The following is a 51,154-nucleotide window of genomic DNA, read 5'->3' as shown; positions in this document are numbered from 1 at the left end:
TCGCCGACTAGTTCGCAGACCCGCCGCGGCCGCGGAAGCCGCAAACGGACGCGGTTACACTTCGTCACAAACCGGCGCCCCGGGTTCATGGGCCAACCAAACCGCGGCGCGAGAACGGAGATGTCCTAACACACGGAGTTTCCCATGCGTCCCCAACTTCTCCTCGCCTGTGCGGCGCTCTGCCTCGTGGCGACCGCCGCCGAAGCCGCCGGCAGCCGCAGCGGCTCGCGTTCGGTCCAGGGCCGGTTTGGCCACGGCTACGTCGCCAGCGGCGCCGTCAACTGGGGGAACGGGGCGGTGACCCGCCAGGGCCAGCGCACGTTCAACAACGGCATGAGCCAGTCCGGCTGGAGCACCCTCTACCGCACCGACGACGGCTATACCCGCAGCCGCAGCGCCTCCGGCTCGGGCGGCCGCGCGATCAACGCCACCAAGGATGTCTCGTTCGACGACGGCAGCGTGACCGTGAACCGGTCGGGCAGCACCGCCTCGGGCGACAGCTGGTCGCGTTCGCGCACCTGGCCGCGGCCCGACTAATGCGCCGCGCCCCCATCCTCATCGCCGCCCTTCTGGCAGGAGCGGCCCTCACCGGCTCGGCGTCGGCCCGAGAGCGGCTCGACCCTATGGAAATGCTGGAGAAATCCGACGCGAACCGCGACGGCGCCATCAGCCGGGCGGAATTCATCGACGCGCGGCGGGCCCGCTTCGCCAAGATGGACCGCAACCGCGACGGCTACTTCTCTGACGACGACCTGCCCCGCATGGTTCGCAAGCGGGCGGGGGAGAAGGTGGACCGGGTCGTCCAGGCCCTGGACTCCAACCGCGACGGCCGGCTCAGCCGCCTCGAGTTCGTGGACGGGCCGACCCGGCTGTTCGACCTGGGCGACGCCGACCGCAACGGCCTGATCGACCGCTATGAAATGGACCGCCTGCGCCAAAGGGCGGCGGCGCGAAGGGGCTAGGTCAGAGCATCTGCGGCAGGACGCGGTCGGGCGGCCGGTGGCCGTCCATCCACGTCTTGATGTTGATGATCACCTTCTCGCCCATGTCGACGCGGGCCTCGACGGTGGCCGAGCCCATGTGGGGTAGCAGCACCGCATTTGGCAGCTTCAGGAGCTTGGGATTGATCCGCGGCTCCTGTTCGAACACGTCGAGGCCCGCGCCGGCGATCTTGCCCTCAGCCAGGAGGTCGGCCAGGGCCTGTTCGTCGATGATGCTGCCGCGCGCGGTGTTGATCACGATCGCGTGCGGCTGCAGCAGCTTCAGCCGCCGCGCCGACAGAAGGTGGAAGCTGGCCGGATTGGCCGGCGCGTGCACCGTCACGATGTCTACCCGGGCCAGCATCTGGTCGAGGCTGTCCCAGTAGGTCGCCTCGAGCTCGTCGGCCACCACGTGGCTGACGGGCTTGCGGTTGTGGTAGTGGATCTGCAGGCCGAAGGCCCTGGCGCGGCGGGCCACGGCCGATCCGATCCGCCCCATCCCGATGATCCCCAGCCGCTTGCCGGTGATGCGCCGGCCCAGCATCCAGGTGGGCGCCCAGCCTGTGAATTCGCCCGCCTGCACGGCGTTGGCCCCCTCGATCACCCGCCGCAGCGTGGCCATCATCAGGGTCAGCGTGAGGTCAGCGGTGTCCTCGGTCAGCACGCCGGGCGTGTTGGTCACCACGATCCCGCGGGCGTTGGCCGCGGCCACGTCGATGTGGTCCACGCCGGCCCCGAAATTGGCGATCAGCTTCAGCCGCTCCCCGGCCTTTTCGATCAGCCCGGCGTCGATCTTGTCGGTGATGGTCGAGGCGAGCACGTCGCAGCGGCCCACCGCCTCGATGAGCGCCTTGCGGGTGAACGGCTCGTCCGAAACGTTGAGTTCGGTGTCGAACAGCTCGCGCATCCGGGTCTCGACCGAGTCCGGCAGTTTGCGCGTGACGATGACTTTCGGCTTGCGGGCGGGCATGTGCCTACGGGAAAAAGGGTGCGTTTCCTGCGCCGCTCCTGGCGCGTCGAATTGCGGAACCCTTAGCAAAGGGGCCCGGCACGGCCAAGGCGAGGCCGGTCCTTTAGGGGTGCGGATTGGGGTCGAGGTCCAGGCTGAAGGCGGCGCCGGTCATCTTGGCGCTCATGCTGGCGGCCTTGCCGGCGGCCCAGCAGGCGGCGTGGGCGGCCGACCGCCCCACGCCCTCGGGCTATCCGGTGCCGCGCTACGTCACGCTCAAGTTCGGCAAGGTCAACGCCCGCTCCGGCCCCGGGGACGATCATCGGCTGCTGTGGGTCTACCGCACGCGGGGCCTGCCGGTGCAGGTTGTGGCCGAGACGGCGGAGTGGCGCCGGGTGTGCGATCCCGAGGGGGGCCTGGCCTGGGTGCACAAGCGGGTCACCGACGGCCGGCGCGGCGTGATCAACACCCTGAACCGGCCCGCGCCCCTGCTGCGCAAGCCAAAGGCGGGGGCGGAACCGGCGGCCTACCTCAACGTTCGCGCCATGGCCAGCCTCACCCGTTGCGAGAAGGGCTGGTGCAAGGTGAAGACCGACGGCGCCACCGGCTGGGTGCGCCAGGGGACCCTTTGGGGAACGTCCGAAGCCCTGCAATGTCGTTGAGGCGAGCTTGCCCCCTGTGCTAGGCCCGGCCCTCCTGAAGAACCAAGGCTTCCTCGAATGACCGACGCAGCAACCCGGCCCTCCAGCTACACGCGCGACGAGTTGCTGGCGTGCGGCCGCGGCGAGATGTTCGGCGCGGGCAACGCCCAGCTGCCGGCGCCGCCCATGCTGATGTTCGACCGGATCACCGAGATCAACGGGACCGGCGGCGCGCACGGCAAGGGCTATGTCGAGGCCGAGCTGGATATCCGCGACGACCTCTGGTTCTTCGCCTGCCATTTCATCGGCGATCCCGTGATGCCGGGCTGCCTCGGCCTGGACGCCATGTGGCAGCTCGTGGGCTTCTTCCTCGGATGGTCGGGGGCGCCGGGCCGCGGCCGCGCCCTGGGCGTGGGCGAGGTCAAGTTCACCGGCCAGGTCACCCCGAAGATCCAGAAGGTCACCTACAAGGTCGACCTGAAGCGTGTGATCATGCGCAAACTCGTGATGGGCGTGGGCGACGGGGTTCTCCTCGCCGACGGCAAGCCCATCTATGAAGCCAGCGACCTGCGGGTCGGCCTGTTCAAGCCGGAAGACCTGGCCTGAGCCGGGCGGCAATCGGAGGAGACACTCTAATGCGGCGCGTGGCCGTCACCGGGATGGGGATCGTCTCGTCCATCGGGAACAACACCAATGAGGTGCTGGCGTCCCTACGCGAAGCCAGGTCCGGCATCAGCGCGGCGCCCGAATACGCGGAGCTGGGCTTCCGCTGCCAGGTGCATGCCGCCCCGGACATCGACTGGGAATCCATGGTCGACCGGCGTGCTGCGCGGTTCCTGGCCCAGGGCACGGCCTATGGCCACATCGCCATGGAACAGGCGATCGCGGACTCCGGCCTCGAAGACGGCGAGGTCTCCGATGAACGCACCGGCCTGATCGTCGGCGCCGGCGGACCGTCTACCCGCACCATCGTCGAGGCCGCCGCCACGGCGCGCGAGCGCGGCCCCAAGCGGGTCGGCCCCTTTGCTGTGCCCAAGGCCATGAGCTCGGGCGCCTCGGCGACCCTGGCCACCTGGTTCAAGATCCGCGGCCTGAATTTCTCCATCAGCTCGGCCTGCGCCACCTCGGCCCACTGCATCGGGGTCGGCTACGAGCAGATCCTGATGGGCAAGCAGGACGTGGTATTCGCCGGCGGGGTCGAGGAGCTGGACTGGACGCTCAGCGTCATGTTCGACGCCATGGGCGCCATGAGCTCGAACTTCAACGACCGGCCGGCCGTCGCCAGCCGCGCCTACGACCGCGACCGGGACGGCTTCGTCATCGCCGGCGGCGCGGGTGTGGTGGTGCTGGAGGAGATGGAGCGGGCCAAGGCGCGCGGGGCCAAGATCTACGGCGAGATCGTGGGCTATGCGGCCAATTCCGACGGCTACGACATGGTGGCCCCCTCGGGCGAGGGCGCCGCGCGCTGCATGAAGCTGGCCATGTCCACCATCGGCGACCGGACCATCGACTATCTGAACCCGCACGGCACCTCGACGCCCGTGGGCGACCAGAAGGAGATGGAGGCCGTGCGCGCCGTCTTCGGCGACAAGGCGCCGCTGATCTCGTCGACCAAGAGCCTGACCGGGCACTCGCTGGGCGCCGCTGGCGCGCAGGAGGCGATCTACAGCCTGCTGATGCTCAACAACGGCTTCGTGGCCGAGAGCGCCCACATCGAGAACCTGGATCCGGCCTTCGCCGACCTGCCCATCGTGCGCAAGCGCGAGGACCGGCAGATGGAGACCGTGATGAGCAACAGCTTCGGGTTCGGCGGCACCAACGGCTGCCTGGTGATGTCGCGGGTCTAGGCCCGTGGCCGAGCCGGCGTACCCGCGTCCGCCCGACAAGCCCCAGGACTACGAGTGCTGCAAGCGCGGCTGCTGCCCGTGCATCTTCGACTACTATTACGACGCCCTGGAGCGCTGGGAGACCCGCATCCGCGCCCTGGGCGGCGATCCGGCGCAGGTGCTGGCGGCGCAGGCCCAGCGTTAGACGCGCCGCGTCATCCGGTTTCCCGTGCCGCGAAACCGGGATGACAAGCTTGGGAGGCGCAAGGCAGTTTGCCGGCGATGGCCAGGCCCCCCGTCCGCAGGAAGCTCAAGCCCGCCGAGACGGCGCGGATCGCCGAGCTGTTCGAGCGGTTCGAGACTTATGAATCCGACCCGCGGACCGAGCTGAACTACGCCAGCCCCTACGAACTGGTCGTGGCGGTGGCGCTGTCTGCCCAGGCCACCGACGTCTCGGTCAACAAGGCCACGGCGAAGCTGTTCGCGGTGGCCGACACGCCGCAGAAGATGCTGGCGCTCGGCGAGGCGGGCCTGAAGCCGTTCATCTCGTCCATCGGCCTCTACAACATGAAGGCCAAGAACGTGATCCGGATGGCCGAGATCCTCATCGCGGAGCATGGCGGCGAGGTGCCCCTGGACCGTGAGGCGCTGCAGGCCCTGCCCGGCGTCGGCCGCAAGACCGCTTCGGTGGTGCTGAACGAGCTGCGCATCGAGCCTGCCATCGCCGTCGACACCCACGTGTTCCGCGTCTCGCACCGCCTGGGCCTCTCCGTCGGCAAGACGCCCGACAAGGTGGAGGCCGACCTGATGGCCATCGTGCCCGAGCCCTACCTGACCCGCGCCCACCATTGGCTGATCCTGCACGGCCGCTATGTCTGCACGGCCCGCCGGCCCAAGTGCGCCGAATGCCAGGTGGCGGATCTCTGCCCCTCGCGGCATCTGTTCCTGGCCGCATGAGCGCGCCGCGGCTTCCCCTCACCGCCCTGCGGGTCTTCGAGGCGGCGGCGCGGCACGAGAGCTTCCTGCAGGCGGCCGAGGAGCTGGCCATCACGCCGGGAGCCGTCAGCCGGCAGATCAAGGCGCTGGAGACCGAGCTGGCCGTGCGCCTGTTCGAGCGCTTTAACCGAGCGGTGCGGCTCACCGAGACCGGCAGGCGCCTGGCCACCGGCGTCCGCCAGGGCCTGAGCCTGATGGAAGAGGCGGTCGCCGAGGTGCGCAGCACCCGGCCCGGCGTGCTCGCCGTCACCGCCATGCATTCGTTCGCCGCCCGCTGGCTGGTGCCGCGCCTGCACCTCTTCAACGAGCGGCATCCCGATATCCAGGTGCTGGTGGCCGCCTCCGACGCCGCTGTGGACCTGGTGCGCGACCGCTACGACGTGGCGATCCGGTTCGGCCGCGGCCCCTATCCCGGCCTGCACGCCAAGAAGCTGGTGTCCCTGTTCATGTTCCCGGTGTGCAGCCCACGCCTGCTGGAACACACGCGGCTTGAGACCCCCCACGACCTGGCGAACACCCACCTGCTGGCCGACGTCTACCTGGCGCAGGGCGAGCCGCATTGGGGCGACTGGCTGGCGCAGGCCGGGGCGCCGGAGGTGGAGTGGCGGCGGGGACAACAGTTCTCCAACGTCTACCTGGCCATCGAGGCGGCGATCGCTGGACGCGGCGTGGCGCTCGGCGAGCGGGCCCTGGTGCTGGACGAACTGGCTACGGGGCGGCTGGTGAAGCCCTTCGATGTCGAGCTGCGCAGCCCGTTCAGCCAGTGGATCCTCAGCCTGCCGGAAAAGGCCGACCGGCCCGACATCCGCAAGTTCCGCAACTGGCTGCTGGCCCAGGCGGACGCCGACGGGCTGGAGCGATTCGAGTGATCTGGGATCAACTGAACAGCCGACTTCTCCTTTGTCGGCTCAGCTCGTTCGGCGTTTAAGACGGTCATCCGAAGCCTCCCTCCCCAGGAGCTCCCCATGACCAGCCATTGCCTCGACGACGCCCGCCTCGACGCCACCCAACGCCACCTTCACGACGCCGTCGTCGGCGTGGTTGTGGCGGTGGTGTTCATCCTGCCCGCCGCGCTCGCTGTTTTCGCGTTGCTGTAGCGGCCCCGTTCGCCAGGGCTGCGCTCCGCAACGCGCAGCTCCTGCAACTGCGGAAGGCGTGGCCGGCGGCCATTGTGAGCCGGCTGCGCCTTCCGCCCTTTTTCGACCTACACGATCACGTGGGGCACGAAGCGGCTGAGGTTCTTGGTGACCCGGCTGCGGTCCTCGCGGATGCCGACCCCCGCCGGCTCGTCGCCCACGATCCAGGCGCCGACCACGGGGTAGTTCCCGTCGAAGGGCGTCAGGGGGTGCAGGGCCTGGCGGATGTGGCCCTCCTCGCCGTAGCCCTGGTCCAGCACCTTGGCCCTGCGGCCCTCGTCCACCAGCTCGATGTTGGCGCCCTCGCGGCTGAACAGCGGCTTCCTCACATAGGACCGGCCTAGCTCCGCCGCCCGCGGATCCTCCTCGAAGAAGGCTGGCAGCAGGTTCGGGTGGCCGGCGTGGCGCGCCCAGAGCAGCGGCAGCATCCCCTTGTTGGACAGGATCGCCTTCCAGGCCGGCTCGAGGAACCGCGTCTTAGAGCCCTTGATCTTGCTGGCGTAGTCCTCGCGGAACATCTCCTCCCACGGGTACAGCTTGAAGATCGCCTGGATGATGTAGTTGTCCTGATCGACGAAGCGGCCGTCGGCGTCGAGGCCGATGCTCTCGATCGGCACGAACTTCGGCTCGATCCCCGCCTGGCCGGCGATATCCTCCAGGTACTTCACGGTCTGGCGGTCCTCGACCGTGTCCGGATCGCTGGCGAAGTGGACGAAGCCACCGGTGGGGAAGATGGCCGCGAACCGCTGCTCCAGCTTCTCGTGCAGGCTGTTGAACTGGTCGGCGTTGGCCGGCAGGGCGCCCGCGGCGATCATGTCCTCCAGCCAGATCCACTGGAAGGTTCCGGTCTCGTAGATGCTGGTGGGCGTGTCGGCGTTGTACTCGAAGAGCTTCGCCGCGCCCGTCCCGTCGTAGGCGAAGTCGAAGCGGCCGTAGAGCGTCGGGTCCTTGCGCGCCCAGCTCTCGGCTACGTCGTCGCGGGAGGCCTCCGGTATGGCCAGCTTGGCCATCAGCGCCTCGCTCTTCACCACCTCGTCCACGAGGTCGAGGCACATGGCGTGCAGCTCGCGCGCCGGCCCCTCGATGCCGTCTTCGATCTCGGGAAGGGTGAACTGGTAGTAGGCCCGCTCGTCCCAGTACCGGGCGCCGTCCAGGTGGCGCCAGGTGAAGCCGAGCGCCTCGGCCTTCTGGTCCCAGCCGGGGCGCTCGGTCGTCGTGATGCGTTTCACCGGAGCCTCAGCTCTCCGCGTCGCGTTTGGCGGGCACGGGCTGGGCCTCGATCTGCAGGCGAGGCGCCTCGATCTGCAACGGTTCCTGCTTGGGCGCCTTCAGGCGGGCCAGGACGTCGTTGGCCGAGGAATGCCCCGGCAGGATGCCCGCGGCCTTCAGCTTGGCGTCGAGGTCGGCGCCGGTGCGGCGGTCCTCGAGTTCCCCCGCGGCCTTGAACTTCTCGTCAGCGATCGCCTGGCGCTCCTTGATGCGCTTGAGACTGTCGGCCGCCGAGCCCAGGCGAGAGGCGGCGCCGGCGCCCTGGTTGGCCACCGCGGCCTGGGCGCGCTGGACGCTGTCGTTCACCTTCACCACGTCGATCTCGCGGCGCAGGTTTTCGACCCGCTGCTGGGTCTGGGCGATCGTCTGGTGCATGCGTTCCTCGGCGGCGCGCATGTCGGCGAGCTGGGGCGTCTTGGTCCCGACGTCGGTCTCCAGCTCCGAGATCCGCTGGGCCACTTCCAGCGCCAGGGCCTCGTCGCCCTTCTCCAGCGCCGCACGCGCCGAGCTCTCGTAGCGGCCGGCCATGTCCTGCAGGCCCTGCAGCTCCTTCTCCAGCATCCGGCGCTTGGCCACCAGCGTCGCCAGGTCGTCCCGGGCGCGGCCCAGGGCGTTGTCGGCGTCGCGGATCTCCTGATCCAGGATGCGCAGGGCGTTGGCGTCCACCACCGCCGCGCCGGCCTCGTGCGCCGTGCCGCGGAACAGGGTGATCAGCTTCGTGAAGATCGACATGGGATGTTCCTCAGGCCGCGGCGGCGAAGTTTTCGCGCAGCTCGTCCGCCGCCCGGATGGCGTTTTCGGCCAGCATGCGCAGCTCGATGATCACCGTCTGCAAGGTGGTCTTGCAGGTCAGCTCGCCGAAGATCTCATAGTAGTCGCGTCCGGCCACGGTGGTGATGCCGAAGTTCGAGAGCGGCACCAGCTTCTGCGCCTTGAGGAGGAAGACGTTGAACGCCGCCTGGTCCTTCTGTTCGTCGACCGGCCACATCAGCGCGGACACGACGATTTGTTCGGCTCCCACGGAGAGGAAGATCGGCAGGTCGCCGAACTCGTGCATGGTGATCTGCAGCACGGGCTCGGCCCCCTCCAGCACGCGGGCGGTCAGTTCGCCGTCGCGCAACAGGCGGGTTTCCGTGAGCGCTTGCGCAAGACTCTGCACCGACCAATCGGTGTCGATGACATGGTCCATCTGGAAAGGTCCCTGCGGAGGGTCTGGGTTTTTCATCAGCGCCGGTCCGCGGCTCGACGCTGTGATAATGGCTCGTGCTGCGGCCTGGACATCCGACTTGGCCGCCGGGGGAACCCAGAGCTCAAGCTTCACGAGCCCGAGACGCTGGCGCTCTTCGCGCCAGAGCCGGGTCCGTTCCGCGGGGCTCAGGCCCGCTGCCTTTTCCTTCGGCCTACGCATTCATGGTACACATACGCGTATGTTTGACACCTCGCAACATGGGACTATAGTCCAGCGCCAACAAGGCAGGATGACGTGATTTTTCGCGGACTGTTCGGCGGACGCAAGGACGAGGCTCGCGCTTCGGCCGTTCCGGTGGTGCGCAACGTCACGATCGGGCGCAGCGTACGCCTCGATCCCCTGGCCTGGCGCCGCTATGGCGCCGACACCAAGGTGCAGCTCCGCGCCGACGCCCTGCCCATCGTGGCCCAGGGGCTGATCGACCTGGGCGCCGACGGTTTCGTCCACCGGTTCTATACCGACGACGACCTGATGCTGCAGATGGTCAGCCCCGATCCGGAAGGGCAGCAGGCCGACGATTTCACCCTCTTCGTGCCTTGGGCCAGCGCCTATCCGCCCGACGCCCGGGCGCGGCGGCAGTGGGCCGACCGGCTGCGCGCCCGCACATTCGCCCACGACGACCTGCCCGAGTACCGCCGGTTCTGGTTCGGCGACGCCGACGAGCGCCAGGACCCGGTCAGCTTCTGGGAGGAGGTGTTCGACGATCGCGAGGGCCGGCATGTGCGCCGCATCTACCAGACCTGTATGCTCTTCGCGCGCGATCTGCCGGGCGAGGGGCGCGAGCTGCTGCTGGCGATCGAGATGGAGCCTGAGGCCGGGGACCTGACTCATGAGATCATGGTCGGCATTCCGCTGAACGTTGGAGAATTCGAAGCATGATCGCGTTCGACCCCGCCACCTTCGCCGCCGGGGCGCTCAGCTTCGCCCTGGCGTTCCTGGCCGCCGGCGGCTTCACCCTGATCTTCAAGGCGATCTACCGCTGGATCACGCCACACGACGAGGGGGCCCTGATCCGCTCCGGCAACATGGCCGCGGCCGTCGCCCTTGGCGGGGCGCTGCTGGGCTACGTCATCCCGCTGGCCTCGGCCCTGGCCCACACCGCGACCCTGCCCGAGTTCGTGGCCTGGGCGATCCTGGCGGGCGTGATCCAGATCGTGACCTTCTGGGTCGTGCGCCGCGTGGCCCTGCCCGACGTCTCCGCCCGCATCGAGCGGGGCGAGATGTCCACGGCCCTTTACCTGCTCTCGATCTCGCTCGCGGTCGGCATCCTGAACGCCGCCTGCATGACGGCGTAAGGCCATGAAGCGTTCCCGCAAACTGGTCCTCACCACCCTGATGGCGGCGGGCGGCGTTTCGCTCACCGCCTGCGGCGACAGCCCCGCCGAAGCCGTCATCGACCAGGGCAAGCCCACCGATGCCTACGCCTACCAGTCGCTTCAGGAGTGCCTGGACAAGAACGAGGTGCCCGACAGCGCCTGCGAGACCGCCCAGAAGAACGCCAAGGACGACGAGAACGCCGAGGCCCGCTACGCCGACTCCAAGACCTGCGAGGAGGTCTATGGCCCCGGCCAGTGCGTTCCGCGCTCCAGCGTGGGCGGCCAGGGCTCGTTCTGGGGGCCGCTGGTCGCCGGCTTTGTGGTCGGCCGGATGCTGGACGGCGGCTGGGGCGGCCGCGGCCTCTACCGCGACTGGCGGGACGGCGGCTTCTACACGCCGAACGGCGGCCGGGTCTGGACCGACTATTCCACGGGCCGCACCCGCATCGGCCAGCGCAGCTTCGACCCGCCCGACCTCGCCCGCGGCCCCGACAAGGTCATGACCCGCTCCTCCGTCATCAGCCGCGGCGGCTTCGGCGGCCGCATGGCCAGCCGCAGCTATTCCAGCGGCAAGAGCTGGGGGGGATGACACCCGCCGGGTGAGCCTGTAAGCCGCCAGCCTGCGCCCAAGGGGATTTCCGCCAGCAATGCCCGAGCTTTACGACGTCGCCGCGATCGGCAACGCCATCGTCGACGTGATCGCGCCGGCCACGGACGCCTTCCTGGCGGAGAACGGCCTGACCAAGGGCGCCATGATGCTGGTCGACCCCAAGGCCAGCGCGGCCCTCTATTCGAAGATGGCCCAGGCGGTGGAGGCCTCGGGCGGCTCGGCGGCCAACACCATCGCGGGCCTGGCCAGCTTCGGCGGCAAGGGCGCCTTCATGGGCAAGGTGGCCGACGACCAGCTGGGCCGCGTCTTCGCGCACGACATGCGCGCCATCGGCGCTCGGTTCGAGAACAAGCCCCTGGTGGGCGGGCCGGCCACCGCCGTCTCGATGATCAACGTGACCCCCGACGCCCAGCGCACCATGTGCACCTTCCTGGGCGCCTCGGTGGAGTTCACCGACGAGGACGTGGACCAGGAGACGGTCGAGGCCTCCAAGGTCGTCTACCTCGAGGGCTACCTGTTCGACGCCGAAGCCGCCCGGCGCGCCTTCGCCAAGGCCGCCGCCTTCGCCCACGGCGCGGGCCGCAAGATCGCCCTGACGCTGTCCGACAGCTTCGTGGTCGAGCGCCACCGCGGGGGCTTGCGCGGCTTCATCGAGAACCAGGTGGACATCCTGTTCGCCAACGAGGCCGAGCTCCTGGCGCTGTACGAGACCCCCGACTTCGACGAGGCCTGCGAGCAGCTGCTGCGCCACTGCGACCTGGCCGCCGTCACCCGCAGCGAAAAGGGCTCGGTCGTGCTTTCCAAGGGCGAGACCCTGCACATTGCCGCCGAGCCTGTGGAAAAAGTCGTGGACACCACCGGCGCGGGCGACCAATACGCGGCCGGGTTCCTCTTCGGCCTCTCCCAGGGGCGGTCGCTGCACGACTGCGGCCGGCTGGCCTCGCTCGCGGCCGCCGAGGTGATCTCGCACTACGGGCCGCGGCCGCAGGTCTCCCTCAAGGACCTGGCCGCCTCCAAGGGACTTTAAAGGATGAGCCGCAAGGCCGAAGTCGTCCGCAACACCAAGGAGACCCAGATCCGCGTGGCCGTGGACCTGGACGGTGTCGGCAATGCCAAGGTCTCGACCGGGATCGGCTTCTTCGACCACATGCTGGACAGCTTCGCCCGTCACGGCGGCATCGACATCGAGGTCGAGACCAAGGGCGACCTGCACATCGACATGCACCACACGGTGGAAGACACCGGCATCGTCCTCGGCCGGGCGATCAAGGAAGCCCTGGACGGTTTCAAGGGCATCCGCCGCTTCGGGCACGCCTATATCCCGATGGACGAGACCCTGAGCCGCTGCGCCATCGACTTCTCGAACCGGCCCTACCTGATCTGGAAGGTCGAGTTCCGGACGCCCAAGGTCGGCGACATGGACACCGAGCTGTTCAAGGAATTCCACCACGCCTTCGCCATGAACGGCGGCGCCTGCGTGCACCTCGAGACCCTCTACGGCGCCAACAGCCACCACATCGCCGAGAGCGGTTTCAAGGCCCTCGCCCGGGCGGTCCGCCAGGCGGTGGAGATCGACCCCAAGACCCACGGCCACGCCCCCTCCACCAAGGGCGTGCTCTAGGAACATCCTATGCAGAGCGTCGCCCTGATCGACTACGGGTCGGGCAACCTTCGCTCGGCCGAAAAGGCCCTGGTCCGCGCCGCGGCCGGGACCGCGGACATCGTCGTGACCAACGATCCCGACACCGTGGCCCGGGCTGACCGCATCGTCCTGCCGGGCGTCGGCGCCTTCGCCGCCTGCATGTCCGCGCTCAGCGAGCGGACCGGGGTCATCGAGGCCATGAACGCCGCCGTGAAGGACCGCGGCGTTCCGTTCCTCGGCATCTGCGTCGGCATGCAGTTGATGGCCAGCCGCGGCCTGGAGTTCGGCGAGACGCCGGGCCTGGGCTGGATCGCGGCCGACGTGCGCCGGATCCAGCCGTCGGACCCTTCGCTGAAGGTGCCGCACATGGGCTGGAACACCCTGGACGTGGTCTCCGACCTGCCGATGTTCGCCGGGCCCAAGGCGGGCCTGCCAGTCTATTTCACCCACTCCTTCGCCATGTTCCCGGAAGACTCCCGCGACGTGGCGGCCTATGTGGACCACGGCGGGCGGTTCCCTGCGGCCGTGGCCCGGGACAACCTCGCCGGGGTGCAGTTCCACCCCGAAAAATCACAAGCCGCCGGCCTGAACATCCTGGCCGGCTTCCTGGAGTGGCGCCCTTGATCCTCTACCCCGCCATCGACCTGAAGGACGGCCAGTGCGTCCGGGTCCTGCACGGCGACCTCTCCACGGCCACCGTCTTCAACACCGAACCCGCGGCCCAGGCGAAGAGCTTCGTGGACGCCGGCTTCCACTGGATCCACGTGGTCGACCTGAACGGCGCGGTCCAGGGCAAGGCCGTCAACGGCTCGGCCGTCGAGGCCATCCTGTCCTCGGTCTCGGTGCCGGTGCAGTTGGGCGGCGGCATCCGCACGCTCAAGGACATGGAGCGCTGGATCGAGGCGGGCGTCAGCCGCGTGATCCTCGGCACGGTGGCGGTGAAGGAGCCGAAGATCGTGCTGGAGGCCGCCAAGCGCTGGCCCGAGCAGATCGCCGTCAGCGTCGACGTGCGCAAGGGCAAGGTGGCCGTCGACGGCTGGACCGCCGACAGCGACCTGGACGCCATCACCGTGGCCAAGCGGTTCGAGGACGCCGGCGTCGCCGCCCTCATCGTCACCGACATCGACCGCGACGGCACCGTCATGGGCTTCAACGTCGAGGCGTTCGGCACCATGGCCGACGCCGTCTCCATCCCCGTGATCGCCGCCGGGGGCCTGGCCACCGTGGACGACATCGCCAAGCTGAAGGCGCGCAAGGGCGTGCCGGTGGCCGGCGCGGTCCTGGGCCGGGCGCTCTACAACGGCGCCATCGACCCCGCCGAGGCCCTCGAGGTCGCGGCGTGAGCAGTGGCCTTAAGGTCCGGGTCATCCCCTGCCTGGACGTGAAGGACGGCCGGGTGGTGAAGGGGGTCCAGTTCGTCAACCTGGTGGACGCCGGCGATCCGGTGGAACAGGCCCAGGCCTATGACGCCGCCGGGGCCGACGAGCTGATGTTCCTGGACATCACCGCCAGCCACGAGAACCGCGGCACGATCCTGGACGTGGTGGCCCGCACGGCCGACGTCTGCTTCATGCCCCTGTCGGTGGGCGGCGGCATCCGCTCGGTGGACGACGCGCGTCGCCTGCTGCTGGCCGGGGCCGACAAGATCTCGATCATGACCGCCGCGGTGAACGACCGCGACGTGGTGGCCCGCTGCGCCGACGCCTTCGGCAGCCAGGCCGTGGTGGTCTCGGTGGATGCGAAGAAGGTCGGCGAGCACTGGGAGGTGTTCACCCACGGCGGGCGCAACGCCGCGGGCCTGAACGCGGTGGACTACGCCGTCGAGGTGGTGGCCAAGGGCGCGGGCGAGATTCTCTTGACCTCCATGGATCGCGACGGCGCCAAGACCGGCTACGATCTCGAGCTGCTGCGCGCCGTCACCTCGGCGGTGGGCGTGCCCGTGATCGCCTCGGGCGGCGCGGGAAACACGCGGCACCTGATCGAGGCGGTGCAGGCCGGCGCCGACGCCGTACTGGCCGCGTCGATCTTCCACTTCGGCGAGATCACCATCGGCCAAGCCAAGGCCGCCATGGCCGCGGCCGGCATCCCCGTCCGCCTCTCGGAGCTCGCCGCCTGATGACCCGCTTCGCCCAGGTGATCGACCGCCTCGCCGCCACCATCGAAAGCCGCCGCGGCGGCGACACTTCCACGTCCTACACCGCCCAGCTGCTGGGCGACCTGGACCGCGCCGCCAAGAAGATGGGAGAGGAGGCGGTCGAGACCGTCATCGCCGCCGCCCAGGGCGACCGCGATGCCCTCACCGCCGAAAGCGCCGACCTCATCTATCACTGGCTGGTGGTCATCGCCGCCGCGGGCGTCAGCCTCGAAGAGGTCGCCGAGAGACTCGAGGCCCGCGAAGGAACGTCGGGCCTCACCGAAAAGGCCGCGCGGGCGCGGTAGTTCCTCCCCCTTCGGGGGAGGTGGCGCGAAGCGCCGGAGGGGGTCCGCTCAGAAGCCTGGATCGTCATCCCGCGCCGCTGAGATGATCGTCCGAACGGCGTCGTCGACATCTTCGAGCCCCAGGCTGGCCGAGATCCGCAAGGTCCGGATACCCTTCGCCGCGAGCCAGATGTCCCTAGCTTCGTCCGCTTCCGGCCGCCGCCCCATGCTGTGCGAGTCCCCGTCCACCTCAACGCACAAGGGTATGCTGGCGCAGTAGAAGTCGAGGATGTACGGACCTATCGGGTGCTGCCTTCGGAATTTCAGCCCATCGGCCTTGGCGCCTTTAAGCGCCCGCCAGAGCAGGCCTTCCGGCAAGGTCAGATTGCGGCGAAGGAACTTCGCGAAATCTCGCGTTTCGCTCGGGGCATCCATGACTCGAACATATCAGGAACACGCTCTGCTGGGGACCCCCTCAGTCAGCTTCGCCGACAGCCCCCCCATGGGGAGCAACGTTGAAGGTCACCCTCGCGCCTTGCGCTTCAGCGCCACGTACAGCGCGCCAGCGCCGCCGTGGTGGCGGGCGGCTTCGGAGAGGCCGGCGACCACATGGGCCAGGTGGGGCGCGGCCAGCCAGTCGGGCACGCGCTTGCGCAGGACCCCGTCGCCCTGGACGCCCTTGCCGGTGATCACCAGCACCGCGCGCCAGCCGTTATCGAAGGCGCGGAGCACGAACGCCTCCAGGGCCGCCCGCGCCCGATCCTGGGTCATGCCGTGCAGGTCGATGCGCGCGCCGATCTCCTCGCGCTCCCGGGCGATGCGGTGGCGGCGATTGGGCTCGATGCCCTCCAGCGCCTCGCGCAGGCGCTGCCGGGCTTCCTCGGCGCGCTTGGGCTCGATCCGCGCCGGGGCGTCGAGGGTCTGGGGCGCGGGTTTCCTCGGCGTGCTGCGGCCGGGCAAGGGATGGACGGTGGCGGCCACCATCGACCAGATCTTCTGCTCCTCCGGCTTCAGCGGGCGTTTCATGGCCGCGGGACCAGCCGGTAGAGCCGCAGGGTGTGGCGCACCCGCCCTGCCTCGGCCCCGGCCGCAACCCCTTCGCCCAGGTATAGATCGGCGCGTACCTGGCCCTTGATCGCCCCGCCCGTATCCAGGGCGGTAGCCAGGCGCCGATAGGCCGGGAAGGCGCCGGCCAGCAGCGGCGCCTCGGCGTCGATCCACAAGAGGTCGCCCATGCCGTGGAAGGCGGGATCCACCGCCACCGCCCGGCCCGCCGGCAGCGGGATGCTGGCGGCCCCCACCGGCGGCTTGCCGTCGTCGGGCGTGAGCCGGAAGAAGACGTAGCGGGGGTTCAGCCGCATCACCTCGTCGGCGGCCGGGCCGCGGTGGGCGGCCAGCCAGTTCCGGATCGCATCGCCCGAGGTGTTGTCCCTTGCCAGCAGCCCACGGTCACGCATGGGGTTGGCGATGCCGGCGAAGGCCTGGCCGTTGTTGGCCGCGTAGAGCGCCTTGGCCCGCGTCCCGTCCTCGAAGGTCAGGACGCCCGAACCCTGAACCTGCAGGAAGAACAGCTCCTCGGGCCGCATCCAAGCCAACGGCCGGTCGATTGGCGTCGCCTCGATGGCCGCGCGATCGGGGTAGGGCTCGGCCGAGCCGTCGGGCAGGGTGCGCAGCACGATGCCGCCGTCGGCCACCACCAGGTCGGCCGGCTTGGGCCGCACCGGTGCGCTGAATTCCGCATCGGGGCGGCGGCGCGCCTCATAGACCGGCGCGAAATAGGCGGTCAGGACGCCGTCGGCGGATCCCAGCCGCTCGGCGCGGAAAGCCCGCTCGAGGAACGCCCGTCCATCGCCGCGGGCGATGGGGCCGAGGGCGCGGGCGCGCGCGCACAGGTCGGCCAGGGCGCGGTCGCGGCTGCCGTGGCAGGTCGCCCGCCAGGCTTCGAAGGCGCCGTCGTGGTCCTCTGCCGCCCATCCGGGCAGTTGCGGCAGCTCGACCACCCGCGGCGGCTCAGGCGGCGGGGAGGGCCGGGGCGCCGGCGCGGGAAGCGGGGGATAGCCCGGCGGAATCGGCCCGTGCTCGTACGGCGTGGCGCAGGCGGCCACCGCCAGGGCCGCAAAAGCAGCCGCGACAACCCCCCAGCGCATGCGGAACTCAGGCCTCGGCGGCGTCGACGTGGACCAGGGTCCAGTTGGGATCGCGGCTCTTCAGGCGGCGCTCGAACGTCCACAGCTCGGCGGTGCGGCGGTCGTCGACGCCTTCGCCTTCCGGACCCTTGGTGCGGCTGCGGAACTCCGCCAGGAAGCGCACGGTCACCTGCGCCAGGTCGCCTTGGACAACTTGCGCCTTCTCCAGGTCCGCCCGGGGCGGATGGAAGAACTCGACCGTTTCGCTGCGGCCCTCGGCGGCACGCTGGTCGATCACGGCCTCGAAGCTGGAAAGCACCCCCGGCGCCAGCAGGTTGCCCAGCGTCGCCTTGTCGCCCTCGGCGAACGCCTTAACGATCATCTCGTAGGCGCCCTTCGCCCCGGCCAGGAAATGGCCCATGTCGAAGGACGGGTCCTTGGCCTTGATGGCGGCCAGGCCGGTCAGTTCGACGCCGTCGTCGATGGGGTCGGCCAGCCGCTCGGGCGGGCGCACCGGGCCGGTCGCGGCTTCCACCGCCGGACGGTCCTCGGGCTGGCGCCCGACCCGCCGGCCCAGCACCGAATAGAGCTGGTACAGCACGATGACGGCGAGGCCGGCGAAAATGATCAGTTCCAGGACTTGCAACGCAGGGCTTTCGGAGGTGGCTGGGCTTCAGGGACCTTATACGCTCAATACCTCAATATAGTCCGCAGGAACGCCCGCGTCAGGGGCGGCGTTGCATCACCCTGGGCGCCATGATAGCCGCTCGGCCCTAACGAGCGCGATCCTCGCGTTCCGCGTGAAGAGAAATTCCGTCCGATCATGAGCGAAATCGACCTCGGCGCCGGCGCGCCTCCGGCCCAGGGCGGCGAGCCCGGCATCCGCATCCTGGCCCAGTTCATCCGCGACCTCTCGTTCGAGAACCCGCGTGCGCCCGACGCCCTGCGTCCCAGCCAGGACCAGCCGCAGATCGATCTCAACGTCGAGATGAACGCCCGTGGCCGCGAAGACGGCCTGTTCGAGGTGGACCTGAAGCTGTCGGCCCGCGCCGGCCGCACCGACGGCGCCCTGTTCCACGTCGAGCTGCTCTACGGCGGCGTTTTCCAGATCGGCGGCGTGCCGGCCGAGGAGATGGAGCCGGTGCTGCTGATCGAGTGCCCGCGCTACCTCTTCCCCTTCGCCCGCCGGATCATCGCCGAGGTCAGCTCCGAAGGCGGCTTCCCGCCCTTCCTGCTGGATCCCATCGACTTCGCCGGCGTCTACGCGGCGCGCAAGGCCCAGGGCGAGCCCCAGGTCGGCCACGCTTAAGACCTTCGGAAGGGGACGGCGGCCTTAGAGCCCGAACCGTCCCCAGAGGTCCTCGCCCTTCACCTTTTCGCGAATGAACGAGGCGTGGAGGGCCCGCTCTTCTTCGGTGGAGCGGGGGGCCAGCGGCCGGGGCCGGGCGCCGTATTCGTTGCGGCTGGCCACCGCCACGGCGTTGACCATGGTCACGCTCGACAGCTCCAGGCGCCGCTCGCGGCCGCCCTTCAGCTCCAGATAGACCGCCGCCAGCAGCTTGGCGTCGATCAAGGCGCCGTGCTTCTCGCGCTCGCTGAGCGAGACCTTGAAGCGCTTGCAGAGCGCGTCCAGCGAGTTGTGCATGCCGGGGAACCGCTGCTTGGCCAAGGCCAGGGTGTCGATCCAGCGGTGTTCGGGCAGGTGGTCGCGGCGGCAGTTCGCCAGTTCCCAGTTGATGAAGCCGCGGTCGAAAGCGGCGTTGTGGGCGATCAGCGGCGCATCGCCCACGAAATCGAGGAAGGCGTCCACGACCTCGGGATGTTCGAACCGGGGCTTGCCGCGCAGGAACGCCGCCGACAGGCCGTGCACCTTCTCGGCCTCGGCCGGCATGTCGCGGCAGGGGTCGATATAGACGTGGAAGCTGCGGCCGGTGGGCACGAAGCTCTCGATCTCCAGCGCCGCCAGTTCCACCAGCCGGTCGCCGGTGGCGGGGTCGAACCCGGTGGTTTCAGTGTCGAGGACGATCTCGCGGGCCATGCCCCTTGATGGCCCGGTTCGCGCTGGAATTTCAACTGCGAAGCAGCCGGCGCGACAGATCACCGCCAAGAGGCCAAGGACGCGAACGGGCCGAGCCCGCCCTTGGTGAACTTGGCGTCTTGGCGGTCGTCCTAAGGCGCTTTCGCGTTCCGGAGATCGGCCACGATGGCCGCCACCTGCTCGCGGGCCGCCTCCAGGCCACGGCCGGTGTCGACGACGTAGTGGGCGCGAGCGCGCTTCTCGGCGTCGGCCATCTGCTGGGCCAGGATGGCGTCCAGGCGCTCCGGGGTCATGCCGGGGCGGGCCAGCACCCGCTCGCGCTGCATTTCGGGCGGCGCCGAGACGACCACCACCGCCTCCACATTGGCGTCGCCGCCGGTCTCGTACAGCAGGGGCACGTCCAGCACGACCATGTCGGCGCCCTGTTCCTCGGCCGCCTTGAAGAACCCCACCCGGTCGCGGCCCACCAGCGGGTGGACGATGGCGTTGAGGCGCTTCAGTTCGTCCGGCTGGCCCAGGACCCGCTTGCGCAGTTCTTCCCGGTCGACCCGGCCGTCCTTCACCACACCGGGAAACGCCTCGCCCACCGGCTCCACGGCGGCCCCGCCCTGATCGTAGAGATCGTGCACCGCCGCGTCGGCGTCGTAGACCGGGATGCCCAGGTCGCGGAACATCGCCGCGGTGGTCGACTTGCCCATGCCGATGGACCCGGTCAGGCCGATAATCCTCATCCGTTCAAAACCTTAAGGGCCAAGCCCCGCACGTCCACGCCCGGCGGCGGCGCGCCGAACAGGGCCTCGAACGAGGGCTCGGCCTGGCGGACCAGCATCTCCAGTCCATCGACCGTGCGGCGTCCCAGGGCCTGGGCCTGGGCGAGGAAGGGCGTGACCAGCGGCTTGTAGAACATGTCCATGACCACCGCGCCCGGGGGCGTCGCCTCCAGCGGTACGTCCAGCCCCTGGCCCGGCGACATGCCGGCCGCGGTGGCGTTGATCACCGCGATCGCCCCCGCGAAGGCCTCGCCGGCGTCCGCCAGCGCGCCTGCGACCACCTTCGGGCCGAGGTCCGACGCCAGGTCCTGCGCCTTGGAAACCGTGCGGTTCAAGACGCGCACCTCCGGCGTGCCGGCCAGCAGCAGGGCCGCGGCCGCCCCCCGCGCCGCGCCGCCCGCGCCCAGCACCACCACCGGCCCGGCCGCCGGGTCGAAGCCCTTAGACTGCGCCGCGAACGCCCCCAGGAGGCCGATCCCGTCGGTATTGTCGGCCCGGATCCGGCCGTCGGTCTCGAACACCAGCAGGTTCGCCGCTCCGGCCAGCCGGGCCCGGGCGCTGGCCTCATCGGCCGCGGCGAGGGCCTGCTCCTTGAACGGCACGGTCACGTTGACGCCGCGGATCGCCCCGCCGCCGCGCTGGCCCTCCACGAAGGCCGCGAAGACCTCCGGTCGGGGGGCGAAGGCGACATAGACCCCGTCGATCCCCGCCGCCTCGAGCCAGGCGTTGTGCAGGATCGGCGAGAGGGAGTGGGCGATGGGCTGGCCCACCACCCCCGCCACCACGGTGCGGGCGCTGATCATGCCGTCAGCTCGCCATGTCGCCGCAGCAGGTCCATCAGGCCCATCAGCGGCAGGCCCAGGATGGCGAAATAGTCACCCTCGATCTTCGAGAACAGCTGGGCCCCCGGCCCCTCCAACCGATAGCAGCCCACCGAGCCGAGGGCGTGCGGCCCCTCTGCCGCCAGGTATTCCTCCAGGAAGGCGTCGGAGAAGTCGCGCATGGTCAGCTGCGCCGTCACCAGCTCGCGCCAGATCGGGGCGCCGTCCTTGGCCACCACCACGGCCGAGTGCAGCTTGTGCGTCTTGCCGCGCAGCAGGGTCAGCCGTTCCCGGGCCGCCGCAATGTCGTCGGCCTTGTCGTAAAGCACGCCCTCCAGGTCCAGGGTTTGGTCGGAGCCGATGACCAGCCCCGGACGGGCGCGGGAGACGCGGATCGCCTTCAGCTCAGCCAGGGCGTCGGCGATCTCGCGCGGCCCGTGGCCCTCGGCCAGCAGCGAAGCCTTGGCCGAGTCCTCGTCGACGCCGGCCACGGTCGCCTCGTAGACCACGCCGGCCCCGTCCAGGACGGCGCGGCGGGCGGCGCTCTTGGACGCCAGGATCACCGTCATCCCAGCACCTCGACCTGGCCGTGCCCGCGGGACAGCAGGTTCAGCACCGCCGCGGCCGTCTCCTCCACCGACCGCCGCGTGACGTCGATGGTGGGGAAGCCATGGCGCTCGTACAGCCGGCGCGCCGCGATGATCTCGTCGCGCACCGCGTCCTGGTCGATGTAGGTCGACTCCCGGTTCTCGTTCAGGCTGAGCAGCCGGTTGCGGCGGATCTGGATCAGCCGGTCTGGCGAGATCAGCAGGCCGACGATCAGGGTGTTGTTCAGCTGGAACAGCTTCTCCGGCAGAGGCCGGCCCGGCACCAGCGGCACGTTCGCCGCCCGCACGCCCCGGTGGGCCAGGTAGATGCAGGTCGGCGTCTTCGAGGTCCGCGAGACGCCCAGCAGCACCACGTCCGCCTGGTCCAGGTCCTGCCCGCCCTGACCGTCGTCGTGGCCGATGGCGTAGTTCAGGGCGTCCATCCGATTGAAATAGTCGTTGTCCAGCCGCAGGTGCGCGCCCACCCGCGAGGTGGTGGCAGCTCCCAGGTAGCGCTGCATGGCGCTGACCAGCGGGTCCAGGGCCGGCAGACACGGCATGTCCATCCGCCGGCAGCCTTCTTCCAGCGCCTCGCGCAGCTTCTCGTCGACGATGGTGTGCAGGACGATGCCCGGCGCCTCCTCGATGTCGCCCAGCGCCCGGTCCAGTTGCCGCTGCGAGCGGACCAGGGCGTAGATGTGCTCGATGGGCAGGACGTTCTCGAAGCGCGCGCACACCGCGCGCGCCATGGCGTTCAGCGTCTCCCCCGTGGAGTCCGACACCAGGTGGACGTGGAAGTAGGTCGCGAGTCTGGGCGGCGGCGAGTTCGGCAAGGGCGCTCCGAAAATATGCCTGGGGACGGAAGCTGTGGATTCACTCTTAGCGAAGCTGGACGGCGATGGGGATAGATCGTCGCCAAATCCGGTGCGGAGGGCGCCCCGGGGGAACACGAGGACGGAAAGGGCCGTTAACCATCTCTTAACCCCCAGGCCTGGCCGCCGGGGCGCCGTTTGCCGGGCGCGGGTGGGGGCAAGTCGGGATCCCGCGCGGCGCCCGCTGTTCTCCCCCCAATCGTTACCGAATTCTTAATGCGCCGCAGAGGGAGCCTAGGCCGGTTCCCCGCGATTCACAGGGCCTCACAGGGTGTGCCGCCAGCCGGGGACAGGGTGGGGACGACCGGGGGATTGTCAAAGGATCGTCAAGGTTTTCCCCGCTGCCGACAGGCCCTACTTCCCCCGCTCCAATCCTTTTCAAGACTCTTTCTATTTGAAGGGAAGAAGGGCTGGGCGGGTCGCACTTGAGCGTTCGGTAAGGGCAGGCTTTAAGTCCCCCATGACGACCGAGACCCCCCGCCTCCTGCGCGTGCTCGCCGGAGAGACCCTGGACCGCCCGCCGGTGTGGTTCATGCGCCAGGCCGGACGGTCGCTGCCCGAGTACCGGGAGCTGCGCAGCCGCGCGCCCGACTTCATCGCCTTCTGCTTCGACCCCGAGATGGCGGCCGAGGCGACGATGCAGCCCATGCGGCGCTTCCCCATGGACGCCGCCATCGTCTTCGCCGACATCCTGCTGATCCCGCTGGCCCTCGGCCAGGATGTCTGGTTCGAGGCCGGGGAGGGGCCCCGGCTGGGCCCACTGCCGCCGATCGGGGCGCTGCAAGACGCCATCGAGGGCTCCACCGCAAAGCTCGCCAACATCGGCGAGACGCTCAGCCGGGTGCGCGCCGAGCTGGAGCCCGAGCGGGCGCTGATCGGGTTCGCCGGCGCCCCCTGGACGGTGGCCACATACATGCTGGAGGGCCGGGGCTCCCAGCGCGAGGCCGCCCGCACCTACGCCTACCGCCATCCGGACGAGTTGGACGCCCTGCTCGACGTGCTGGTGGAGGCTACGGCCCGCTACCTCGTGATGCAGGCCAAGGCCGGCGCCCAGGCGCTGAAGCTGTTCGAGAGCTGGGCCGATAACCTGGCCGAGGACGTCTTCGAACGCATCGTCATCGGCCCGCACCGGCGGATCGTGGAGAAGGTCCGCGCCGCCGGGGTCGACACGCCGTTCATCGGCTTCCCCCGCAGCGCCGGCGCCCTGGTGGAGCGCTACGCCGCCGAGGTTCCGGTCCAGGCGGTCGCCCTCGACACCCAGGCCAGCGCCGCCCTGGGCCGCCGGATCCAGGCGGGCGGCCAGGCCATCCAGGGCGCCCTCGACAACCTCCTGCTGCTCGCCGGCGGACCGGCGCTGGACGCCCGGGTGGACACCCTGTTGCAGCAGTGGGGCGAGGGCCCCTACATCTTCAACCTCGGCCACGGCGTCATGCCCGCTACGCCCGTGGAACACATCGCCCGGGTGGTGGAGCGCGTCACCGGCAAGCCCGCCAAGGCCATGGCGGCGGCATGAGCAAGCTGGCCGTCGTCCTTTTCAACCTGGGCGGGCCGGACAGCCTGGACGCCGTCCGGCCGTTCCTGTTCAACCTGTTCCGCGACCCGGCGATCATCCAGCTGCCGGCCGTGGCGCGCTATCCGCTGGCGGCGCTGATCTCCACCACCCGCACCAAGACCGCCCAGGCCAACTACGCCATCATGGGCGGCCGCTCGCCGCTGCTGCCCGAGACCGAGGCGCAAGCCGTGATGCTCGATGCAGCGCTGAAGCAGCAGGGTCACGAAGCGCGCGTCTTCATCGCCATGCGCTACTGGAAGCCGTTCGCCGACCAGACAGCCAAGGAGGTCGAGGCCTACGCGCCGGACGAGATCGTCCTGCTGCCGCTCTACCCCCAGTATTCGACCACCACCTCGGGCTCCTCGCTCAAGGACTGGGCGCGGGCCTACAAGGGGCCGGGGCGGGTGCGGACGGTCTGCTGCTATCCGACCTCCCAAGGCTTGGCGCAGGCCCATGCCGCCGAGATCCGCCGCGTCTGGGACGCCTGGGTCCGGCCGGAGCTGAAGGCCGACCCATCGCAGGTGCGGCTCCTATTCTCGGCCCACGGCCTGCCGCAGCAGGTGGTGGACGGGGGCGATCCCTACGAGGCGCAGGTCGAGGCCACGGCCGCGGCGGTGGCGGCCCTCCTGCCCGAATTCACCGACTGGCAGGTCTGCTACCAGAGCCGGGTCGGCCGGCTGAAATGGCTGGAGCCCTCCACCACGGACGCGCTCCACCAAGTGGCCAAGGATCGCAAGGGCGCCATCGTCTGCCCGATCGCCTTCGTCTCCGAGCATGTGGAGACCCTGGTCGAGCTCGATACCGAATACGGCGAGCTGGCCGACCACCTGAAGATCTACCCCTACCTGCGGGCCCGCACGCCCGGGGTCGGGGCGCCGTTCATCGGCGAGTTGGCCCGGGCGGTGACAGAGGCCCTGCCGCGCGAGGGGATCGCCCCGCACGGCCCGTGGACCTGCCCCACGGGCCTTGGCAAGTGCGCCTGCCGGGGAGACAAGGCGGCATGAACTGGTTCGACCTGCTTCGCGGCCTGCACATCATCGCGGTGATCGCCTGGATGGCGGGGATGATGTACCTGCCCCGCCTGTTCGCCTACCACACCGAGACGGCGCCGCCGGCCAGCGAGTTCGACGCGCACTTCCAGGTCTGGGAGCGCAAGCTCTTGAAGATCATCATCAATCCGTCGATGAGCCTGACCTGGATCTTGGGCGTCAGCCTGATCCTCTGGCACGTCTACGCCGCCAAGGAGGGATGGAGCTTCCTCCTGCAGCCGTGGATGATGGTGAAGCTGGCGGCGGTGATCTTCCTCTCCGCTTGGCACGGCTTCCTCGCCGGCTCGTACAAGAAGTTCGTGGCCGGCCAGCGCCCGAAGTCCGCGAAGTTCTGGCGCGCCACCAACGAGCTCCCGTTCCTCGCCGCCGTCGTGGCCGTGCTGGCCGTCACCCTTCAGTTCTGGGCGCGATAGCCTATCTATAAATTGCTCCCCCTTGGGGGAGCTGTCGGCAAGGCCGACTGAGGGGGCTTCCACTCAGAACGTTCGATTTTGAGCTGAAGCCCCTTCGGCGCTTCGCCTCTCCCGAAGGGGAGGAACACTTGACCCGCCCCCTCGGACGTGGTTCCCCTCAGCAACGCGTCGGCCTCCGGCGCGCCCCGCCTTTTTCCGGCTCCACGCACCGCGTGTCGCAGCCGGCTCCCAGACGAAGTTGAACATCGGCGCTTCCCGGCGCCCACAGACTAACCCGCCCGCACCCGGACTCCGTCCGGTGGCGCGCGAATTCCAAAGTGAAATCAATGCAAGACGAACCCAACAACGACATTCCCGAGACCGAGGTCGAAACCCTCGGCGAGACCCTCGAGCCCCAGCTGGCCGCCGAAGCCGCTGCTGAGGACGCCGCCGGCGAGCCCGAGAACGACGAGCCCAGCGAGGCCTCCAAGGCCATCGCCGCCATGGGGCTCACCCGCATGAGCCTGCAGGAGCTGAAGGACAAGTCGCCCGCCGACCTCCTGGCCTTCGCCGAGCAGCTGGAGATTGAATCCGCGAACTCCATGCGCAAGCAGGACATGATGTTCGCGATCCTGAAGGTGCTGGCCGAAGAGGGCGTCGCCATCTCCGGCTCGGGCACCCTGGAAGTGGTGCAGGACGGCTTCGGCTTCCTGCGCTCGCCGGAAGCCAACTACCTGCCGGGCCCCGACGACATCTATGTCAGCCCCTCCCAGATCCGGAAGTTCGGCCTGCGCACCGGCGACACGGTCGACGGCGAGGTCCGCGCGCCGCGCGAGGGCGAGCGCTACTTCGCCCTGGTGAAGGTGGACCTGACCAACTTCGAAAGCCCCGACGCGGTGCGTCACAAGGTGCTGTTCGACAACCTGACGCCGCTCTATCCGGACCAGCGGTTCAAGATGGAGATCGACGATCCGACCCTGAAGGACCGCTCCGGCCGGGTCATCGACATCGTCGCGCCGCTGGGCAAGGGCCAGCGCTGCCTGATCACCGCCCCGCCGCGGGTCGGCAAGACGGTGATGCTGCAGAACATCGCCAAGTCGATCGAGACCAACCACCCCGAGTGCTATCTCATCGTGCTGCTGATCGACGAGCGGCCGGAAGAAGTGACGGACATGCAGCGGACCGTGAAGGGCGAGGTCATCTCCTCCACCTTCGACGAGCCCGCCACCCGCCACGTCCAGGTCGCCGAGATGGTGATCGAAAAGGCCAAGCGCCTGGTCGAGCACAAGCGGGACGTCGTGATCCTGCTGGACTCGGTCACCCGCCTCGGCCGCGCCTACAACACTGTGGTCCCGTCCTCGGGCAAGGTGCTGACCGGCGGTGTCGACGCCAACGCCCTGCAGCGCCCCAAGCGCTTCTTCGGCGCGGCGCGGAACATCGAGGAGGGCGGCTCGCTGACGATCATCGCCACGGCCCTGATCGACACCGGCTCGCGGATGGACGAAGTCATCTTCGAAGAGTTCAAGGGCACCGGTAACTCGGAAATCGTCCTGGACCGCAAGGTCGCGGACAAGCGCATCTATCCGGCCATCGACGTGCTGAAGTCCGGCACCCGGAAGGAAGAGCTGATCACCGAAAAGACCAACCTGCAGAAGACCTACATCCTGCGGCGGATCCTGAACCCCATGGGCGCCCAGGACGCGATCGAGTTCCTGCTCGACAAGCTGCGGCAGTCGAAGAACAACGACGACTTCTTCCAGTCGATGAACACCTGACCGCCGGTCGGGCCATCGCGGACCGGATTGGGGCTCCCGGCGACGGGGGCCCTTTTTCGTGAGCGAACGACGGTGTTTCGTGCGCGGAAAAACCCAATTGATTCAAGGGTCGGCCGGGCAAATCGGCCCTGTGGCGAAATTGGAGCGCAAAGGCGTAGGGTTGCCCGTTTCCCTGCGCGAGAGCGGCGCCAATCGAGGCGTGTACCGGCGCGCCTTCCCACCCGCGGTAGCACCACGGCCATACCGGTATTACGAGCTTCACTGTTTCACGTGAAACACAGCGGCGCTATTCCTCCCCCCTGGGGGAGGGGGACCACGAAGTGGGGGGGTCACCCCCACCGCCTCGCGCGCCCACCGTCTCGCCCCTCCGGTCCAATCCGCCTCCCCCGCTTCCGCAGGGGAGGAGTGATGCCCACCCGCGCGCCTCCCCCGTGCAACAGGGGAGGTGGTGGCAAAGCCGACGGAGGGGGCGTCAGCCGCTCACGGAATCAGCAAGCTCGCCCCGACCGTCGCCCGGCCCTCCAGCGCCTCGTGCGCCTGCCGCGCCTCGGCCAACCCAAACGTCTGGCCGATCTCGATCTTCACCTGGCCCGACCGGATCACGTCGAACAGGGCGGCGGCCGACGCCTCCAGCTCCTCGGTGGTGACGATGTAGTCGAACAGCGTCGGCCGGGTCAGGTACAGCGACCCGCCCTGGGCCAGCCGCGCCGGCGGGAAGGGCGGAACCGGACCCGAGGCGTTGCCGAAGCTGACGAACAGGCCCCGGCGCGCCAGGCTGGCGAGGGTGCCCTCGAAAGTGTCCTTGCCCACCGAGTCATAGGCCACCGGCACGCCCTTGCCGCCGGTGATCCGCCGGACCTCGGCGGCGACATCCTGCTCGCGATAGAGGATCACATGATCGGCGCCCAGCTGCCGGGCCTTGGCGGCCTTGGCCTCGGATCCCACGGTGGCGATCACCTCGGCGCCCAGGGCCTTCAGCCACTGGGTCATGATCTGGCCCACGCCGCCCACGGCCGCATGCACCAGCACCGTCTCGCCGGCCTTCACCGGATAGGTCCGGCGGATGAAGGCCTCGGTGGTCATGCCCTTCAGGAGCACGGCCGCCGCGGTCCGGGCGTCGATGTCGTCCGGCAGCTTCACCAGCCGGTCCGCCGCCACGACATTCGCCTCGGCATAGGCGCCGAAGCCGCCGGAGTAGGCGACCCGGTCCCCGACCTTAACGCGCGTAACGCCCTCACCGACCGCATCCACCACGCCCGCCGCTTCGCCGCCCGGAATGCAGGGCAGCTTCACCGGGTAGAGGCCCGTGCGGTGGTAGGTGTCGATGAAGTTGATCCCGATGGCCTCGTGGCGCACCCGCGCCTGGCCGGGTTTCGGCTCAGGGGTGTCGACGTCCACGACCTCCAGGACCTCGGGGCCGCCGGTCTTTTCGAAGCGAATCGCGCGCATCAGCCGATCGTCCGCTGGAAGAACTGCAGGGTGCGGCCGCCTGCCAGCTTGGCGTCGGCCTCGTCGTAGTGCTCCCCGCCCACCCGGGCGAAGGCGTGGTCGCGGCCGGGATAGGTGTGGATCTCGATCTGCGGATGGTCCTTCAGCGCCTGCAGGATGACGGCCTGGGCCTCCTTGGGCACGAATTGGTCCTCTTCGGCGATGTGGAGAAGGAGGGGGCGGGTCAACTTCTCGGCCTCGGCCACCCGGCTCTCCAGGCCCACGCCGTAGTAGGAGACGGCGGCGTCCACGTCGGTGCGGGTGGCGGTGAGGAAGGCGAGCTGGCCGCCCAGGCAGAAGCCCACGGCGCCCACCTTGCCGTCGCAGCCGGCGTCGGCGCGGATGGTCTTGATGGTGGCCTGGATGTCCTTCACGCCCTGGTCGACGTCGAAGGCGTTGAAGAGTTCGAAGGCCCGCTTCCACTCGGCTTCGGACTGGTCGGTGATGTCGATGTCGGGCTCGATCCGCCAGAAGAGGTCGGGGCAGACGGCCAGGTAGCCCTGGGCCGCGAGGCCGTCGGTGATGTCGCGCATCACCTGGTTCACGCCGAAGATCTCCTGGATCACAACGACCGCCGGAGCCTTCGCCGCGGCCGGCCGGGCCACGTAGGCCGAAAACGCGCCGTCCGGCGTTGTGATGCTGATGCGTTCGCCCATGTTTCGTCCTCGTTCGTTACTGCGTCGGCAGCGGGTACTAGCGCACATCCGCGGCTCACGGCCATATGGTCGCCGAGCATAGAGAGGGCCAGACGTCATGAAGATGACCATCGAGGTGGATTGCACCCCGGAGGAAGCCCGGCGGTTCATGGGCCTGCCGGACGTGAGCGCGCTGAACGACCATCTGGTCAGCGAGATGAGCAAGCGCGTCGACGCCAACATCAACATGCTCAACCCGGAGGAGTTCATGAAGAACTGGATGACCTTCGGGACCGGGGCCCAGGAACAGTTCCGCAAGTTCATGGAAGCCGCGACGACCCGGAAATGACCGATACGATCTACGCGCCGGCCACGGCTGCGGGCCGTGCGGCGGTGGCGGTGGTGCGGGTCTCGGGGCCGTGGACCCGCGCGGCGGTGAGGGCGCTCGCCGGCGCTGTCCCCCCGCCGCGACGGGCGAGCCTGAAGACCCTGCGCAATGCGGACGGGGAGGCGATCGACCAGGCCCTGGTGCTCTTTTTCGCCGGCCCGGAGAGCTACACCGGCGAGGACGCGGCGGAGTTTCACGTGCACGGCGGGACGGCGGTGGTGGGCGCCGTGATCGAAGCGCTGCGGACCCTGGACCTGCGGCTGGCCGAACCCGGGGAGTTCACCCGCCGGGCCTTCGAGCACGGGAAGCTCGACCTGGCCCAGGCGGAGGGCGTGGCCGACCTCATCGACGCCGAGACCGAGGCCCAGCGCCGCCAGGCCCTGGAACAGCTCGGCGGGCGGCTGTCGGACGTCCAGGCGCGCTGGACCGAGGCGCTGCTGGAGGCTCTCGCCATGCTGGAGGCCGCCGTCGACTTTCCGGACGAGGAGGTGCCCCAGGACGTCGCCGCCCGCGCGCGGCCTGTGCTGGAACACCTGGTCGCCGAGCTGGAGATCGCGGCGGCCGACGCGGAGCGGGGCGAGCGGATTCGCGAGGGCTATCGCATCGCCCTGATCGGCGCGCCCAACGCCGGGAAGAGCACCCTGCTGAACGCCCTGGCGGGCCGGGACGCCGCCATCGTCACCGCCACCCCCGGGACCACGCGGGACATCATCGAGGTCCCGATGGTGCTGGCCGGCTACAAGGCGCTGATGGCCGACACCGCGGGTCTGCGCGAGACCGGCGACGAGATCGAGGCTGAGGGGGTGCGCCGCGCCCGGGCCTGGGCCGCGGCCGCCGACTTGCGGCTCTGGCTGGTGGACGGATCGTCAGGCGAGACGGGCGCGGTCCCGATGGAGCTGCGGCCCGGCGACCTGTGCCTGATCACCAAGCGGGACCTGCCGGTGGGGCCGGCCGGCGCCTGGGCCGCGGGTCAAGCCAAGCGGCTGAGCCTCGCCGTCGCCGAGGTCACCGCCAAGGGCCCCGGCGACCTGGACTGGATCCGCGGCGTGCTGGAAGAACGGATCGTGGAGGCCCTGGAGGGCGCCGAGCCCCCAGCCGCCACCCGGCTTCGCCACCAGGAACTTCTCACCGAGGCCGCCGATCGTCTGCGCCACGCCCTGGCCCAGGACGAACACCTGGAACTGGCCGCCGAGGACGTCCGCCTGGCCGCCCGCGCCCTCGACCGCATCACCGGCCGCATCGACCCCGAACAGGTCCTCGGCCGCATCTTCTCTACGTTCTGCATCGGGAAATAGCCCTACGCCCCCTCAGGCGGCTGCGCCGCCAGCTCCCCCGCGGGGGAGCAACTGGGTGGAGCGACGCCTCAAGCGGGCCAAGACAACTCCCCAGTTCCTCCCCCCTCTGGGGGAGGGGGACCACGAAATGGTGGAGGTGGTCGCCCGCTCCGCTGCGCAGCCAGGAACTTCCGCCAGCATGTCAGGCAACTGAGCAACTTCCCCCTGCGCCACTGTTTCACGTGAAACACCCCGGGCTTTCCCCTATATGCACCCCCGCATGACCTGGGATGTGATCGTCATCGGCGGAGGGCACGCCGGCTGCGAAGCGGCGGCCGCGGCGGCGCGGTTCGGCGCGCGCACCCTGCTGCTCACCCACAAGCTCGAAACCATCGGAGAGATGAGCTGCAACCCGGCCATCGGCGGCCTCGGCAAGGGCCACCTTGTCCGCGAGATCGACGCCCTGGACGGCGTCATGGGCCGCCTGGCCGATGTGGCCGGCATCCAGTTCCGGATGCTGAACCGCTCTAAGGGCGCCGCCGTGCGCGGGCCGCGCAGCCAGATCGACCGGCGGCTGTATCGCGAAGCCATGCAGGCCGAGCTGGCCGCGACACCCAACCTGGAAATCCGGGCCGAGGCGGTCGAGGACCTGATCGTCGCGGACGGCGTCGTCGCCGGGGCGGTCGGCGCCAGCGGGACCGAATACAGCGCGGGGCGCGTGGTCCTGACCACCGGCACGTTCCTGAAGGGCGTGATCCACCAAGGCGAGCAGCGCATCCCGGCCGGCCGGATTGGCGATGCCCCGGCCATCGGCCTCGCGGACCGGCTCTATGCCTCGGGCCTGCGGATGGGCCGGCTGAAGACCGGCACCCCGGCGCGCCTCGACGGCTCCACCATCGCTTGGGACGCGCTCGAGATGCAGGACGCGGACGCCGAGCCGATCCCGTTCTCGTTCCTGACGGATGCGATCACGACGCCCCAGGTCCAGTGCGGCATCACCTACACCACGGAAGAGACCCACCGGATCATCGCCGAGCGGCTGACGGAATCGGCGGTCTATGGCGGCCGGGTGTCGGGGAAAGGGCCGCGCTACTGCCCCTCCATCGAGGACAAGGTCGTCCGCTTCCGCGACAAGACCAGCCACCAGATCTTCCTCGAGCCCGAGGGCCTGGACGACACCACGGTCTATCCGAACGGCATCTCCACCTCGGTGTCGGCTGAGACCCAGGATCTGTTCCTGCGCACCATCCCCGGCCTGGAGCAGGTGGTTGTGAAGCGGCACGGCTACGCCATCGAATACGACTACGTCGATCCCCGCGAGCTGTTCCCGACCCTGGAGGTCAAGCGCCTGCCGGGCCTCTACCTCGCCGGTCAGATCAACGGCACGACCGGCTACGAGGAGGCGGGCGCGCAAGGACTGGTCGCCGGCCTGAACGCGGCGAGGGCGGCCTCCGGCGCCGACCCGGCCCAGTTCGCGCGCGATGAGGCCTACATCGGCGTCCTGATCGACGACCTCGTCACCCGGGGCGTCACCGAACCCTATCGGATGTTCACCAGCCGGGCTGAGTTCCGCCTGACCCTGCGCGCCGACAACGCCGACCAGCGGCTGTCGGGCAAGGGCGTCGCCCTCGGCGTCGTCGGCTCCCGCCGGGCCGAAGCGTTTCACGTGAAACACGCGGAACTCGCCGCCGCCCGCGCCGAAGCCGCCAATCTGACCCTCACCCCTTCCGCCGCCGCCAAGGCCGGCTTGCCGGTCAAGGCCGACGGCCAGCGCCGCAACCTCGTCGAGCTGCTGGCCTACCCGACCATCGACTTCGATGGCCTGGCGAAGATCTGGCCGCAGATCGCCGCCTGGTCGCCGGCCGTGCGCGAGCAGATCGAGATCGACGCCTCCTACGCCGGCTACCTCGACCGCCAGGCCGCCGACGCCGAGGCCTTCCGCCGCGACGAGGATCTGCGCCTCCCAGCCCCTCTGGACTACGCCGCAATCGGCGGCCTCTCCAACGAGGTGCGCGAGAAGCTGGCCGCCGTCCGCCCGCTGACCCTGGGCCAGGCCGCCCGCATCGAAGGCCTGACCCCGGGCGCCCTGACCGCGCTCCTGGCCTACGTCCGCCGCCGCGCCGCCTGACCGGATGACCCAGTCGCAACCCCCAATTCCTCCCCCCTTGGGGGACGGCAACCATCCGCAGGATGGTGGAGGGGGTCCTCCACAGACGACGCTAGGATCTCGCGTCACGGACGCCGCGTCCTTCGCCCGGGCGGCCAAGGCCACACCCGAGCAGATCCCCGACCTGACCCGCTTCCTCGAGCTGCTCACCGAGGGCAATGCGGTGATGAACCTGGTCGGCCCCGCCACGATCCCCGACTTCTGGAACCGCCACGCCTGGGACTCGGCCCAGCTCTTCCGCCTGGCCCCCGAGGCCCTCACCTGGGCCGACCTCGGGGCGGGTGCCGGCTTCCCAGGCCTGGTGCTCGCGATCCTCGGCAAGGGGCGGCCCGGCTTCCACGTCCACCTGGTGGAGAGCATGGCCAAACGCTGCCGCTTCCTCGCCCAGGTGGTGGCCGAGCTCGACCTGCCCGCCACGGTTCACAACGAAAGGGCGGAAAACCTCACCCTGGCTGTGGACATCGTCACCGCCCGCGCTTGCGCCCCGCTTCACAGACTGTTGGGGTATGCCCGGCCATACTTGCAGTCGGGGGCGCAGGGCCTGTTCCTCAAGGGGCAAGATGTGGTGGCGGACATGTCCGAGGCCGCAAGATATTGGGAATACGAGGCGGATGTCGTACCGTCGCTGAGTGACGAGAGAGGCCGTATCGTGCGTGTGAGGAGGCTAGGGCGTGTCCGCAAGGTCTGACCGGGGACTACGCGTGCTGGTCGTCGCCAACCAGAAGGGTGGCGTCGGCAAGACGACCACGGCCATCAACCTCGGCACGGCCCTGGCCGCCGTGGGCGAGAAGGTGTTGCTGGTCGACAGCGACCCCCAAGGCAACGCCTCCACGGGCCTGGGCGTGGGCCGGGCGCTGCGCAAGAAGACCCTCTACGACGTTCTGATGGGCGAGAAGCCGCTGCTGGAGGCCGTGGTGAAGACCTCGGTGCCCGGCCTCGACCTGATCCCCTCCGACCCCGACCTCTCCGGCGTAGAGCTGGAACTCGGCCAGCAGGCCCGCCGCTCGTTCAAGCTGCGCGACGCCATCGCCCCGATCCGCTCGACCGGCGCGTACACCTACGTCCTCATCGACTGCCCGCCGTCGCTGAACCTCCTGACCGTCAACGCCATGGCCGCCGCCAACGCGGTGCTGGTGCCCCTGCAGTGCGAGTTCTTCGCCCTGGAAGGCCTCTCCCAGCTGATGCGGACCATCGACCTGGTGCGGGGCAGCCTCAACCCGGCCCTGGAGCTCCAGGGCGTGGTCCTCACCATGTACGACCGCCGCAACTCGCTCTCCGAACAGGTGGCCAGCGACGTTCGCGCCCACTTCGGCGAGGCGGTCTATCAGACGGTGATCCCGCGGAACGTCCGCGTCTCCGAGGCCCCGTCGTTCGGCAAGCCGGCCCTGGTCTATGACCTCAAGTGCGCCGGCAGCCAGGCCTATCTGAAACTGGCGCGCGAGGTCGTCCTCAGGGAGCGCAAGCGCCGCGCCAGCCAAACCATGGAACTGAGCTGAAGATGGCGGAGAACCGCAGGGGACTGGGCCGCGGCCTGTCGGCGTTGCTGGGCGAATCCGAGGAGATCGCGCACGCCGCCGATCCGGCCGCCGGGGTCCGTGAGATCCCGATCGAGCTGATCCACCGCAACCCCGAACAGCCCCGCCAGACCTTCGCCGAGCCCGAGCTGGCCGAGCTGGCCGACTCGATCCGCGACAAGGGCGTGCTGCAGCCGATCCTGGTGCGGCCGTCCAAGCGCACCGCGGGCGAGTTCGAGATCGTCGCCGGCGAGCGCCGCTGGCGCGCGGCGCAGCGGGCGGGCCTCTCGGCCATCCCGGCCCTGGTGCGTGAGCTGGGCGACGTCGAGGCGTTCGAGATCGCCATCATCGAGAACATCCAGCGGGCCGACCTGAACCCGATGGAAGAGGCGCGGGCCTATTCCGCCCTGATGGGCCAGCTCCAGATCACCCAGGAGGAGGCCGCAAAGCGGGTGGGCAAGTCGCGCAGCCACGTGGCCAACACCCTGCGGCTGATGCAGCTGCCCCAGGGCGTCCAGGACCACCTGGTGGCCGGGCGCCTGACCGCCGGCCACGCCCGGGCGCTTCTGACCGCCGACAACGCCGAGCAGCTCGCCGACCGGATCGTGGAGCACGGGCTGACGGTGCGCGACGCCGAGGCCCTGACCCGCGGCGGCGGCGAGGCGCCGAAGAAGGCCTCGGGCCCGCGCAAGGCCAAGGACGCCGACACGGCCTCGCTGGAGGTCGACCTCGAGGACGCTCTCGGCATGAGCGTCGACATCGCCGACCGCGGCGGCGCGGGCGAGGTGAAGATCCGCTACGCCAGCCTCGAACAGCTCGACGAGATCTGCCGCCGCCTGATGCGCCGCTAGAGCCCCAGCCGCCGCGCGCGGCCGGCGATGGTCAGGGCCAGGCGCTCGGCGATGAGGCGGTCGGGGGAGCCGGCGGTCTTGCAGGCCTTGTCCGCCGCCAGCACCTCCGGCTGGATGCGATCCAGTTCGTCCAGCGACCAGGACCGCGCCTGGCGCAGGAACTCCCGCTCCTGCTTCCAGAACACGCCCGAGGCCTTGGCTGCTTCCTGCAGGCCCGCACCGTTCTTGTGGAGCGTCAGCACGCGGCGCAGCTTGCCGAGGTGCATGCCGATCGCGCGGACGGCGGCCGGGCCGGCCTCGCCCTCCTGCGCCGCCCGGCGCAGGCCCGCCTGCGCCTCGCCGAGGCGCCCGCCGAAGGCGTCGGCCGCGGCGTCGAACAGCGAGGATTCCGGCTCCACGCCCAGGAAGGGCTCCAGGTCCGCCGGCGTGGCCGTGGTCCCGCTGCCGGGGCCGAGGTACAGCGCCAACCGCTCGATCTCCTGGCGCGCCACGCCCCGCTCCTTGGGCAGGCGGCCCACGAACAGCTGCAGGGCGTCGGCGTTCAGCGCCACCTGGTCCTTGGCCAGCAGCTCGCGGACCAGCCGCGCCACGTCGCCGGGTTCGTCCTCGTAGCAGGGGATGGCGGCGGCCGCGTTCGCCTTCTCGGCGGCCTTGCGCAAGGCGGACTCGCGGCCGAGGTTGCCGGCCTCGATCAGGAAGAAGGCGTCGGGGTTGAGCTCGCCCTTGGCGTGGCGGTCCAGCGCCTCGGCGGCCAGCTTGTCGGCGGCCGGCTTCTCGGCGGTAAGGCGCAGGCGGACCAGCCGGCGGCCGCCCATCAGCGACTGGGCGGCGAGCTCGCCCTCCAGCCGCCCGCCGTCGTCGGCCAGGTCCTGTTCGGTCAGCAGCGAGACGTCGAAGGGATCGTCGGGATTGGGGACCAGCTTGCCGGCCAACTGGTGGCCGCGGTCGCGCACCACGCCCATGTCGCGGCCATAGATCAGGGCGGCGCGGATGGCGGGATCGGGTTTCCCGAGGAAGCGCTCGATGTCCGGCCGCTTCGAGAGGATCATCTAGTTGGCGCGGGCGACCTTGGCCCCGTTGGCCAGCCAGACGGCCAGCTCGAGCTGGATGCGCCGGGCCGCTTCCTCGGCCGCCCGGTCCTGGGCGTCCTGCTGGGCCGAGATCGAGGCGTAGGGCTGGTCGGCGCTGTCGTAGGTGAGCTCGACCCGCACCTGGCCCTGCTTGGCCACCGCGCGGGACTTGGCGTCGCGCAGGGCGTAGGCGGCGGTCAGCACGTATTCGTAGCGCGTGGCCACATTGTCGATCCGCACCCCGCGCGGATACCGCGCCTCGCCCAGGCTGAGGTCCATGGTGTAGGCAGGGGCCGCCGAATGGTCCTTGGCGAAGGCGTCGTCCAGGTGCTGGCGGATCAGGTAGCCGGTCCGGCCGGACGGGGCCAGAACCTGGATCGAGGCCAGATTCTTCACCACCTCGGGCTGGGCGTACAGCGGCTGGAAGCCGGCGCAGCCGCCGAGCGCGAGGGCCGAAACCAGGGCGAGGGCGAGGAACCTGCTCATGCGGCCACGATATTCACGATCCGGTCCTTGACCACAATGATCTTGCGGATCGTCAGGCCCTCCAGGCGCTGGGCGATCTCCGGATCGGCCATCAGGATCTTCTCGACCTCGGCCTGCTCGGCGCCCGCGGGGGCGGTGATCTCGCCCCGGCGCTTGCCGTTCACCTGCACGGGCAACACCTTCACCGCATCCTCGGTCAGGGCCGGGTCGAAGGTGGGCCAGGGGGCCTCGACCACCAAACCCGGGCCGCCGATCCGGGCCCAGCATTCCTCGGCCAGGTGCGGCGTGAAGGGGGCGATCAGCCGGGCGAAGGCGGACAGGGCCTCCTGGCGCGCCGCCAGCACGGCCGGCGTCGCGCCCTTGGCCGGATTGGCCTTCAGCAGGTTCAGGAATTCGTACAGCCGCGCGATGCCCGAGTTGAAGCGGAAGGTGTCGATCGCCTCGGTCACCTGCTTCGTCAGCTTGTGAGTGGCGCGGCGCAGCTCGTCGTCCGGCTCGGCCGTCGTGACGTCCTGCGGCTGGCTGTCGAATTCGTCCCAGACGCGGTTCACGAACCGCCACGAGCCCTGGACCCCGCCACTTGTCCACTGCACGTCGCGCTCGGCCGGGCTGTCGCTCAGCACGAACAGGCGCGCGGCGTCGACGCCATAGACCTCGAAGATCTCCTCGGGGGCGACCGTGTTCTTCTTGGACTTCGACATCTTCTCGATGTCGCCGATCACCAGCGGCTCCCCGCTGCCGACCATGACGGCGCGACGGGTATTGCCCTCGGTCAGCAGCTCCACGTCCTTGGGCTCGACCCAATCCCCGCTCTGCCGGCGATAGGTCTCGTGGGTGACCATGCCTTGGGTGAACAGGCCCGCGAACGGCTCGCGCACCGACAACTGGCCGTCGTCGGCCAGGGCCTTGGTGATGAAGCGGGCGTACAAGAGGTGCAGCACGGCGTGCTCGATGCCGCCGATGTACTGGTCCACCGGCAGCCAATAGTCCGCCGCCGCCTTGTCGATCGGCTCGGCCGCCTCGGGGTTGGCGAAGCGCGCGAAGTACCAGGAGCTGTCCACGAAGGTGTCCAGCGTATCGGTCTCGCGCGTGGCCGGCCCGCCGCACTTGGGACAGGTGGCGTGCTTCCACGTCGGGTGCCGCTCCAGGGCGTTGCCCGACTTGCCGAACTCGATGTCGGCGGGGTGGGTGACCGGCAGCTGGTCCTTAGGCACGGGGACCACCCCGTCTTTCTCACAGTGGACCACCGGGATCGGGCAACCCCAGGCCCGCTGGCGCGAGACGCCCCAGTCGCGCAGGCGGAACACCGTCGCGCCCTCGCCGTCGCCCTGGCCCTCGATCCGGGCGATGGCGGCGGCCTTGGCGGCCTCGATGTCCATCCCGTCCAGGAAGCCGGAATTGTAGATGGTTCCGGGGCCCGTATAGGCCTCGGTCCCGATCTCGAACGTGGCCGGGTCCTCACCGGGCGGCAGCACCACGGGCCGCACGGGCTGGCCGTACTTGCGGGCGAAATCCAGGTCGCGCTGGTCGTGGGCCGGGCAGGCGAAGATCGCGCCCGTGCCGTAGTCCATCAGGATGAAGTTCGCGATCCAGACCGGCAGCTCCCAGTTCGGGTCGAACGGGTGCTTCACGCGCAGGCCGGTGTCGTAGCCGGTCTTCTCGGCGGTCTCGATCTCGGCCTCGGTGGCCGCGCCCTTGCGGCATTCCTCGATATAGGCCGCCGCCTTCGGGTCGCGCGCCGCCACCTCCGCCGCCAGCGGGTGGTCGGCGGCGATGCCGACAAAGCTCGCCCCGAACAGGGTGTCCGGACGGGTGGTGTAGACCTCCAGCCCCTCCGGCCGGTCCTCGCCGGCGAAGTGGAACTTGAACCGCAGGCCCTTGGACCGGCCGATCCAGTTCTCCTGCATCACCCGGACCTTCTCGGGCCAGCGGTCCAGGGCCTGCAGGTCGTCGGTCAGCTGGTCGGCATAGTCGGTGATCCGCATGGACCACTGGTTCAGCTTGCGCTTCTCCACGACGGCGCCCGAGCGCCAGCCACGGCCGTCCACCACCTGTTCGTTGGCCAGCACGGTCTGGTCCACCGGGTCCCAGTTGACCAGGCTCTCCTTGCGATAGACCAGGCCCCGGGCGAACAGGTCCAGGAACCAGGCCTGCTGCTTGCCGTAGTATTCCACGTCGCAGGTGGCGAACTCGCGGGACCAGTCGATCGACAGGCCCAGCTCCTTCAGCTCGGCCCGCATCCGGGCGATATTGTCGTAGGTCCAGCCCTTGGGATCGACCCCCCGCTCCATGGCGGCGTTCTCGGCGGGCAGGCCGAAGGCGTCCCACCCCATCGGGTGCAGAACCGAGAAGCCCCGGGCGCGCTTGAAGCGGGCGATGACGTCGCCCATCGAATAGTTGCGCACATGGCCCATGTGCAGGCGTCCCGACGGGTATGGGAACATCTCCAGCACATAGTATTTGGGCTTCGACGGGTCGGCGACCGCGCGGAAGCTGTCGGCGTCGGTCCACGCCTTGCGCCACTTCGGCTCGGTCTCTTTCGGATTGTAGCGGGCCATGACGGGCCTTTGGACTGGAGTTGGAGTTCCGGTCAACCGTTCCTCCCCCAGCGCGCACTGCGCGCGGTGTGGGGGAGGTGGGTCGAGGCGAAGCCTTGAGCCGGAGCGGGTTTCATCCCCGGCCGCCAGGCTACGGCGGAAGCCCCCTCAGTCGGCCTCCGCCGACAGCTCCCTCCCGGACCGCTTTCCGGTCCGACCCCCGGCCAAAGGCTCCACCCCCAAAGGGGGTGGAAGGGGGAGCAATGGGAGCTTCAGCCCCGGATGTTCGAAAGTCGAAGCTGGCGGGCCCGGGTCAGGATCGAATTCTCGATGTCCGTCTCGGTCTGGCCGGCCGTCGGCTGGTCCACCCAATTGCCGCTGGCGTCGCGCAGCTGCTTGAAGACCGCCACGTTCAGGCCGTCGGCGCGCAGGCGCGAGTCCAGGATGTAGACCGTGCACTTGAAGCGCTCGTCCGGCTTCTCAGGGTTTGTGTACCAGTCGGTCACGATCACGCCGCCGTAAGGGTCGGCCGAGGCCAGGGGCATGAACGACAGCGTGTCGAGCGTCGCGCGCCACAGGTAGCCGTTGACGCCGATCGCCGCGGCGTTGTCGCCCGACGAGCGGACCTTGGCTGATTTTCCGCCGCCCAGCGGGTTGGGGATGCTCCCGCAGGCCCCCACCGCCACGACGCTCAGCGCCGTGGCCGCGATCATCAAGCCACGCATCCGGTTACCGCGCACAAACGGCATATGTATCCGTCTCCATAGATTTCCGCAGCGCAAGCGCCACGGCGCCGCCCCGCGCCGGCTGCCTCTATAACAATGCGTTGTGAGGCGCCAAACAGGAATCGCGTGCCCCGGGCGCCACACAACCGAACCATCTTATCGTTAACGGAGCCCGCGAGAGGGGAGTCCCGTTGACCCGCAAATGTCGCCGCCCTTAATTCGGCGGCAATCGCGGTGCTGTATTCCTCAGGGGGCAGGTCGCGAATGGTGACCGTTGGGGCTATATAGAGTTCGATGTCCACACGCCGCATCAGCGTCGTCCTCGCCGCGTCCGCGCTGATCAGCGCGGCGGCCGGCGGTGCGTACGCGGCGGACAAGTCCCCTAAGCCCATGGACTTCACCGTCAAGTCCGAGCCGATCACGGTCGCGCCGAACGCCGGCCGCAATATGCGGTTCGACGCCTCGAAGGGTCGCTTCGGCCTGATGCTCGGCATCCAGCAGCCCGACGGCCGCCCGGCCACGCCGAACGACGTCTCCGCCGGGGCCTACTTCCGGATCACGCCCTCCGTTCGCGTCGGCGGCTCGGTGGCTCTCGGCGACCAGGACCTGACGCCGCAGCGGAACCAGGCCCGGCCCGCCGACCAGCCGAAGGTCCGGCTCGAGTCCACCTTCAAGTTCTAAGGCCGTCCACGGCCGCCAGTCCGATGAGGCCCGTGTCCAGGAGGCGTCGGGCCGTTTTGCTGTTTATGCCCCCCAGCGCATAGGCCGGCCGCCCCGCGGCGCGGACCCTGGCGGCCAGGCGGATCGGGCCCAGCGCCGCGCCCGCCGACGCACTCTTCGACGGGAACGCCACCGAAATCACCACCGCATCGGCCTCTCCCCTTCGCGCGGCGGCCAGGGAATGCGCCGCCGAGGTCACCAGCCATTGCGGATGCGCGCGCTTCACGGCCCCGGCGCGATGCGCGATGCGCTCCGGCAGGTGGACGCCGTCCGCGCCGATCTGGATTGCGAGTGGAATGTCGAGACCGATCAGCAGCTTGAGCCCCCGGGAACGGGCGATGTCGCGCAACCGGCGGGCCTGCGCCTCGGCGTCGGGGGCGCCGAAGTGGCGGTAGACGATGGCGCTTCCGCGCGGAAGGCCCGCGGCGATCGCTTCCGGATCGGGCGTCCGGCGCGGGTCGGTGAAGAACAGCAGGGCGGGCAAGGCCTTCCGCAGCCGCCGCCGCGCCGGTAAGAGCCGGGCCGTACGCTGCAAGGTCCAGAACCCGGAAATGTCCGCCGCTCCCAATGCCGAAGGCTACGCCGACGTGGTGGCCCGGATCGCCCGCGCCGCGCAAGCCGCCGGACGCGATCCGAACGAGGTGACCCTGGTGGCCGTCTCCAAGACCCAGCCCTGGGAAGCCATCGAGCCCGTGCTGGCCGCCGGCCAGAAGGTGTTCGGCGAGAACCGGGTGCAGGAGGCGATGTCCCGCTGGGCCGGGAAGGCCGAAGGGCTGACGCTTCACCTGATCGGCCCCTTGCAGACCAACAAGGCGAAGGAGGCGGTGGCCTTCTTCGACGTGATCGAGAGCCTCGATCGGGAAAAGCTGGCCCGGTCGCTGGCGGACGAGGCGCAGAAGCAGGGCCGGGCGCCCCGCCTCTACGTCCAGGTGAACACCGGCGAGGAGCCGCAGAAGGCCGGGATCCTGCCCCCCGACGCCGACGCCTTCATCGCCCTCTGCCGCCAGACCTACGGCCTGCAGCCGGAGGGGCTGATGTGCATTCCGCCCGCCGACGAGCCGCCGGGGCCGCACTTCGCCCTGCTCGCGAAGATCGCCGCCCGCAACGGGCTCTCGAAGCTGTCCATGGGCATGAGCGGCGACTTCGAGACCGCCATCCGGTTCGGCGCCACCAGCGTGCGGGTCGGCTCCGCGGTGTTCGGGGCTAGGTCTTAGGCCGCGGCCACAGCTGATCGGCCGGCACGCCCAGGACGCCGGCCGCGGCCGGATGCAGCGATGCGGGCGCGAGCCGGCCGGCCTTCACCGCCCCCGCCATCCAGGTCTCGATGCGCCCGCCGGTGCGATCGTAGCCGTCGGCCTTCAGCAGGCCGTAGAGGCCCGCGGCCAGGACGTGCATGCCCTCGTCGGCCTTCGCCCAGCGCTCCGCGGGCGGCCGGGCGACGCCCAGGCGGTCGGAGACGATCTGGTCCAGGGCCTGAACGGTGTCCTCGTTGAGGATGCCTTCCATCGAGTTGTAGCCGAACGCGGGGTCGTGCTCCTTCAGGATGCGGACCATCAACGGATCGGCCTCCAGCGCGGCGATGGCGGCCTTGGCGGTCGGCCCCTCCATGGCGAACGGCGGATGCAGGATCTCGTGGGCGGCGATGCGGATCGTCAGGTCGTCCGGATAGTCCACGTGGCTCAGGAACCGCTGGCCCTGGATCCGCGTGCCGTGTGGCTTGGAGAACCACAGCAGGATGACCTCGATCTCCGGCTCCAGCGCGCGGCCGATCAGCCGCTCCTGCTCGGCGATCACGTCGAGGGCCGCCAGCCGCGCCGACAGCGCCGCGACCCGAGGCTCCAGCTTCGCCCGCAGGAACGTCTGGCGGAACGCCGGGAACCCCGCCGTCTTCAGGCCGGCGAGGACGGCCAGCAGGTCCGCGCGGGAGGCGAGGAACCCTTCCCAGCTCTCCTGATCCCAATACGGGCTCGCCGCATATGCCGGCCGCACCCGGGCCTCAGCCTCGCGCACCGCCAAGGACACGTCGTCCAGTGTGGCATCCGAAGCGCCCGACAGTAGGGTGCAGAGACCGGGAGCAAGCAGTGAGCCCTTCGCATCGGCCGCGGCCTGCAAGCGGTCCAGCGCCGCCTGGGCGGACGAGGGGAAGGCCGGCCGGAACGCCGCCAGCTCGGCCTCGTAGTAGCGCGTGTAGAGCGGTTTGCCCGACAAGGGACCCAGGAAGCAGAGGGCGTCGAACCCCTCCGAGGCGCGCACCTTCCATCGGGTGCGGCCTGCGGCGAGTGCGGGAATGGGCAGGGCGGCGGCCGTGGCGGCGGCCATGAGCTGGCGTCGGTTCATGCGCCGACCCTGGCCGGGGTTCAGGCGGCCGTCTTGAACGGACTTGATGCGCGCCAGGCGCCCGGGGTGCGGCCCGTGACGGCGGCCACGGCGCGGGTCATGTGCGCCTGGTCCGCGAAGCCGCGATCAACGGCGATCGCGGCCAGGGGCGCGGCCGAGTGGGCCGCATCCGCCGCCGCGGCGCGCGCGCGGGCCTCCAGGCCGAAGCGCTGCGGGGCCACGCCGAAGACCTTGCGGAAGCCGCGCGACAGGTGCTCGACGGACAGGTTGCGCGCCGCCGCCCACGCTCGAAGCCCGGCCGGCCGCATGGCGAGCAGCCGGGCCAGGTCGTCGGGCCAGTCGCCGTCCACGGGCGGCGCGACGGCGAAGTCCGCCGCCAGCAGGGCCGCCGCGGCGTTCGGGTCCTGCTCGGCGGCGCGGACGATCAGGTCTGGATCGCCGACCCGGCCGAAGCCCGCCGGCAACGGACCCAGCAGCGGCAGGTTCAGCACCACGGCGCCCCGGCCGGGGACGCGGTTCAGATGCGCCTCGAAGGGATGGTGGACGATGACGTCGCCCGCCGCGACGCGCCGCCGCCCGGCCTCGCCCGCCTCCTCGTAGCCGCCGGACAGCACCACCGCGAGGTAGCCCTCGGCGTGGCGGTGCCGGGCCAGCTCGCCGCCGGCCAGCACCTGGCGGAGCGGCGGGTGGCTCATATGGCGCGGATCTCCACCGCATCGCCCGGCCGGGCCGAATCCAGCAGATCCTCCAGGTCCTCGCGCTTGACGGCCACGCAGCCTTCGGTGGGCGGATAGCCCGGCTTGCAGATGTGCAGGAAGATCGCCGAGCCCCGGCCGGGGACGGGCGGATCGTCGTTGTGCCCCAGCACCACCACGATGTCGTAGACGCCGTCCTCGCGCCACAGCCGCTCGGCGCTGGCGGGGTAGGGCAGCTTGACGTGGCGGTTGTATTCCGGGTCCGCCGGGTCGTCGCACCACCCGTCATCCTCGGTCATGGCCCGCACCCGCAGCTCGCAGGCCGGCGGCGGACCGCGGTCGGGGCGATAGATCACCTCGCGGATCGGCCAGACACCCGCGGGGGACGCCCCGTCGCCCTCGCGCTTCTGCGCCGCGGGAACCACGCCAGCGGGACCCAGCGCGCAGCGGACGCGACGCTCGCCGACGTCGAGCCAGCCGTCGGAGGTGGCGACGAAGATCAATGGAACCTCGATTCCCTTTGCGGCGAACCCAACAGATGGTGTTTGTTGCCGCTTATGGCTCAACGCAAGACCCTCCTCATCGTCGACGACGACCAGGACCTTCGCGGGGCGATCGCCGAACAGCTGCAGGCCGAGGGCTTCGACACCGTCGAGGCGGCCACCGCGGGTGACGGCGTGCGCCAGGCGCGGGAGGCCAAACCCGACCTGATCCTGCTGGACGTCGACCTGCCCGACATGGACGGGCGCGAGGCGTGCAAGCGGATGCGGGAGGACGGCGTGACGACGCCGGTCATCATGCTGACCGCCGCGGACACCGACGACGACACGGTCCGGGGCCTGGATTCGGGCGCCAACGACTACGTCACCAAGCCCTACAAGTTCGCGGTGCTGCTGGCCCGCATCCGGGCCCAACTGCGCGACTACGAGCATTCGGAAGGCGCCGTCTTCCGCCTGGGCGCCTACGAATTCCGCCCCGCCGCCAAGATGCTGGTGGACGAGAAGGGCAAGAAGATCCGCCTGACGGAGAAAGAGACCAACATCCTGAAGTACCTCTACCGAGCTGGCGAAAAGGCCGTGTCGCGCGAGGAGCTGCTGGCCGAGGTCTGGGGCTACAACGCCGGGGTCACCACCCACACCCTCGAAACCCACGTCTATCGCCTGCGCCAGAAGATCGAGCCCGACCCGGCGAACGCCCGCCTGCTGCTGACCGAGCAGGGCGGCTACAAGCTGGCGCCCTAAAGCAGCAGGTCCGCGCTGACCGGCGCGTGGTCGCTGGGGCGCTCCCAGGCGCGGACGTCGTCGTGGACGCGGCTGGCGGGAGCGCCGAGGCGCCAGGCGGCCTCGCGCAGGCCGGGCGTCACCAGGATGTGGTCAAGGCGCAGGCCGCGGTTCGACTGGCGGAAGTCGGCGGCGCGATAGCTCCACCACGAGGCCAGCTTGGTCGGCTCGGGCGTCGTGGACCGCGTCAGGTCGATGAAGCCCAGCGAAGCCTCCAGCCTGCGGAACGCCTCGATCTCCACCGGCGTGTGGCTGACGATCTTGGACATGTACTTGTGGTTCCAGACGTCGAACTCACCTGGCGCAACGTTGAGGTCGCCCACGATGGCCAGCGGCGCCTTAGGGTCGCGCTTGGCGAGCTCGGCGGTCAGCTTCTCGTAGAAGTCCAGCTTGTGGTCGAACTTCGGGTTCTGGGTGCGGTCGGGCACGTCGCCGCCGGCCGGAATGTAGAAGTTGTGGACCTCGACGCCGGCGATGATCCCGCCGACGCAACGGGCGTGCTTCTCCCGGCAGACGTCCAGGGGCGGAGCGTCCTCAATCGGCAGGCGCGAGGCGATGGCCACCCCGTGCCAGCCCTTCTGGCCGGCGATCTTCAGGTAGGGCAGGCCCATCTCCTTGAAGGCGTTCACCGGGAACTCGCCCTCGCGGCACTTGATCTCCTGCATGCAGAGGATGTCGGGCGCCTGTTCATGGACGAAGCGGGCCGCCTGTTCCGCGCGCAGCCGGACGGAGTTAACGTTCCAGGTGCAGATTCGAAGTCGCATGGCCGCTCTCTAGACCAAAAAGAAAGCCCGGGCGCTTGGCGTGCGCCCGGGCCGTATGAGTTGTCTCTCATGCCGCCGCCGGGAGGGGATAGGTTCCGGCACGGGTTTCGTCGACACGACCGGCGCGCCGACGACGTAGTGATAATATCGCCACAGTATGACAGAAAGTCAAAGGTCTTTCACGGCGCAGCTTGCCTGTGTCAGCTAGGACACGGTTTTTGCAACCTAAACTTTTCCTCGGCCGGGGTTCTTGGGACGCGGGTCCTTCAGGACGAAGAGCGAGCGGTCCAGACCCGATGTCCGTTGCAGTCCCTGGAGCTGGACCCGGGTCGGGCGCTGCTGGGCGTCGGTGACCGTCCAGCCCGCCAGGGCCAGGGGCGTGTCGGTGAAGGTGAGGGTGATCTGTCCCGCGGTCTCCTTCTTGCCGTCGCGCGCCGTGATCGAAAACCCGTCGGCCATCCGCGAGACCCGCGTGATCGTCACGCCTCGGTCCAGGCGGATGGTGCGGGCCAGGAACAGCGACAGGGGCGTAGCGGCCAGGGGATACTGGTCGAAGGTCTTCAGCCGCTTGTCCTGCACCGAGACCACGCCACCGTCCGAGACGACCAGGAGGCCCGAGGGGGCGTCGTAGGCGAAGCGGGCTTTTCCCGGCCGCTTCATGAACAGCTGGCCGGTGGTGGCGCGGCCGCGGGCGTCGGTCTGCACGAACCGCGCCTTGGCTTCGTCCAGGCCCTCCAGATAGGCCACCGCGCGAGCCACGAGGGCCTGGTCGGCGGCGGATAACCCGGTCTGCGCCAGCGCCGGGCCGGCCAGCGGGGCCGCGGCGAGCGCCAGGGTGAGGCTGCGTCGAGTGAAGGTCATGCTTGCTCCGTAACGTGCCGAAGGCTTATCGCGCCAGAGGGGCGGCAATGGGGCCAGCGGCAACGCTTTGCCCGCAGGAGGTGTTCCTTGGGCATGATCGAGGACCTGGAACGTCGGATGGCGGAGGCGGCCGAGGCCGGCGACTTCGAAACGGCCGCCCTGCTGCGCGACGCCATCGCCCGCATCCGCTCTGGCGAGAGTGGCTTGCGCGAACAGAAGCCCGGCCGCATGGGCCTGGGGTCGAGCCAGGAGCGCTATGTGGCGGATCCCAGCAAGCCGCTCCCGAAGAAGCCGGACCCCATGACCGCGGGACACAAACCCGGCGGCCGCCGCTCGAAGGGTTAGGGCGCCGCGCTCACCAGGATTTCGCGCTTGCCGGCGTGGTTGGCGGGGCCGACGACCCCCTCCTGCTCCATGCGTTCGATCAGCGATGCGGCCCGGTTGTAGCCGATCTGCAGGCGGCGCTGGATGTAGCTGGTGGACGCCTTGCCATCGCGGGTGACCACGGCCACGGCCCGGTCGTAGAGGTCGTTGCCCTCCCCGTCCCCGCCGCCGAAGCCCAGGTCGCCCTCCTCGCCCTCCTCGTCGCCGCCGGCGGTGACTTCCTCGAGGTAGCTGGGCGTTCCCTGGTCGCGCAGGAACTTCGCCACGGCCTCGACCTCGCCGTCGGACACGAACGGGCCGTGCAGGCGGGTGATGCGGCCGCCGCCGGCCATGTAGAGCATGTCACCCTGACCCAGCAGCTGTTCGGCCCCCTGCTCGCCCAGGATGGTGCGGGAATCGATCTTGGAGGTGACCTGGAAGCTGATCCGGGTCGGGAAGTTGGCCTTGATAGTGCCGGTGATGACGTCCACCGAGGGGCGCTGGGTGGCCATGATCAGGTGGATGCCGGCGGCGCGGGCCATCTGCGCCAGCCGCTGGACGGCGCCTTCGATGTCCTTGCCGGCCACCATCATCAGGTCGGCGACCTCGTCGATGATCACGACCAGGTACGGCATCGGCTCGGGCCGGATCTTCTCGCTCTCGTAGGTGGCGCGGCCGGCCTCGTCGAAACCGGTCTGAACGGTCCGCTCGAAGTGCTCGCCCTTGGCCAAGGCCTCCCGGGCTCGCTCGTTGTAGGAGGCCACGTTGCGGACGCCGATCTTGGACATCCGGCGATAACGGTCCTCCATCTCCCGCACGGTCCACTTCAGCGCGACGATGGCCTTTTTCGGATCGGTCACCACCGGCGCCAGCAGGTGCGGGATGCCGTCGTAGACGCTGAGCTCCAGCATCTTCGGGTCGATCATGATCAGCCGGCACTGCTCAGGCGGCAGGCGGTAGAGGATCGACAGGATCATGGCGTTGACGCCCACCGACTTGCCCGAGCCGGTGGTGCCGGCGATCAGGAGGTGGGGCATCTTGGCCAGGTCGGCGATGTAGGGCTCGCCGCCGATGGTCTCGCCGAGCACGACGGGCAGCGACTGGCCGCCGCGCTCGTACTCCGGCGCCGCCAGCAGCTCGCGCAGGTAAACCGTCTCGCGCCGCTGATTGGGCAGCTCGATGCCGATGGCGTTGCGGCCGGGCACCACCGAGACGCGGGCCGAGGCCACGCTCATGGACCGGGCGATGTCGTCGCTCAGCGCCACGACCCGGGCCGACTTCACGCCAGCGGCGGGCACCAGTTCGTAGAGCGTGACCACGGGGCCGGGGCGGATCTGGTCCACCTGGCCGCGGACGCCGAACTCGGCCAGCACGCTTTCGAGGAGCTGGGCGTTCTGGCGCAGGGCGCCTTCGTCGTACTGGGCGGCGCGGGCGGGCGCCTTGGTCAGCATCGACAGTTCGGGCAGCTGGAAGCCGCCGTCCTGAGCGAAGGCGAAGGTGGCCTGGGCCTCCTTCTGCTCGCGCACGCTTTCCTTCGGCGCGGGCTTGGGCGCCTTGACCTGCAGGACGGGTCCGTCGCCAGCGGCCGCGACCGGTAGCGGCGCGAGGACGGGGCCGTCGTCGAACGCGTCCTCCGCGGGCGCCGCCTTGGCCTTGCGGCGCGCCACCTTGGCGGCCCCGACGGGCTCGGGCTTGGCCGCCTTCAGCCGGGGTTTGGGTGTCAAAGCGTGGGTCAGGCCGTCGGCGATCCCGCGGACATCCAGGCGCGAGAGGCCCAGGCCGTAGCCATAGGCGACGATCCCGGCGGCGGTCAGGACCGTTCCGGCGATTGCGGTTCCGAAGGCCAGGCGCGCGTATTCGATCAGGCCGGCGAAGCCGCCGAGCAGGGCATCCCCCCAGAAGCCGCCCAGGCCCTTGGCCAGGGGCCAGGCGGCGGGCGTCGGAGCCCAGGACAGGGCGCCGGCGAGCGCCAGGACGCCCAGGGTCCCGATCGCGGCGCGCAACCGAAGCCGCGCCCGGCTGGCGTCCGGCTCGGGATCGGCGACGCGGGCCAGGCCGCAGGTGACGATCAGCAGGGCCGCAAGACCCGCGGCCACGCCCAGCGATTGCACGCCGATGTCGGCCAGCACTGCGCCCCCGCCGCCGAGGGCGTTGGTGGGCTGAGTCGGCCCCGCGGCGTTCAGGCTAGGATCGGCGGCGTTATAGGTCGCGAAGGCGGCGGCCAGGGCCGCGCCGAACGCCGCGACGAGCCCTCCGCGCATCCGGGCCGTCGCCGGATGGCTCCAGGTGAGCCAGGCGATGTGGAGCGCAAGCTCGCCACCGGTTTTCCGCGCCACCCGCGCCATGCGCCCAAGGTCTCCCAGACTCGACTCACCCCCTGTTTGCGGCAGGGACCGTTAATCGCGCGTTTACCGTGATGCCCGGACGTTGCGATCGCCCTTTCTTGCGGCGCGCGGGCGCACTAGGTTCGCGACCATGAACTGGTCCATGCCCCGTCCCGTGCTGCAGGTGGTGGCCGCCGGCCTCGTGACCGCGTGCCTCGGCGCCTTCGCGCTGGGCGCCATCACCGCGCCGGCCCGTAGCCGCCTGCCCGGCGAGCGGGTTCCGGGCGAAGCTGGCCAGGTGCTGGAGGCGCAGGAAGCCAAGCCGCTCACCGACGAGCGCATCATCGGCGCCGCCCAGGACGAGCAGGAGCTGACGCCGGAAGAGCAGGCCAGGCTCGAGGAAGAGAAGAAGGCCAAGGCCGAAGCCGCCGCCCTCGCCAAGGCCGAGGCCGAGAAGGGCGCTCCCGCGGGTCCGGAATCGGCCCCGGTCATCGCGCCTCCGGCCCCGACGGAGAAGGCGGAGGCGGCCCCCGCCCCGCCCCCGCCGAAGATCGAAGAGCCGGTGTTCTGATCGTTCCTCCCCGACGGGGAGGCGCGGCTCAAACGCCGTTCTTCTTGAAGAAGGCCAGCATCTTGGCCCAGGCGTCCTCGGCGGCTTCCTTCCCGTAAGAGGGCCGGTAATCGGCATGGAAGCCGTGCTGGGCGCCCGGATAGACGATGATGTCGCTGCCCGACTTGCCGGCGGACTTCAGCGCCGCCTTCATCTTCTCCACGTCGGCCAGCGGGATGCCGTTGTCCTTTTCGGCATAGAGACCCAGCACGGGCGCCTTCAGGTCGGCGGCCAGGTCGATCGGGTTCTTGTTGCCCGGATCCGGCTGGGACATGCCGTTCGACAGGCGACCGTACCACGCCACGCCGGCCTTGAAGTCGCTGGATCGGGCGCAGGTCTCCCAGACAACCGAGCCGCCCCAGCAGAAGCCTGTGATCCCCATAAGGGAAGCGTCGGCGAACGGTTGGGCTTTGAGGTAGGTCACCGCGGCGGCCACGTCGCCGGCGACCTGAGCGTCGGTGGCGGTGGCGACGATCTTCAGGATCGCCGGGAAGTCGGTCATGGTCGACGGGTCGCCGGCGCGCACGAAGAAGTCCGGGGCGATGACCGCATAGCCCAGCTTCGCCAGGCGCCGCGCGGTGTCGCGGATGTACTCGTGCAGGCCGAAGATCTCGGAGATCAGCACCACGCAGGGGAACTTCCCCGCCTTCGCCGGCCGGGCGATGAAGGCCGGGATCTCGCGATCCGGCGCCTTGATCTGAACCATGCTCTGCACGAGGCCCATGCCGTCGGTCTTGATGGGCTCGGCGTTCGCCGACCAGGCGGCCAGCGCATAGCCCCCGGTGAGGGCGAGCGTCAGGCCGCGGCGGGACAGATGGACGTCCTCGGGGCGGGTGCCGTCCGGGCGGGTGAGCGTGACCATGGCGGTGTCCTTGGCTGGGGAATTGCGGGATGCTCGCCACGGAACCGAGAGCCCCGCCCCGCGTCAACCGCATGATGAGCACCGGCCGTACGAAACCGTTCCGTCTTCGGCGCCTCACCGCCGGCGAGCGCACCCTCGCGGCCGAGATGTTCGGCGCGGCGCTGGATACGGACCGGGTCCGCGTGCTGG

Annotated in this window: 62 protein-coding genes (1 of these 62 running past the window's edge); 35 read left to right on the top strand and 27 right to left on the bottom strand. The window is 69.9% G+C overall.

Translation table 11 applies throughout. From position 1 onward, the window contains the following. Window positions 1–144 precede the first annotated feature (144 nt). Together A2790_RS10080 and A2790_RS10075 are read left to right on the top strand one after the other, a co-directional pair. The gene (locus A2790_RS10080) at window positions 145–537 is read left to right on the top strand and encodes a hypothetical protein (protein WP_293390749.1); all 393 of its coding nucleotides are present in this window, start codon (window positions 145–147) and stop codon (window positions 535–537) included. Continuing rightward, complete coding sequence (locus A2790_RS10075) at window positions 537–962, top strand: EF-hand domain-containing protein (RefSeq protein ID WP_293390746.1); 426 nt, start codon at window positions 537–539, stop codon at window positions 960–962. Before A2790_RS10080 ends, A2790_RS10075 begins: the two co-directional genes overlap by 1 nt. A 1-nt stretch (window position 963) precedes the next feature. Here the strand turns inward: A2790_RS10075 and A2790_RS10070 are convergent, their stop codons facing one another. Continuing rightward, the gene (locus A2790_RS10070) at window positions 964–1,950 is read right to left on the bottom strand and encodes a D-glycerate dehydrogenase (protein WP_293390743.1); all 987 of its coding nucleotides are present in this window, start codon (window positions 1,948–1,950) and stop codon (window positions 964–966) included. Between the two features lie 164 nt (window positions 1,951–2,114). On the opposite strand from A2790_RS10070, the gene A2790_RS10065 reads away from it, so the two are divergent. The 7 genes from A2790_RS10065 (at window position 2,115) to A2790_RS10035 (ending at window position 6,489) form a co-directional block, all read left to right on the top strand. Continuing rightward, entirely contained in the window at window positions 2,115–2,591 is a 477-nt protein-coding gene (locus tag A2790_RS10065; RefSeq protein ID WP_293391428.1) for an SH3 domain-containing protein, read from the top strand. A 57-nt stretch (window positions 2,592–2,648) separates the two neighbouring features. Beyond that, entirely contained in the window at window positions 2,649–3,176 is a 528-nt protein-coding gene (gene fabA, locus A2790_RS10060; RefSeq protein ID WP_293390740.1) for a 3-hydroxyacyl-[acyl-carrier-protein] dehydratase FabA, read from the top strand. A gap of 29 nt (window positions 3,177–3,205) precedes the next feature. Next, entirely contained in the window at window positions 3,206–4,417 is a 1,212-nt protein-coding gene (gene fabB / locus A2790_RS10055) for a beta-ketoacyl-ACP synthase I (protein ID WP_293390737.1), read from the top strand. Window positions 4,418–4,421: 4 nt separating this feature from the next. After that, entirely contained in the window at window positions 4,422–4,601 is a 180-nt protein-coding gene (locus A2790_RS10050; RefSeq protein WP_293390734.1) for an oxidoreductase-like domain-containing protein, read from the top strand. A gap of 77 nt (window positions 4,602–4,678) precedes the next feature. Further along, window positions 4,679–5,353, top strand: a complete 675-nt coding sequence (gene nth, locus A2790_RS10045; RefSeq protein WP_293390731.1) for an endonuclease III — start codon at window positions 4,679–4,681, stop codon at window positions 5,351–5,353. After that, complete coding sequence (gene gcvA, locus A2790_RS10040; RefSeq protein WP_293390728.1) at window positions 5,350–6,261, top strand: transcriptional regulator GcvA; 912 nt, start codon at window positions 5,350–5,352, stop codon at window positions 6,259–6,261. The genes nth and gcvA overlap by 4 nt, the downstream gene beginning before the upstream one ends. Window positions 6,262–6,357: 96 nt before the next feature. Continuing rightward, entirely contained in the window at window positions 6,358–6,489 is a 132-nt protein-coding gene (locus A2790_RS10035) for a hypothetical protein (RefSeq protein ID WP_293390726.1), read from the top strand. Between the two features lie 107 nt (window positions 6,490–6,596). Here A2790_RS10035 and A2790_RS10030 read toward each other — a convergent pair whose 3' ends face one another. The 3 genes from A2790_RS10030 to A2790_RS10020 are packed head-to-tail and all read right to left on the bottom strand — an operon-like array spanning window position 6,597 to window position 8,986. After that, window positions 6,597–7,757 (bottom strand): glutathionylspermidine synthase family protein, encoded by a 1,161-nt coding sequence (locus A2790_RS10030; RefSeq protein WP_293390724.1) that lies wholly within the window; start codon window positions 7,755–7,757, stop codon window positions 6,597–6,599. 7 nt (window positions 7,758–7,764) lie between these two features. Then, a complete protein-coding gene (locus tag A2790_RS10025) occupies window positions 7,765–8,529 on the bottom strand; it encodes a PspA/IM30 family protein (protein ID WP_293390723.1) in 765 nt (254 codons plus the stop codon). Between the two features lie 10 nt (window positions 8,530–8,539). Continuing rightward, window positions 8,540–8,986: a DUF2170 family protein gene (locus A2790_RS10020; RefSeq protein WP_293390721.1), complete on the bottom strand. Its 447-nt coding sequence runs from the start codon at window positions 8,984–8,986 to the stop codon at window positions 8,540–8,542. Window positions 8,987–9,280: 294 nt separating this feature from the next. On the opposite strand from A2790_RS10020, the gene A2790_RS10015 reads away from it, so the two are divergent. Genes A2790_RS10015 through A2790_RS09975 form a run of 9 tightly spaced genes read left to right on the top strand, consistent with a single transcriptional unit; the run spans window position 9,281 to window position 15,053 of the window. Then, the gene (locus A2790_RS10015; protein ID WP_363080720.1) at window positions 9,281–9,925 is read left to right on the top strand and encodes a DUF2491 family protein; all 645 of its coding nucleotides are present in this window, start codon (window positions 9,281–9,283) and stop codon (window positions 9,923–9,925) included. After that, complete coding sequence (locus A2790_RS10010; RefSeq protein ID WP_068875836.1) at window positions 9,922–10,341, top strand: DUF350 domain-containing protein; 420 nt, start codon at window positions 9,922–9,924, stop codon at window positions 10,339–10,341. The genes A2790_RS10015 and A2790_RS10010 overlap by 4 nt, the downstream gene beginning before the upstream one ends. Before the next feature lie 4 nt (window positions 10,342–10,345). Continuing rightward, a complete protein-coding gene (locus A2790_RS10005) occupies window positions 10,346–10,951 on the top strand; it encodes a DUF1190 domain-containing protein (RefSeq protein ID WP_293390719.1) in 606 nt (201 codons plus the stop codon). A 58-nt stretch (window positions 10,952–11,009) separates the two neighbouring features. Further along, a complete protein-coding gene (locus tag A2790_RS10000; protein WP_293390716.1) occupies window positions 11,010–11,999 on the top strand; it encodes an adenosine kinase in 990 nt (329 codons plus the stop codon). A 3-nt stretch (window positions 12,000–12,002) separates the two neighbouring features. After that, the gene (gene hisB / locus A2790_RS09995; protein ID WP_293390713.1) at window positions 12,003–12,593 is read left to right on the top strand and encodes an imidazoleglycerol-phosphate dehydratase HisB; all 591 of its coding nucleotides are present in this window, start codon (window positions 12,003–12,005) and stop codon (window positions 12,591–12,593) included. Between the two features lie 9 nt (window positions 12,594–12,602). Then, the gene (gene hisH, locus A2790_RS09990; RefSeq protein WP_293390710.1) at window positions 12,603–13,238 is read left to right on the top strand and encodes an imidazole glycerol phosphate synthase subunit HisH; all 636 of its coding nucleotides are present in this window, start codon (window positions 12,603–12,605) and stop codon (window positions 13,236–13,238) included. Beyond that, complete coding sequence (hisA, locus tag A2790_RS09985; protein ID WP_293390707.1) at window positions 13,235–13,957, top strand: 1-(5-phosphoribosyl)-5-[(5-phosphoribosylamino)methylideneamino]imidazole-4-carboxamide isomerase; 723 nt, start codon at window positions 13,235–13,237, stop codon at window positions 13,955–13,957. Before hisH ends, hisA begins: the two co-directional genes overlap by 4 nt. Then, window positions 13,954–14,730, top strand: coding sequence for an imidazole glycerol phosphate synthase subunit HisF (gene hisF / locus A2790_RS09980; RefSeq protein ID WP_293390704.1), 777 nt, complete (start codon window positions 13,954–13,956; stop codon window positions 14,728–14,730). Before hisA ends, hisF begins: the two co-directional genes overlap by 4 nt. Then, window positions 14,730–15,053 (top strand): phosphoribosyl-ATP diphosphatase, encoded by a 324-nt coding sequence (locus tag A2790_RS09975; RefSeq protein ID WP_293390701.1) that lies wholly within the window; start codon window positions 14,730–14,732, stop codon window positions 15,051–15,053. Before hisF ends, A2790_RS09975 begins: the two co-directional genes overlap by 1 nt. Before the next feature lie 48 nt (window positions 15,054–15,101). Here the strand turns inward: A2790_RS09975 and A2790_RS09970 are convergent, their stop codons facing one another. The 4 genes from A2790_RS09970 to timA all read right to left on the bottom strand — a co-directional run bounded on the left by A2790_RS09970 (window position 15,102) and on the right by timA (window position 17,804). Then, window positions 15,102–15,467 carry an endonuclease domain-containing protein gene (locus A2790_RS09970; RefSeq protein ID WP_293390699.1) on the bottom strand — a complete coding sequence of 122 codons (366 nt, stop codon included), beginning with the start codon at window positions 15,465–15,467 and terminating at the stop codon, window positions 15,102–15,104. Window positions 15,468–15,554: 87 nt separating this feature from the next. Then, window positions 15,555–16,058 carry a Smr/MutS family protein gene (locus tag A2790_RS09965; RefSeq protein WP_293390697.1) on the bottom strand — a complete coding sequence of 168 codons (504 nt, stop codon included), beginning with the start codon at window positions 16,056–16,058 and terminating at the stop codon, window positions 15,555–15,557. Next, window positions 16,055–17,179 (bottom strand): MltA domain-containing protein, encoded by a 1,125-nt coding sequence (locus tag A2790_RS09960; protein ID WP_293390695.1) that lies wholly within the window; start codon window positions 17,177–17,179, stop codon window positions 16,055–16,057. The genes A2790_RS09965 and A2790_RS09960 overlap by 4 nt, the downstream gene beginning before the upstream one ends. Before the next feature lie 7 nt (window positions 17,180–17,186). Then, a complete protein-coding gene (timA, locus tag A2790_RS09955) occupies window positions 17,187–17,804 on the bottom strand; it encodes a TIM44-related membrane protein TimA (RefSeq protein WP_293390693.1) in 618 nt (205 codons plus the stop codon). 177 nt (window positions 17,805–17,981) lie between these two features. Between timA and secB the strand changes: the two genes are divergently transcribed. Further along, window positions 17,982–18,467 carry a protein-export chaperone SecB gene (gene secB, locus A2790_RS09950; protein ID WP_293390691.1) on the top strand — a complete coding sequence of 162 codons (486 nt, stop codon included), beginning with the start codon at window positions 17,982–17,984 and terminating at the stop codon, window positions 18,465–18,467. 24 nt (window positions 18,468–18,491) lie between these two features. Here secB and dnaQ read toward each other — a convergent pair whose 3' ends face one another. From dnaQ to A2790_RS09925, 5 genes are all read right to left on the bottom strand, one after another. Then, entirely contained in the window at window positions 18,492–19,196 is a 705-nt protein-coding gene (dnaQ, locus tag A2790_RS09945; protein WP_293390689.1) for a DNA polymerase III subunit epsilon, read from the bottom strand. A gap of 131 nt (window positions 19,197–19,327) precedes the next feature. After that, on the bottom strand, window positions 19,328–19,927 hold the full coding sequence (gene coaE, locus A2790_RS09940; protein WP_293390687.1) for a dephospho-CoA kinase: 600 nt from the start codon (window positions 19,925–19,927) through the stop codon (window positions 19,328–19,330). Next, window positions 19,924–20,769: a shikimate dehydrogenase gene (aroE, locus tag A2790_RS09935; RefSeq protein ID WP_293390684.1), complete on the bottom strand. Its 846-nt coding sequence runs from the start codon at window positions 20,767–20,769 to the stop codon at window positions 19,924–19,926. Before aroE ends, coaE begins: the two co-directional genes overlap by 4 nt. Then, on the bottom strand, window positions 20,766–21,356 hold the full coding sequence (locus A2790_RS09930; RefSeq protein ID WP_293390682.1) for a Maf family protein: 591 nt from the start codon (window positions 21,354–21,356) through the stop codon (window positions 20,766–20,768). The genes aroE and A2790_RS09930 overlap by 4 nt, the downstream gene beginning before the upstream one ends. Continuing rightward, window positions 21,353–22,222 (bottom strand): pyruvate, water dikinase regulatory protein, encoded by an 870-nt coding sequence (locus tag A2790_RS09925; RefSeq protein ID WP_068879297.1) that lies wholly within the window; start codon window positions 22,220–22,222, stop codon window positions 21,353–21,355. The genes A2790_RS09930 and A2790_RS09925 overlap by 4 nt, the downstream gene beginning before the upstream one ends. Window positions 22,223–22,706: 484 nt before the next feature. Between A2790_RS09925 and hemE the strand changes: the two genes are divergently transcribed. The 4 genes from hemE to rho all read left to right on the top strand — a co-directional run bounded on the left by hemE (window position 22,707) and on the right by rho (window position 27,014). Beyond that, window positions 22,707–23,759: a uroporphyrinogen decarboxylase gene (hemE, locus tag A2790_RS09920; protein ID WP_293390680.1), complete on the top strand. Its 1,053-nt coding sequence runs from the start codon at window positions 22,707–22,709 to the stop codon at window positions 23,757–23,759. Further along, on the top strand, window positions 23,756–24,802 hold the full coding sequence (hemH, locus tag A2790_RS09915) for a ferrochelatase (RefSeq protein WP_293390678.1): 1,047 nt from the start codon (window positions 23,756–23,758) through the stop codon (window positions 24,800–24,802). The genes hemE and hemH overlap by 4 nt, the downstream gene beginning before the upstream one ends. Further along, window positions 24,799–25,260, top strand: coding sequence for a CopD family protein (locus A2790_RS09910; RefSeq protein ID WP_293390675.1), 462 nt, complete (start codon window positions 24,799–24,801; stop codon window positions 25,258–25,260). The genes hemH and A2790_RS09910 overlap by 4 nt, the downstream gene beginning before the upstream one ends. Window positions 25,261–25,586: 326 nt before the next feature. Continuing rightward, entirely contained in the window at window positions 25,587–27,014 is a 1,428-nt protein-coding gene (gene rho / locus A2790_RS09905) for a transcription termination factor Rho (RefSeq protein ID WP_293390673.1), read from the top strand. Between the two features lie 480 nt (window positions 27,015–27,494). Here the strand turns inward: rho and A2790_RS09900 are convergent, their stop codons facing one another. After that, the gene (locus A2790_RS09900; RefSeq protein WP_293390671.1) at window positions 27,495–28,463 is read right to left on the bottom strand and encodes a quinone oxidoreductase; all 969 of its coding nucleotides are present in this window, start codon (window positions 28,461–28,463) and stop codon (window positions 27,495–27,497) included. Beyond that, window positions 28,463–29,158, bottom strand: a complete 696-nt coding sequence (locus A2790_RS09895) for a dienelactone hydrolase family protein (RefSeq protein ID WP_293390668.1) — start codon at window positions 29,156–29,158, stop codon at window positions 28,463–28,465. The genes A2790_RS09900 and A2790_RS09895 overlap by 1 nt, the downstream gene beginning before the upstream one ends. A 97-nt stretch (window positions 29,159–29,255) precedes the next feature. Between A2790_RS09895 and A2790_RS09890 the strand changes: the two genes are divergently transcribed. The 6 genes from A2790_RS09890 (at window position 29,256) to A2790_RS09865 (ending at window position 35,331) form a co-directional block, all read left to right on the top strand. Then, on the top strand, window positions 29,256–29,486 hold the full coding sequence (locus A2790_RS09890; protein WP_293390665.1) for a DUF6489 family protein: 231 nt from the start codon (window positions 29,256–29,258) through the stop codon (window positions 29,484–29,486). Next, window positions 29,483–30,820, top strand: coding sequence for a tRNA uridine-5-carboxymethylaminomethyl(34) synthesis GTPase MnmE (gene mnmE, locus A2790_RS09885; RefSeq protein WP_293390662.1), 1,338 nt, complete (start codon window positions 29,483–29,485; stop codon window positions 30,818–30,820). The genes A2790_RS09890 and mnmE overlap by 4 nt, the downstream gene beginning before the upstream one ends. Before the next feature lie 259 nt (window positions 30,821–31,079). Beyond that, a complete protein-coding gene (mnmG, locus tag A2790_RS09880) occupies window positions 31,080–32,927 on the top strand; it encodes a tRNA uridine-5-carboxymethylaminomethyl(34) synthesis enzyme MnmG (RefSeq protein ID WP_293390660.1) in 1,848 nt (615 codons plus the stop codon). A 37-nt stretch (window positions 32,928–32,964) separates the two neighbouring features. Continuing rightward, the gene (gene rsmG, locus A2790_RS09875; protein ID WP_293390658.1) at window positions 32,965–33,654 is read left to right on the top strand and encodes a 16S rRNA (guanine(527)-N(7))-methyltransferase RsmG; all 690 of its coding nucleotides are present in this window, start codon (window positions 32,965–32,967) and stop codon (window positions 33,652–33,654) included. Then, window positions 33,638–34,462 carry a ParA family protein gene (locus tag A2790_RS09870; protein ID WP_293390655.1) on the top strand — a complete coding sequence of 275 codons (825 nt, stop codon included), beginning with the start codon at window positions 33,638–33,640 and terminating at the stop codon, window positions 34,460–34,462. The genes rsmG and A2790_RS09870 overlap by 17 nt, the downstream gene beginning before the upstream one ends. 2 nt (window positions 34,463–34,464) lie before the next feature. Next, window positions 34,465–35,331, top strand: coding sequence for a ParB/RepB/Spo0J family partition protein (locus A2790_RS09865; protein WP_293390654.1), 867 nt, complete (start codon window positions 34,465–34,467; stop codon window positions 35,329–35,331). Here the strand turns inward: A2790_RS09865 and holA are convergent. The 4 genes from holA to A2790_RS09845 form a co-directional block, all read right to left on the bottom strand. Continuing rightward, window positions 35,328–36,380, bottom strand: a complete 1,053-nt coding sequence (holA, locus tag A2790_RS09860) for a DNA polymerase III subunit delta (protein WP_293390652.1) — start codon at window positions 36,378–36,380, stop codon at window positions 35,328–35,330. The genes A2790_RS09865 and holA overlap by 4 nt on opposite strands. Then, window positions 36,381–36,887: an LPS assembly lipoprotein LptE gene (gene lptE / locus A2790_RS09855; RefSeq protein ID WP_293390649.1), complete on the bottom strand. Its 507-nt coding sequence runs from the start codon at window positions 36,885–36,887 to the stop codon at window positions 36,381–36,383. Next, window positions 36,884–39,445, bottom strand: a complete 2,562-nt coding sequence (leuS, locus tag A2790_RS09850; RefSeq protein WP_293390646.1) for a leucine--tRNA ligase — start codon at window positions 39,443–39,445, stop codon at window positions 36,884–36,886. Before leuS ends, lptE begins: the two co-directional genes overlap by 4 nt. 251 nt (window positions 39,446–39,696) lie before the next feature. Further along, complete coding sequence (locus A2790_RS09845) at window positions 39,697–40,173, bottom strand: DUF3576 domain-containing protein (protein ID WP_068876062.1); 477 nt, start codon at window positions 40,171–40,173, stop codon at window positions 39,697–39,699. Window positions 40,174–40,443: 270 nt separating this feature from the next. On the opposite strand from A2790_RS09845, the gene A2790_RS09840 reads away from it, so the two are divergent. Further along, entirely contained in the window at window positions 40,444–40,830 is a 387-nt protein-coding gene (locus A2790_RS09840) for an NtrZ family periplasmic regulatory protein (protein WP_293390643.1), read from the top strand. Here the strand turns inward: A2790_RS09840 and A2790_RS09835 are convergent. Continuing rightward, complete coding sequence (locus A2790_RS09835; RefSeq protein WP_293390641.1) at window positions 40,820–41,353, bottom strand: thiamine phosphate synthase; 534 nt, start codon at window positions 41,351–41,353, stop codon at window positions 40,820–40,822. The genes A2790_RS09840 and A2790_RS09835 overlap by 11 nt on opposite strands. A gap of 67 nt (window positions 41,354–41,420) precedes the next feature. Between A2790_RS09835 and A2790_RS09830 the strand changes: the two genes are divergently transcribed. Then, window positions 41,421–42,083, top strand: a complete 663-nt coding sequence (locus tag A2790_RS09830) for a YggS family pyridoxal phosphate-dependent enzyme (RefSeq protein ID WP_293390640.1) — start codon at window positions 41,421–41,423, stop codon at window positions 42,081–42,083. Here A2790_RS09830 and A2790_RS09825 read toward each other — a convergent pair. From A2790_RS09825 to A2790_RS09815, 3 genes are read right to left on the bottom strand one after another with little or no spacing between them, the layout of a single operon-like run. After that, on the bottom strand, window positions 42,073–43,206 hold the full coding sequence (locus A2790_RS09825; RefSeq protein ID WP_293390637.1) for a hypothetical protein: 1,134 nt from the start codon (window positions 43,204–43,206) through the stop codon (window positions 42,073–42,075). The genes A2790_RS09830 and A2790_RS09825 overlap by 11 nt on opposite strands. Window positions 43,207–43,226: 20 nt before the next feature. Then, the gene (locus A2790_RS09820; RefSeq protein WP_293390634.1) at window positions 43,227–43,901 is read right to left on the bottom strand and encodes an AraC family transcriptional regulator; all 675 of its coding nucleotides are present in this window, start codon (window positions 43,899–43,901) and stop codon (window positions 43,227–43,229) included. Beyond that, window positions 43,898–44,404, bottom strand: coding sequence for a L,D-transpeptidase family protein (locus A2790_RS09815; protein ID WP_293390631.1), 507 nt, complete (start codon window positions 44,402–44,404; stop codon window positions 43,898–43,900). Before A2790_RS09815 ends, A2790_RS09820 begins: the two co-directional genes overlap by 4 nt. Before the next feature lie 54 nt (window positions 44,405–44,458). Between A2790_RS09815 and A2790_RS09810 the strand changes: the two genes are divergently transcribed. Then, on the top strand, window positions 44,459–45,142 hold the full coding sequence (locus tag A2790_RS09810; protein ID WP_293390629.1) for a response regulator transcription factor: 684 nt from the start codon (window positions 44,459–44,461) through the stop codon (window positions 45,140–45,142). Here the strand turns inward: A2790_RS09810 and A2790_RS09805 are convergent. Further along, window positions 45,139–45,945, bottom strand: a complete 807-nt coding sequence (locus A2790_RS09805; protein WP_293390626.1) for an exodeoxyribonuclease III — start codon at window positions 45,943–45,945, stop codon at window positions 45,139–45,141. The two genes, A2790_RS09810 and A2790_RS09805, sit on opposite strands and share 4 nt — an antisense overlap. Window positions 45,946–46,170: 225 nt before the next feature. Beyond that, entirely contained in the window at window positions 46,171–46,806 is a 636-nt protein-coding gene (locus tag A2790_RS09800; RefSeq protein ID WP_293390623.1) for an outer-membrane lipoprotein carrier protein LolA, read from the bottom strand. Between the two features lie 93 nt (window positions 46,807–46,899). On the opposite strand from A2790_RS09800, the gene A2790_RS09795 reads away from it, so the two are divergent. Then, the gene (locus A2790_RS09795; RefSeq protein ID WP_293391420.1) at window positions 46,900–47,151 is read left to right on the top strand and encodes a UvrB/UvrC motif-containing protein; all 252 of its coding nucleotides are present in this window, start codon (window positions 46,900–46,902) and stop codon (window positions 47,149–47,151) included. On the opposite strand, the gene A2790_RS09790 is transcribed toward A2790_RS09795, so the two are convergent. After that, complete coding sequence (locus tag A2790_RS09790; protein WP_293390620.1) at window positions 47,148–49,514, bottom strand: DNA translocase FtsK; 2,367 nt, start codon at window positions 49,512–49,514, stop codon at window positions 47,148–47,150. The genes A2790_RS09795 and A2790_RS09790 overlap by 4 nt on opposite strands. A 130-nt stretch (window positions 49,515–49,644) precedes the next feature. On the opposite strand from A2790_RS09790, the gene A2790_RS09785 reads away from it, so the two are divergent. After that, window positions 49,645–50,064, top strand: a complete 420-nt coding sequence (locus tag A2790_RS09785) for a hypothetical protein (protein WP_293390617.1) — start codon at window positions 49,645–49,647, stop codon at window positions 50,062–50,064. Between the two features lie 28 nt (window positions 50,065–50,092). On the opposite strand, the gene A2790_RS09780 is transcribed toward A2790_RS09785, so the two are convergent. Beyond that, the gene (locus A2790_RS09780; RefSeq protein WP_293390614.1) at window positions 50,093–50,965 is read right to left on the bottom strand and encodes a dienelactone hydrolase family protein; all 873 of its coding nucleotides are present in this window, start codon (window positions 50,963–50,965) and stop codon (window positions 50,093–50,095) included. Between the two features lie 29 nt (window positions 50,966–50,994). On the opposite strand from A2790_RS09780, the gene A2790_RS09775 reads away from it, so the two are divergent. Continuing rightward, window positions 50,995–51,154, top strand: partial view of a hypothetical protein gene (locus A2790_RS09775; RefSeq protein WP_293390611.1) — the start only. Its footprint extends 365 nt past the window's final position; the window shows 160 of its 525 coding nt (coding positions 1–160); the start codon lies at window positions 50,995–50,997; its stop codon lies off the right edge, out of view.

Source organism: Phenylobacterium sp. RIFCSPHIGHO2_01_FULL_69_31, from assembly GCF_001824475.1.
Taxonomy (GTDB): Bacteria; Pseudomonadota; Alphaproteobacteria; order Caulobacterales; family Caulobacteraceae; genus Phenylobacterium.
This window is presented reverse-complemented; position numbering and strand designations above follow the sequence as displayed.

Coding starts and splice junctions, on each gene's coding strand:
- A2790_RS09785 (WP_293390617.1), top strand. CDS start 49,645: ATGAACTGGTCCATGCCCCGTCCCGTGCTGCAGGTGGTGGCCGCCGGC.
- A2790_RS09895 (WP_293390668.1), bottom strand. CDS start 29,158: ATGGGCGAACGCATCAGCATCACAACGCCGGACGGCGCGTTTTCGGCC.
- leuS (WP_293390646.1), bottom strand. CDS start 39,445: ATGGCCCGCTACAATCCGAAAGAGACCGAGCCGAAGTGGCGCAAGGCG.
- A2790_RS10075 (WP_293390746.1), top strand. CDS start 537: ATGCGCCGCGCCCCCATCCTCATCGCCGCCCTTCTGGCAGGAGCGGCC.
- A2790_RS10070 (WP_293390743.1), bottom strand. CDS start 1,950: ATGCCCGCCCGCAAGCCGAAAGTCATCGTCACGCGCAAACTGCCGGAC.
- A2790_RS09830 (WP_293390640.1), top strand. CDS start 41,421: ATGTCCGCCGCTCCCAATGCCGAAGGCTACGCCGACGTGGTGGCCCGG.
- A2790_RS09975 (WP_293390701.1), top strand. CDS start 14,730: ATGACCCGCTTCGCCCAGGTGATCGACCGCCTCGCCGCCACCATCGAA.
- A2790_RS10065 (WP_293391428.1), top strand. CDS start 2,115: ATGCTGGCGGCCTTGCCGGCGGCCCAGCAGGCGGCGTGGGCGGCCGAC.
- A2790_RS10010 (WP_068875836.1), top strand. CDS start 9,922: ATGATCGCGTTCGACCCCGCCACCTTCGCCGCCGGGGCGCTCAGCTTC.
- hemE (WP_293390680.1), top strand. CDS start 22,707: ATGACGACCGAGACCCCCCGCCTCCTGCGCGTGCTCGCCGGAGAGACC.
- hisH (WP_293390710.1), top strand. CDS start 12,603: ATGCAGAGCGTCGCCCTGATCGACTACGGGTCGGGCAACCTTCGCTCG.
- A2790_RS09970 (WP_293390699.1), bottom strand. CDS start 15,467: ATGGATGCCCCGAGCGAAACGCGAGATTTCGCGAAGTTCCTTCGCCGC.
- mnmG (WP_293390660.1), top strand. CDS start 31,080: ATGACCTGGGATGTGATCGTCATCGGCGGAGGGCACGCCGGCTGCGAA.
- gcvA (WP_293390728.1), top strand. CDS start 5,350: ATGAGCGCGCCGCGGCTTCCCCTCACCGCCCTGCGGGTCTTCGAGGCG.
- A2790_RS09805 (WP_293390626.1), bottom strand. CDS start 45,945: ATGCGACTTCGAATCTGCACCTGGAACGTTAACTCCGTCCGGCTGCGC.
- A2790_RS09795 (WP_293391420.1), top strand. CDS start 46,900: ATGATCGAGGACCTGGAACGTCGGATGGCGGAGGCGGCCGAGGCCGGC.
- A2790_RS09960 (WP_293390695.1), bottom strand. CDS start 17,179: ATGCGCTGGGGGGTTGTCGCGGCTGCTTTTGCGGCCCTGGCGGTGGCC.
- A2790_RS09900 (WP_293390671.1), bottom strand. CDS start 28,463: ATGCGCGCGATTCGCTTCGAAAAGACCGGCGGCCCCGAGGTCCTGGAG.
- coaE (WP_293390687.1), bottom strand. CDS start 19,927: ATGAGGATTATCGGCCTGACCGGGTCCATCGGCATGGGCAAGTCGACC.
- A2790_RS09820 (WP_293390634.1), bottom strand. CDS start 43,901: ATGAGCCACCCGCCGCTCCGCCAGGTGCTGGCCGGCGGCGAGCTGGCC.
- holA (WP_293390652.1), bottom strand. CDS start 36,380: ATGATCCTCTCGAAGCGGCCGGACATCGAGCGCTTCCTCGGGAAACCC.
- fabB (WP_293390737.1), top strand. CDS start 3,206: ATGCGGCGCGTGGCCGTCACCGGGATGGGGATCGTCTCGTCCATCGGG.
- A2790_RS09825 (WP_293390637.1), bottom strand. CDS start 43,206: ATGAACCGACGCCAGCTCATGGCCGCCGCCACGGCCGCCGCCCTGCCC.
- hemH (WP_293390678.1), top strand. CDS start 23,756: ATGAGCAAGCTGGCCGTCGTCCTTTTCAACCTGGGCGGGCCGGACAGC.
- A2790_RS09910 (WP_293390675.1), top strand. CDS start 24,799: ATGAACTGGTTCGACCTGCTTCGCGGCCTGCACATCATCGCGGTGATC.
- A2790_RS10080 (WP_293390749.1), top strand. CDS start 145: ATGCGTCCCCAACTTCTCCTCGCCTGTGCGGCGCTCTGCCTCGTGGCG.
- lptE (WP_293390649.1), bottom strand. CDS start 36,887: ATGAGCAGGTTCCTCGCCCTCGCCCTGGTTTCGGCCCTCGCGCTCGGC.
- nth (WP_293390731.1), top strand. CDS start 4,679: ATGGCCAGGCCCCCCGTCCGCAGGAAGCTCAAGCCCGCCGAGACGGCG.
- A2790_RS10025 (WP_293390723.1), bottom strand. CDS start 8,529: ATGTCGATCTTCACGAAGCTGATCACCCTGTTCCGCGGCACGGCGCAC.
- A2790_RS10035 (WP_293390726.1), top strand. CDS start 6,358: ATGACCAGCCATTGCCTCGACGACGCCCGCCTCGACGCCACCCAACGC.
- A2790_RS10005 (WP_293390719.1), top strand. CDS start 10,346: ATGAAGCGTTCCCGCAAACTGGTCCTCACCACCCTGATGGCGGCGGGC.
- A2790_RS09965 (WP_293390697.1), bottom strand. CDS start 16,058: ATGAAACGCCCGCTGAAGCCGGAGGAGCAGAAGATCTGGTCGATGGTG.
- A2790_RS10000 (WP_293390716.1), top strand. CDS start 11,010: ATGCCCGAGCTTTACGACGTCGCCGCGATCGGCAACGCCATCGTCGAC.
- A2790_RS09840 (WP_293390643.1), top strand. CDS start 40,444: ATGTCCACACGCCGCATCAGCGTCGTCCTCGCCGCGTCCGCGCTGATC.
- A2790_RS09845 (WP_068876062.1), bottom strand. CDS start 40,173: ATGCCGTTTGTGCGCGGTAACCGGATGCGTGGCTTGATGATCGCGGCC.
- secB (WP_293390691.1), top strand. CDS start 17,982: ATGAGCGAAATCGACCTCGGCGCCGGCGCGCCTCCGGCCCAGGGCGGC.
- rho (WP_293390673.1), top strand. CDS start 25,587: ATGCAAGACGAACCCAACAACGACATTCCCGAGACCGAGGTCGAAACC.
- fabA (WP_293390740.1), top strand. CDS start 2,649: ATGACCGACGCAGCAACCCGGCCCTCCAGCTACACGCGCGACGAGTTG.
- mnmE (WP_293390662.1), top strand. CDS start 29,483: ATGACCGATACGATCTACGCGCCGGCCACGGCTGCGGGCCGTGCGGCG.
- A2790_RS09930 (WP_293390682.1), bottom strand. CDS start 21,356: ATGACGGTGATCCTGGCGTCCAAGAGCGCCGCCCGCCGCGCCGTCCTG.
- A2790_RS09810 (WP_293390629.1), top strand. CDS start 44,459: ATGGCTCAACGCAAGACCCTCCTCATCGTCGACGACGACCAGGACCTT.
- A2790_RS09865 (WP_293390654.1), top strand. CDS start 34,465: ATGGCGGAGAACCGCAGGGGACTGGGCCGCGGCCTGTCGGCGTTGCTG.
- A2790_RS09790 (WP_293390620.1), bottom strand. CDS start 49,514: ATGGCGCGGGTGGCGCGGAAAACCGGTGGCGAGCTTGCGCTCCACATC.
- A2790_RS10020 (WP_293390721.1), bottom strand. CDS start 8,986: ATGGACCATGTCATCGACACCGATTGGTCGGTGCAGAGTCTTGCGCAA.
- A2790_RS09800 (WP_293390623.1), bottom strand. CDS start 46,806: ATGACCTTCACTCGACGCAGCCTCACCCTGGCGCTCGCCGCGGCCCCG.
- dnaQ (WP_293390689.1), bottom strand. CDS start 19,196: ATGGCCCGCGAGATCGTCCTCGACACTGAAACCACCGGGTTCGACCCC.
- aroE (WP_293390684.1), bottom strand. CDS start 20,769: ATGATCAGCGCCCGCACCGTGGTGGCGGGGGTGGTGGGCCAGCCCATC.
- A2790_RS09890 (WP_293390665.1), top strand. CDS start 29,256: ATGAAGATGACCATCGAGGTGGATTGCACCCCGGAGGAAGCCCGGCGG.
- A2790_RS09780 (WP_293390614.1), bottom strand. CDS start 50,965: ATGGTCACGCTCACCCGCCCGGACGGCACCCGCCCCGAGGACGTCCAT.
- hisB (WP_293390713.1), top strand. CDS start 12,003: ATGAGCCGCAAGGCCGAAGTCGTCCGCAACACCAAGGAGACCCAGATC.